The following is a 57,671-nucleotide window of genomic DNA, read 5'->3' as shown; positions in this document are numbered from 1 at the left end:
CCAGGTCCGAAGGCAGGGACAGCAGCCGCAGCTTGCCGTACCCGTCACGCACTTTGCCGGGCTTTGACCCCGTTTCCGAATCCACCGTCAAATACCCGGTCAACACGTTTCGGTCTGACTGACCGTAGGGAATGTAAGTCGAGTACAGCGAGAACTCGGTCGATTCCTGACCGGGAGCTTTCATGGTCAAGTAGTAGGGAGGCTGCAACGCCGACAGGACGGTTTGCGAACCCTCGTGAGTCGGGTCGTCAGGCAACTTCCAGAAATCCGAACCGGAATAGAACGAACGCGGATCGGTCGTGTGGTAGCGCGCGATGAGGTTTCGCTGTACCTTGAACAGGTCCTCGGGGTACTTAAAGTGCGCCATCAAATCGCCGGAGACCGAACTCAGCGGCTCAATCTGGCCGGGGAACACTTTGCCCCAAGCGTTGACGATGGGGTCTTTCGCGTCCCACTGGTACAGGTGAACCGAACCGTCATAGGCGTCAACCACGGCTTTCACGGAGTTGCGCATGTAGTTCACGTTATTCATGACTTGGTAGCCATAGCCGATGTTGCGCGAATCCGAGATGGAAGTGTTCAAATCCATGTGGTTTGAATATGGGTAAGAGTTCGAGGTCGTGTAACCGTCAACGATCCACACCACCCGTTTCGGGGTTTTCGGGTCGCCGTCCATGTCCACCACCGCGGGATAAGCCCGCGAATCCAGGGTCAGGTACGGAGCGACTTTCGCCACGCGCTGTTCGGGAGAACGGTAGAACAGGATTTGTGAGGAGCTATTGACCTGTTGGGAAAAGAAAATCTCAGAAGAGCGGAACTTGAGGGCATACATGAGCCTCTCCCACAAGTTGCCCACGCTCGGCCCGCCTTTACCCGTGAAAGTGTTGTTAACGCCCTTGTCCTGAGTGACATCAGAGGGGTAATCAAACTCCCGTTTCGGCGCACCCTTCGGTGCTCCCACGATGGAATAATCCGGCGAGAACTGGCCGAAGTAAATCCGCGGCTCGTACTCGCCCAGCTCACCCTGGGAGGGAATACCTTTTTCCCAGAAGGCCGGTGAGCCGTCCCCTTCGACCTTGGAACCGTAAGCGGTGACGACCCCGAAGCCGTGGGTGAACACGGTGTGCTGGTTGACCCAAGACTTTTGGGAATCACCCAACTGGTTCGTATCTAGCTCACGCACCGCAATCACGGTGTCTTGAGCCTTACCGTCGATGGTGTAGCGGTCCACCGCCAGGTTGGAGGCAAAACGGTAGTATTGCCGGTTTTGTTCCATCTGGCCAAAAGTGCGGGACACGACCGAAGGGTCCAGCAAACGTATCGAGGCGGTAGATTCGCTGTCCGAGCGGAGCTGGCCAGCGGTTGCCTCCGTGGTCGCTTTGTAGGTTTCTTCCTTTACGTCAGCGATTCCAAAGGCGTCACGAGTCGCTTTGATGTTGTGAGCGATGTAGGGCGCTTCGAGTTCCTGGGCGGACGGATCGACTTGGAACCGCTGCACCAGCCACGGGTAAAGCCCGCCCACCAGCAGCGAGGACAGCACCATGACACCGACCCCGGTAGCGGGAATGACCCAAGACTTCCGAAATGCCCCGATGATGAACAACACGGCGATGACCAGGGAAATCCCCACCAAAATGTTCTTGGCCGGCAAGACGGCATGAATATCGGTGTAGGACGCCCCCGAAAACTTATCGTGCACCCCCAGCAGCAGCACGAACCGATCCAGGTAGTAGCGCAGACCGATGATAGCGGCCAGGATAGCCAGCAAAACTGAGATATGAATCCGGGTGCGGTTGGGAATCTCAGCAATCTTGGTGGACAGGTTGCCCTGCAGGTAGTAGCGAGCCAACGTAAACAGCCCAGCGGTCACCACCACGTAGAACAGCAGGGTGGTCAGCTCGGAAAACACCGGCAGCGAGAACACAAAGAATGAAGAATCCCTGGCAAAAATGGGATCCTTGACCCCGAAGTTACTCCGGTGGAACCACGCGGCGAACAGCTCCCACTGCGAAATCAACGGGGTGGCCACCATCAGGCCCACCACCAGCGGCAAAACCACAATCAGGAACTTGCGCCACGGCTGCAAAGTATCGTGCAGGGCTGCCACTGCGGGACGCTCGGAGCGGCGGGTGGCACGCCGGAATTCTTCTTCCAAGTCCGCCGTGTCAAAGACGGTGTCGAACTCGGCGTCCAGGTCAATAATCTTTTCCGAGCCGGAGGGTTTATCAGCGCCTTTACTGTCAGCCGACTTTTCCCCAGGATAGAGCGTTTCGTCATTCGGCTGGTCCGGTTTTTCCTGTTTACCGGCGTCCGAGGCAGTTTTTTCGCCCTCACGCTGAAGCTTGCGTTTCGCCGCATCCATCTTGCGTTCCGCGTCGCGGCGTTTCTTAGATTTGTTGCGCTGCGAGGCATCGGGACTCGCCTGCCCCGCAATCATCAAGTTAACCCAGGTCACCACGGCCGCCAGCAGCATCGCCACAACCACCAGGCCAATGCGCCAACCCCAGGCTGTCAACACCACGGAAATCCGTCCGAGCTGCTGATACCAAGCCAGTTCCGCCCAAACTTTGGACATGACCCCAACCACGGCGATCAGCACCGCGATAATCGCGATGACTATCCCCAAAGTCTTGTTTCCGCCCCGGGGGCCGGGATTCGCCCCACCAGCGGCGGGACGCGGCATACGGGGCGGCTGCATTCCGCCCGGACCGCGCGAGGCACCCCCCGGAGGACCGGCGAAAATATTGCCAAAGAACGAACCGTTGGAGGGATGCCCTGTACTCACTTAACACCTCAGTTTCGAATCGGTTACTCAAGTGCCATCTTTCCACAAAACCCCGGTGTTCTTCCATTCGGGAATTTTTTTCGTCTCCACTCTCCGCTCGCCTAGCCAGTTCCCCGAAGTTTCAACTTTCGATGGGATAATGGAAATCATGAGTGAACCGAGCAACCCTTTGACGAATTTTCCCGCCGGAACCGTAATGGGCATGTCCTTTACCCCCGATGGGAACGCCCGCCCGAACCCTGCTGGGGACGAGCCTGAGCCGTCGGCATCTGAACAGGTTCCCGTCCCGGCGGAGATTCCTGCGATAGTGCGGGTGGTGTGGGAGATTGACGCCCACGCCGAGCCGCTGCCCCAGCTGCAAACCGGTCAACTCTTTACTCTGCACAAGACCGGGGAGGCCGCCGAAATGTTGACGGGCCGGGCCCCGGATGAGCTGGTCGCCGAGATGCGCCACACCGCCGAATCATACCCGGAATCGTTGACGGCGCTACCTTTCCAGTTGCCCGATGATGGTTTGGATTTCTTAGCCCAGCTGGGACGCGTGGTGTGGAGCGACGAAATCGAAGGCGTGGCGGTGCTCTATGAAACGGACGCCATGCTGACCGCCGCGGACATGGCTGAGGCTCCCGCTGACCCCCAGGAACGTAAGGCTTTCCTGGAGAAAAAGACTGCCGGTCAGGAACGAGCCCGTTTTGTCGTGGCCGCCACCCGCACCGAAGCCTGGTCGATTGTTCACCCGCACTTCGACACCGACCCGGAGCATATCGAACAGGGCCCGGCCTTGGTCGCGGATTTGTTGCAACTCATCACCAACGGCATCAACGGCGAGCCCCATCCCGCCTCTTGACCTGCACTAACGCTGGCCAGACCCGGTTTAGTGCCTGCTGGAACGCCGCAACGTGGCACTGCGCCGGGGCCAAAACGGTGCCAAGAAACGGCACGCCTCGCGCTCTTGGGCGGCTCCGTCGCGACGGGCTTTGGCAAAAGACACGATGAGCCGGCTGCGCGCCCGCGTCACCCCGACGTAGCACAAACGGCGTTCTTCCTCGATGGCCGTGGCGGTTTTTGCCAAGCTAATAGGCAGCCACCCTTCGCTGGCTCCCGCCAGAAATACGACTTCCCACTCGAGTCCCTTTGCCGAGTGCAGGGAAGCTAACGTCACGCCGCCAGGTTCGTCATCCTCCGTGCCTGTCCCGCCCTCCGCGGTTGCTCCCGCTAGGTTCGTGACCCGGTCCTTGATTACGAAAGGAATTCGTTTCGCCCCCAACGCCACCCCGAACAGCGCGGCTTGGGCGTTGGTGCGGAACAGCACCGCAATCTGGCTGGGTTTCAGGCCCTCCGTCAGCAGGCCTTGAATGCGGCGGGCGATTTCCTTGGCCTCGGTTTCGTCGTCCGGCGCCGCGAACCAAGACACCGCCGGGCCGGTTTCGCGTTGGGACACCAGACGGACGGTACCGCCCAGGGGCTTGCCGTCCGCCCCTTTTGCCTGGGCCAACACCTGATTCGCCAAGTTCACAATCTGAGGGGTGGAGCGATAGTCCCGAATCAGTTCCACGACTTTCGCTTCGGGATAAGTTTGGGTGAACTCGGTCAAATATTCCGGGCTGGCGCCGGCAAAAGAGTAGATGGTTTGCGCCGCGTCCCCCACTACCGCCAGGTCGCGACGGCGGCCCAGCCAGCTCATCAACAGGTAGTTTTGCAGCGGCGAAACGTCCTGATATTCGTCCACCACGAAGTAGCGGTACTGGTTGCGAATCGCCCGCGCCACGTCCTCGCGCTCATCCATCATGCCCGCGCACAGCAGCAAAATATCTTCAAAATCCAGCTGTCCGGCCTCTATTTTCACGTCCTCATAGGCGTCCAGCAGCTGCGCGACCCGCTCGGTACTCACATCGGCTACGGCTTCGCGTCCTGCCGCCCGTGCCGCCGCAGCGTAGTGCGACGGGTCCACCAGCGAGACTTTTGCCCACTCGATTTCCCCGGCCAACGCCCGCACCTGCACTTTTCCGAGGTCCATTCCCAGGCGTGTCCCCGCCGCCGTTACCAGGGTCGCTTTCAGCCCGGTCAGGTCGGGCATAGTTCCCCCCATAACCTGCGGCCAAAAGTACCTGACCTGCGCCAGCGCCGCGGAGTGAAAGGTGCGCGCCTCGATCTGTCCCACTCCCAAGCCTTCCAGCCGGGTTTTCATCTCTGCCGCGGCTTTTTGGGTAAACGTCAACGCCAACACGTTTTCCGGATTGACCTGTCCGCTGCGCACGCCGTAGGCGATGCGATAGGTAATCGCCCGAGTTTTCCCGGTGCCCGCCCCCGCCAGCACACACAGCGCCCCGTGCTGGTGCTGGGCGACTTCGCGCTGCTGTTCGTCCAGTTCATCGAGCAGTTGCGCAGCGCTGAGTTCCGCGCCGGACGGTGCAGCGTGGGGTTTGGTGTTCACGTTTACCTCCTCTCGATTCCGCGTTTCATTGCTCCCCCAAGTTTCCCACGCAGGACGACAAGGCACGAAACCGAGGGTCTGTCCAGCGCGGATACGAAGTTATCCACAAGTGCCGGATTGCTATTTGAGTTTATTATATATCTTTTGAGATGCTTTGAATAGAGGTGAGAGTTTATGAAACTAAATGAGGGTATTCACTTAGTTAGACTGCCTGATGGTTCAGTCGAGCTGTGCGCCGGTCTGGAAACCATGTTTTGTTTTCCGCAGTGTTCCGAAAAGGATTTCCAGCTGCTGCAACGCCTGGTGGCGGGCTGTACCCGCCCGGATTTGTCCGACTTTGCCAAAGCCTGCCGCATTCCTCTGACCAGGGTCTCGGAAATCCTGCGGACCTTGGTTGATGCCGAGTTGCTGCAGCTGCGCAGTCCCCGTCTGTACGGCGGGCCCGACGATGGGTTTTGGTCACGAGTGGGGGGCGCCAAGATGCGCCGTGCCTACCTACATCGCCAGGAACAGTGCGTTTCTCTCAATCGCGCCGACCGCATGGCACAACTGCTGGCCGTGGAACTGGGCGCCGCCGGTATCGGCAAGATTCAAGTCCCCGCCACCACCCGCAGTACCGAACCGGACTTGGAAACCACTCTTGACCCGCGACACACCATGAAAGACCTGGTGGAACAGCGTCTGCGACATGCCGCGGTGACGACCCGGCGAAGCTCGGTGGACTTGGCGGTGCTGTTCAGCTGGGGTATTCCTGACCCGGTAGCGGCACAAAAAGCGATGCAGTCCACTCAGCCGTTCCTGGCGGTGGTGGCGGGTCATGATTTTGTCGAGGTCGGGCCGCTGGTCGTGCCCGGTCTGACGCCGTGCACGTCCTGTATCGCCCTGCACCAGGCCACAGAAGTGGCGCACCTGGCAGAACGCGCCGCGAACCTGCACTGGGCGGCGTTTCCGCGGGTGGAAACGGCATTGGCAGGAGCGGGGGCGGCGCTGGCTACGACGCAAGCCTTGGCGTTTCTGGATTGCCGCGCCCTGCACCCCGGTGATGTCACGCGTATCTCGGTGGATGGAACGGTCACGACCAGGCACTTTGAGTCTCACCCGGAATGTGACTGCAGCTATCTTCCGGTCAATCTCGACGTTCCCCCAGAACCGGCGTTTGCGAAGCGGGCGCGCGCGGTGGCAGCCGCCTGACTAGGCTTCAGGAGCGGGATGCTCCGGGCTGTCCGGGTCCTTCCCGTGCCCGAAACCCTCGGGCGAATCGGTGTCGGGACGGTCTTGTGACACTTCCGCGTCCCCCTCCGAGTCGATACCGGGCTCCAGTCCTTTGGCGTATCCCAAAGTCCCTTGCAGCATGGCCTCCAAATCGGCCTCCAGCTGGTCTTTCGGACCTTCTCCGGCCAGGCGGGCCACGAACTCGTCGGGGGCGTCGAAGTCGCTTTCCTCCGGCAGCAGGTCCGGGTGGTCCCACAAACCTTCCGCTCCGGCTTCCCCGAGCTTGGCCACCAGTTTGGACCACAAGGCGCTAGCTTCGCGCAACCGTTTGGGTCTAAGTTCCAAGCCGATGAGGGCGGCGAACGCTTTTTCGGCCGGACCTCCGGTGGCGCGGCGCCGATTCATCATCTCTCGCAAGGCTCCCATCTGGGGTAACGTCCCTGCCAGGCAGCGCGTAGTCACCATGTCGACCCAGCCTTCCATAATCGCCAGCAGGGTTTCCAGGCTTTGTTTCGCGGCGGTTTGGTTATTGGTCTGGCTGGGAGTCAGCACGCCTTGCGCGATGAGTTTGTGCAGGGCGTCTTGATCCATCGGGTTCAGGCCCTGCAGGGCCGACTCCATCGCCTGCAAATCGAAGCTGATGTCCCTGGCGTAGTCCTCAATCGCTTTGGTGACGTGCATCCGCAGCCACGGCACGGCGTGATAAAGCCGCACGTAGGCGGCCTCGCGAGTCGCCAGGAAAGTCAACACCGGCTCGACATCCAGGCTGATGTCGGCAGCGAACTTTTCCACGTTTTCCAGCACTATCGCCGCTTGGTTCGCCTCTCCAATCGGCAGTCCGATGTCGGTCGAGCCGAAACTCTCGGCCGCCAAGGTCCCCCAAGCTTGGCCAAACTGCAGCCCGAACAGGTTGGAACTCAAAACCCCCAGCAAGGAATCCAGGTTCAGCGACGCCGGGTCGCCGTCCTTGGAAAACAACCCCATCAGATTTTGCAGTTCGGGCGGACCGGAAGAAATCTCGACATGCAGGTCGCCGTCCGCTATATGCTCAGACAGCGCCTGTTTCATTGACTCAGAGGTTTTGGCAGCCACCGGGGTAACCAAGATTTTCCAGACTTCAGACGAGGCGTCCAGCCACTTCGCCGCGGACAGGGCGGTATAGCTTGCGGGCGGCGGGGTGAGCGAGGTGACCGGGTCGAGGCGCAAGTTCGCTTCAGACAAAACTTGACGCACCCGGTCGGCATCCGCGGCAGTGACCACCCGAGTTGCCCCACCCAGACGCCCCAAGGCAGTCATGCGGGCCAAGTCCCAGTTCACCGGCTCATCGGAACTGGACAGCAGGGACTGCAGCGGGAAAGCAAAAACCCCTTCCCCGCCGGAAAACGCCGAGAACGGGGTGCCGGAACGGAGCTTTTCCTCCATCTCGCGGGCTTTTTCCTCGCCAAAGACCTGGCGCAGCATTTCAGCCCAGTCAGGCATCTCACTTTCATCCATGAGACTATAGTAACCGTGATGAACACCGATGCGCTGGATAAGGGAACGGATACGCCTGTACCCGAAGTTTCGCTGACACCCGAATCTGGAACTGATACACCGCCAGAATCCCCTTCTGACGCACCCACTCGTACCCGCTCCCGATGGTCTTTGAGCCGTTGGGTCCTGAGCTTTGCCCTCATCGTCCTGGGGGTGTATTTCCTGTTCATCTATTCCTATCCCGTGGTCATCAACTATCCGGGACCGACCTTTGACGTGCTGGGTAAGGACTCTAAGCAAACCCCCCTCATCGAAGTGAAAGGCGCGAAAACCTATCCGGACAACAACGGGCAGCTGCGCATGACTACGGTGTCTTCCCTGGGCGGACCTGGCTCAATGGTCAGCGGTTGGGACCTGATTGTGGCGGCGTTTAGCCCAAATACCACCATCTTGCCCGAGGACATGGTCTATCCTCGCAATGTCTCCAGCAAAGACATTAAGAAACTCGGCGTACAACAGATGGACCAATCCCAGCTCTCCGCTGAGGCGGTGGCATTAGAAACCTTGGGTTATGACGTCAATATCACCTGGTCTGTCGCCGAGATTGCCAAAGGCTCGCCCGCAGCCGGAATTTTGCGTAAGAAAGACGTGGTGCAAACCATTGCCCGACCCGGGCAAACCCCGGTGCGCATCCACACTGTTGAGGACTTGCGCAAATTCTTGAAGGGGGTGCCGGGCGGCGACACTGTTGAACTCGGTATCATCCGCAACGGCGAAGCCCAGACGGTGAGTATGAAAACTGCTCCGGCCCAGTTAGCGAAAGGCAAAACCGGGAAAGGCTCGCAGCTCAGCATCTATTTGGCTTCTGACGTGGACGTCCCTCTCGACATCACTTTTCACCTTAAAGACGTGGGCGGTCCCTCTGCGGGCACCATGTTCGCCCTGGGGATAGTGGAGCAACTCACCCCCGAACACCTGACCGGAAAATCGGTCATTGCCGGGACCGGGACTATTGACCTGGCCGGCAAGGTCGGCCCAATCAGCGGAATTGAGCAAAAGATGGCGGGGGCGAAAGCTGACGGAGCCAAGTTCTTCCTGGCCCCGGCAGAAAACTGCAACGAAGTTGTGGGCAACATCCCGAAAGGGTTGCGGGTCGCGAAAATCGCGACGTTTTCCGAGGCGCTGGACACAGTGCAAAAGATTCGCGACGGAAAGACCTCTGACCTGCCCCAATGCGCCCTCCCGACCCAGAAATAATAGACTGAGAATATGACAGAAAAGATTGAGCGAGCGGACGGCCGTCGGGCGGACCAGCTCCGCGAAGTGACTTTACATATGGATTGGGTCAGCGCCCCAGAAGGCTGCGTGTTGGTGTCTTGCGGGAACACCCGGGTGCTGTGTTCGGCCAGCCTGACTGAGGGGGTTCCCCGGTGGCGCAAGGACTCCGGCTTGGGCTGGGTCACGGCTGAGTACGCCATGTTGCCCCGCGCAACCGATACCCGCAATACCCGCGAGTCCGTGAAGGGGAAAATCAGCGGGCGCACCTCAGAGATTTCCCGGCTCATTGGACGGGCGCTGCGCGCCTCAGTGGATTACGCCGCGCTGGGTGAAAACACGATTGCGATAGACTGCGACGTTTTGCAGGCCGATGGGGGCACTCGCACCGCCTCGATTACCGGGGCTTGGATTGCGCTACAGCGCGCCATCGCCGTGGGTAAGGACAGCGGTTTTATTCCTGGCAATCCGACGCGCGACTCGGTTTGCGCCATTTCGGTGGGCATCATCGATTCCACTCCCCGCCTGGATCTGCCCTACGAGGAAGATTCTCGTGCCGAAACCGACATGAACGTGGTGATGACCGGCTCAGGAAGTCTGGTGGAGGTGCAGGGAACCGCGGAAGGCGCGCCGTTTAGCCGCGCCGAGCTGGACGCTTTGCTGGACCTGGCTCAGGCCGGGTGTCGCGATTTGACTCGGCTGCAGCGTGCGGCGGTAGACAGTGCGCCCGGAGCGGTGTTGACACTAAAAGATGGAGTAATTGCGTGAGTATTTTGACTTCTGTACCGGATTTGCGTGATAAGGACGCTCAGAAACTGGAACTGCCGCCGGAGGCGCAGGTGGTGATGGCGACGGGCAATGCCCACAAGATTCAGGAAGTTGAAGAGATTTTGCGTCCCTTGGTGCCGAGCCTGCGCCCGGGAGGGATTGTCGCCGCGGGCACGTTGGGGGCTCCTGAGCCTCGCGAGGACGGTACCTCGTTTTCCGCTAACGCCCTGATTAAGGCGCGCGCCCTGGCCAATTTGGTGGACGTGCCGATTCTGGCTGACGATTCCGGTTTGAGCGTAGACATCTTGGGCGGTGCCCCCGGAATTTTCTCGGCTCGGTGGTGCGGACATCACGGGGATGACCGAGCCAACCTGGAACTTTTGTTGAACCAGCTGCAGGACATGGACGATTCCTACCGCACGGCGGCTTTCATCTGTGCCGCGGTGCTGCTGGTCCCGGGAGGTGGAACATACCTGGGAAACGGGGTTATGGGCGGACGCTTGGTGCGCAAGCCGAAAGGCAACAACGGTTTCGGATACGACCCGATTTTTATCGCGGACGGTCAAAAGGTCACCAATGGTGAACTCAGCAATGACGCCAAGAACGCGATTTCGCACCGCGCCAAAGCTTTCATTCAGATAGCTCCGCAGCTCGAAGCCATACTGGGGATTCGCACCCGGCTCACCCGGTAACAGCGCCGCTCGAATGGGCGCCAGGCACGAAAGTCAGCAACGAAAAGCACCCCAATTGTCCTGACAAAGTCTGTAAATCGCCTGTAAGGATAACGAATTTTCCTTTGATTTTCCCCCGAAGTCTGGTCTTTGGCAGGGCGAGATGGCACAATAAATAGTGAGGGCAAAGGATTGCCCTCGCGAAGTTGTTTAAACTTCGCCAGAGTTTCAGGAGGAAATTATGCTTTCGACTGATGTAATCGGGGCTCTAAACCCCGCATTGACTAATCAGGCTTTCACGCGTCCTGCCCCGGAGCCGAGCGCGAAAGCAGACAAGCCGGAGCCCATCTCGAACACCTCGAAAACCGAGGCCGCGGCTACTGGCACTCACGGTGCGTTGAACGGCAATGTTGCCGAGTTCAAGCCCGTTGTTGGCCCCTCGCAACCGACCCACGCGGATTTGCCCCACACCTACAAGTCATCGAATTCACACCTCGATGTCATGCTGTGACGGTTAATCCGAGTTACTAAGGAAAGGATGGAGCCATGAACCCGATTTCAGGTGCTGCGCCGATTATGGACGCAGAAACGATGAAAGCCCTGATGGTAAACGCGGTCGCCGCTCAGACAGCCACCGCGACGAAAGCTGCCACGGCAGCCGCGGCGCTAAAGGTCATGAACCCGCAAGGCGGCCTCGACGTTTACGCCTAAGGGTCAGTAATCTCATTCTCACACGCGCTCAACCGCAGTGACCTCCGGTCCCAAGAACCTGCGAGCCAGCCGCGTGAAGGTTTGCGTGTCCCCCGTTGCCAGGAACTGGTAGCGGGGGTTCGGCGTGCCCGCGCCGTCCTCAGCGTGCAACCAGTCCTTGTCCAACAGCTGACGATAGACGTCGTGTGCGGTTTCTTCCGCCGAGGAAACCAGGGTCACCTCCGGACCCATAACGTAGCTGATGACACCGGAGAGCAGCGGATAGTGGGTGCAGCCCAACACCAGGGTGTCCACCCCGTCGGCACGCACCGGTTCCAGGTATTCCCGCGCCACGGCCAACAGTTCTGGCCCCGAGGTGATACCGCGTTCCACAAAGTCCACGAATGCCGGGCAAGCTTTCGCGCTGACCTGGACCTGCTGGTAAGCGTGCAGGGCGCGCTGATAAGTTTCGGTTTCAATAGTGGTGTGGGTGGCGATGACGCCAATGTGTCCGTTTCGCGTGGCGGACACGGCGCGATGCACGGCGGGCGAAATAACCTCCAGGACGGGAATCCCCAGGGCGTCATACTTTGAACGCGCCGCAAACACCGCCGTCGCCGACGCCGTGTTACAGGCGATGACCAGCATCTTTACTCCGCGCTCCACCAGTTTGTCCATTACGTTCAAGGACAGTTCCTTGACTTTCTCGACAGGTTTGGTGCCGTAGGGGCTGTTGGCGGTGTCCCCGATATAAATCACCGATTCTCCGGGCAACTGGTCGATGATGGAACGAGCCACGGTCAGTCCGCCCAGCCCGGAATCAAAAATCCCAATGGGTGCGTTATTCACTCTCAAATCCTTTACGTTTCAGCCATCCACAGCTAGCATCAGCGTTTCTAGCCACCATGACAAAGCATTATAGATGCTGGCGATGGTGATTTCGTAAGCCGTGTAAACCCCGGCCTCCGGGTCGGACTCAGCCATCATCTCGACCTCTTCGGCCCTGGTGTCGTTATCGATATCCAAGGACCACCCCAGCGCCAGTCGCGCATCGTTGATGGCGGTAACCCACACTTTCAACGTCTGCGGTTTCACCACCACGGCACCGTTGCCGTTCGCGGCCCACCGCAGACTTTCGGCGACGACTCGCATCGAGGCGGCCTTCTTTGCCGCCAAGTCCGGGGTGGTCAAGGCGCGCAGTTCCGCCGCCTCTTCCGGGTCTTGGCTCATCGGTCGCAAGATAGCCGCGATGAAAGGGTTCGCCGGGCACGGACGCGGCCCCAGGGGGTCAAAATCCAGCGCCGCCAAGGTTTGGTCGTCGGTCATACCCCGGGAGTTCGGTTCAAAGCCGGTATTTCCCCGCTGGACGGATTCAGAAGTGTGTTCGCGGGGCTGTTCAGGGTCGGTTTCCGCCTCCGAGTCCTCGCCCCCGCTGTGCATCTCACGGCGGGCAGTGATGGAAGAAACCGTGTCCACCCCCAACAGCTTCTCAAACATGAGGGTGTGTTCTTTCGGGGAGTTCGGATCGAGGTCCACCCCCATCATGTCCAGGACATCGCGTTTTTCTTCGGCCTCCATGGCATCAGCCAGTTCCTCGAAAATACCCGCCAGCAAGACCGCCTCATGCGGCTCAACCCTGCTGAACCACCCTTCTGAAGGCGCGCTCAGCGCTGCAAATGCATGCATCGTTTCCGGCTCCCCTCAATCGGCTTCCTGTTCGAGCGTCGCCCACAGTCCGTATTCGCTCATCGCCAACACGTCGGCCTCCATCTGTTCACGAGTTCCGGCGCTAACTACCGCCCGACCGTTAAAGTGAACTTCTTTCATCAGCCGCTCAGCGCGCTCGTGAGAGTACCCGAAATAGGTCTTAAACACCCACGTCACATAGCTCATCAGGTTCACGGCGTCGTTCCACACCACCGTGTTCCACTGGCCGGGAAGTACCCGGTCCAGCTGGGCGACCGGGGACGGAGCATACTCGGTACCGGGTTCGACAATACTCACGTTTTAAGGTTAAAGGTTTTCCCCCAGGCGCGCAGGATTACCGCGCCCCAAAGCAGAAAGCCGGGGCTGGTCTCAGAGCACCAGCAAACCGACCAGACCGGCCAGGAGCAGCACCACCAGGAGGGCGACAACGACCCTAGTCACCCGGCCGCTGCCGAGCTTGTGCGCATTAGACACGCGGGGAACTACGTTTTTACGAGAAGCGTTGCTCATAGCTTTATGTTACCGGCTCTCGCCGCGCCGAGATGAACCAGATCTGGCTGAACCCCGCTCGTGCGGCAGGCAAACGCGCTGAGGGACGGGGAGCCTTCGAGCGAAAACGGAAAAGCCGGCGGGCGCGACTATAGTTATACCTATGAATACGCGCGAAACGACTTCCTTGCTGACCGATATGTACGAGCTGACCATGGTTGACTCCGCTTTGGAACACGGGATGGGGCAGCGCCAATGCGTGTTCGAGATTTTCACCCGGCGGTTTCCCGCCTCCCGGCGATTCCTGGTGATGGCCGGAGTCGCGCGGATTTTGGAGGGGCTGAAGCGATTTCGTTTCGACGACTCCCAGCTGAAGTACCTGTTGGATCACAAAATCGTCGGGCCGAATACAATCAAGTTCCTGGAGAATTACGAGTTTTCCGGCGACATTTTCGGCTATCCCGAGGGCGAAGTTTTCATGGTGAATTCACCGATCTTGACGGTGCGCGGGACTTTTGCCGAAGCTTGCCTGTTGGAAACCTACCTGCTGTCGATTTTGAACTTCGACTGCGCGGTCGCGTCAGCAGCGTCCCGGATGACCATCGCCGCTCACGGCCGGCCCTGTATGGATATGGGGGCGCGCCGGGTGCATGAGCGGGCAGCTGTTTCCGCGGCTCGTGCCGCGCAAATCGGTGGTTTTCAAGGTACTTCTGTTTTGGAGGCCGGCAAGCGTTACGGGATTCGCGCTATCGGCACCGCCGCCCACGCCTTTACCCTGCTGTTCGAGGACGAAGAAGCCGCTTTCACCGCTCAGATTGAGTCGATGGGGCCGGGCACAACGCTGCTGGTAGACACCTACGACGTGTCCGCAGCGGTTGAAAAAGCGGTGCGGATTGCCCGAGCCGCCGGCGGGGAACTGGGCGCGGTCCGTTTGGATTCGGGCGACCTGGTGGCAGGCGCTTTCAAGGTCCGCCAGCAGCTGGACGACTTGGGGGCAACTTCCACCAAGATTACGGTGACCAACGACCTGGACGAATACGCTATTGCCGGTTTGGGGGCGGCGCCGGTTGATTCCTACGGGGTGGGCACGCGACTGGTGACCGGTTCGGGGATTCCGACCGCCTCCCTGGTTTACAAGCTGGTCGCCCGCGAGGACGCGAACGGAAACTTGGAACCGGTGGCGAAACGCTCGGTTGAAAAATCGACTCGGGGCGGACTGAAGTGGGCGGGACGCGCCATCGAGGATCACACCGCCACGGCCGAACTGCTGGTGACGGCCCCGAACCGAGAGGCCGCCACGGAATACTTCGCGAGCCGCGAGGCCCGCCCGCTGCAACAGGACTTCGTGGTCGGCGGGACTATCGACAAAACTTGGATGGGCCCCGAGGCCCTGCAGCGCGCCCAGCAGCGCCACATCGAAAGCCGTAACGAGCTGCCTTATCAGGCGTGGCGCCTGAGCGAGGGCGAAGTGGCTATCCCCACGGAATACGTGGATCTCTAACTGTCAGAGCCGCCAAAGAAAGGCCAGCCGGGTTGGCCGTTGTGGTCCCCGTTCATGGACTTCATGATTTCTTTGCACGCCGGGCAAATCGGGAAATTCTTGGGGTCACGCATCGGCACCCAGACTTTACCGCACAGGGCGATGACGGCCTGCCCGGTCACCGCTGAGGCGGTAATCCTGTCTTTGCGCACGTAGTGGGCGTAACGTTCGTTGTCGCCGGGGTTGCGTTTCAGCTCGGTTTCGGTGCGTTCCAGCACCGCCGTGCCGCCTTGAGTCAGGGGTTGGCCCGCAGTTGTTTCGCTCATACGACCATTGTAACCGCCCTGGCAAGCCTGAGCTGTTGCGGGGAGCGGACCGGCCCGAGTCATCGCGCTAAAAACAAAGCCGGCCGCCACTGGGGCGGCCGCTTCGTACGAAATGATTCGATTACTTGTTGGACACAGCCTTCTTAAGGGTGGAGCCAGCAGAAATCTTAACGCCGTAGCCAGCGGGGATCTTGATTTCTTCGCCGGTGCGGGGGTTGCGGCCGGTGCGGGCAGCACGAGACACGCGCTCCACGTTCATCAGACCGGTGACCTTGACAGTTTCGCCCTTCTTAAGGGAGTCAATCAGGATTTCCTGGAAGGCGGACAGAGCACCGTCAGCTTCGGTCTTGGACAGGCCGGCCTTCTTAGCAATCTCAGCAACAAGTTCAGTACGATTCACAGACATGTGATTCCTTTCGGATAGATCGTCGATTTCACTTTGGTGAAATCCTCCATTAGAGACTACGCAAATTTAGCGCATTTGTCAGCGAGTTAGCAAACAATTCGCGAATTTTCCGCGGTTTTTTCCGCTTCAAATTCACTCGTTTCACACCGGTCACAAAAGTACCACGTTTTTTGCCTCGACCACACTGCACAAGGGCGGGTCGGCGCCGCACACTTCCCCTACAGCATCTCGCGGCGCAACTGCTCGGGGTCACGCGGGGACAACTCGCTGAGGGTCACGTCCAGCATGGTGAACGCCCCGGTTTCGCCCCGCGCGGCTTTCCGGGCGCACGCCCGCGCCGCCGCCACCAGCACGGAGCCGGTGAACTCAGGGTTGGAATCAAGTTCCAGGTTGAACGTCAGGGACTGGCGCACCTGCGGCGAGGTCGCGCCGGTGCGAATAACCTGGCCGGCATGGGGCATTCCGCTGTGATTTTGCGCCATTTCCGCCGCGGTGATGAAAGTCACGGTCGTGTCATAGTCCGCGAAATAGTTAGGCATGGCTTTGATTTCCGCTTCAATCCGGGCGGTATCCGCCCCGGGCGCGGCCACCACAAAACATTCGCGGGTGTGCATCTGGCGAGCGCTGAGTTCCCCGTCACGCCCCGCCTGCACCGCCGCCACGGTATCGGGAACCGGAACGGTGTATTGGCGAGCGTCCACTACCCCATCTAGACGGCGAATCGCGTCGGAGTGCCCTTGTGACACCCCACGTCCCCAAAACGTAGTGGTGCGCCCTTGTGGCAAAACGGCATCCCCCAGCACGCGCAACATGGAAAACAGCCCCGGATCCCAGCCGCAGCTGATGATGGCGCAATGTCCCGCGGCCTGGGCCGCCGCCTCGACGCGAGAAAAATATTCGGGAATGCGCGCGTGGGTGTCAAAGGAATCCACAGTGTGAAACCACTGGCTGGTCGCGACTCCCTGTTCCATCAAGTCCGTGGCTGAACCGCCGCAGTTGATGCAAACGTCGATGTCATCGACGTAATCGGGCATCTCATCCACACTGGCCACCGGCGCGCCGAGGGTTTTCACCGACTGGGGATCGCGGCGGGTAAACACCACCGCCAGCTCCAGGTCCGGAGCGAGCCTCAGAGCCTTTTCGACGCCGCGTCCCAAATTTCCATAACCGTTAATTGCTACGCGCTGCATTGATTTACCTAACTTTCAGATAACAATTTTTCGATTATCCTACAAATCGGGCATATTCCCTGCAAGTTGGCGTATCAATACGTGACACGCCACCCACCGGGCTGGTGCGCCCAGTGGCGCCGCGACCATAGTGCCGCCTCCCGGCCAAACCCCCCATCGCCCTTCGAGCAAATCCCCACCACACCCCGACCAAACCCAAAATACGGTCTTTGCGGGTTTGGAATGTAAGATTTTCTGCGGAGATAGCTCCGGGCCGGTTTCGTGACCCGAAACGGCGCCGACTGTCCCCTCCGAAAACCGAGAGAACAAAAAGGAAGATTATTTTGGTTGATGTCAGTGTGGTCCCCGAGCAAAGAGCTTCGTGGTCAGGAAAACTAGGTTTCGTCCTCGCGGCAGCCGGTTCGGCGGTCGGACTGGGCACGATCTGGCGTTTCCCGTACCTGGCGGCGCACTACGGCGGGGGCACGTTTATCTTCGTGTTCTTTATCTTTATGCTGACCCTGGGCGTATCGCTGCTGGTTTTGGAAATTTCACTAGGGCGGAAAACGGGTGAATCCATCATCGTGGCGTTCACGTCTTTCGGCAAAAAGTATCGGTTCATCGGCTTGTTTATCGCCGCGGTTCCTTTCGTCATCGCCTCGTTTTACGGCGTGGTCGGCGGCTGGGTGACCCGCTATATGTTCGCCTACGCCGCCGGCATGACGAAAGAGCTGGCTGACGGGGGCGAAAACTTCGGGGCGTTCATCTCTGACGCTCCCCAGTCCGTGGCGTTCATGTTGCTGTTCGGAGCCATTACGTTCATCATCGTGGCTCTGGGGGTCAACGGCGGGGTGGAACGAGCCAACCTGATTATGATGCCGGCGTTGATCCTGGTTTCGCTGTTGATTGGTATCTTTACTTTGACCCAGCCCGGCGCGCTGGAGGGGCTGAAATACTTTGTGGTCCCCGATTTTTCCAAGTTTTCACTAGAGTTGCTCATCGCCGCCCTGGGTCAGACGTTCTTTGGTCTGTCGCTGGCCGCGGCGACGATGGTCACTTACGGGTCCTACATGAAAAAGGACGTCTCGATTACGTCCTCGGCTTTCCAAACGACCGCTACCACGCTGGGAATCAGCCTGTTGGCGGGGCTGATGATTATCCCCGCCACGTTCGCGACCTTGGGTTCCGCTGACGAGGTGGCCAAGAATTCGGGGCCGTCCCTGATGTTCTTGGTCATTCCCAAGGTGTTTGAAAAGTTTGGTGGCATCGCCACCGTCATCGGTTTCGTGTTTTTCCTGCTGGTCATGTTCGCGGCCCTGACCAGCATGATTTCCCTGGTGGAGGCCTGCGTGTCCATCTTGCAAGACACCTTGGAATGGAAACGGCGCCAGGCGCTGTTGGTCACCGTCATCGTGCTGAGCGTCACGGGAATCATCGTGACCTTGGGCTACAGCTCCCTGTCGTTCATCCAGCCGCTCGGGGCCGGTTCGACCATTCTGGACCTCCTGGACTTCCTGACCAGCTCGGTGATGATGCCTCTGGGCGGATTGCTGATGTGCCTGTTCTTTGGCTGGATACGCCAGCCCAAAGTCCTCATTGACGAGGTGCGTCTGTCTGGTGAGTTCAAAGGCGCCCAGTTGTGGAGCGTGATGATTAAATACATCGCTCCCATTCTGTTGGTGGCCATCTTTATCACCAGCGTGTTGAAAACGTTTGGCGTCATCAGTTTCTAAATATAGTTTTGCCTCCGGCGAGTCACTCACCGGAGGCAAGAACTTTTTACAGCTCCACCAGTTTGCGCCGCTGCAGCCGCAGGGTCACGTCGGCGTTGCGGGCCAGCTCTTTCGAGTGAGTCACCACGATGACGCACTTACCTTCCTCGTGAGCGGCCTTCTGCAGAATCTCGGTCACTCCCGCGGCGGTCGTCTCGTCCAGGTTGCCGGTCGGTTCATCAGCCAAAATGACTGGCGCTTGTGACACCAGGGCGCGCCCGATGGCGACCCGCTGTTGCTGACCGCCGGAAAGCAGCAGGACGTTGCGTTTCGCCTCTTTCGCGTCCAACCCCAGCTTTTCCAACATCTCCGTGCTGGCTTTCGAGTTGACCAGGCGCAGGTTCTCTAGCGGGGTCAGGTAGTCGATGAGGTTGTAGTTTTGGAACACCAGGGAAATCTGGTGCTTGCGATGGTAGGAATAGCCCTTTTTCGCGATGTCCTCGCCGTCGAAACGGACCGTGCCCGCGGTCGGGGCGTCGAGTCCGGCCAGCAAACTCAACATCGTGGATTTGCCGGCCCCGGAGGCTCCCAGAATGGCATAGAACTTGCCCTTCTCGAACTCATAGTTGACGTTATCCAGGACTTTCGCCCCCGCCCCTTTGTAGGTGTAATCGATTTGATCCAACTGTAAAATGCTCATTTTTTCTCCTTAACTCAGCTTGGAAAGAATAGTTTTCGGGGTTTGACGCATGATGGGGAACAGCGCCAGCCCCAGCGCGATGATGATGACCAGGAAACCCAGTCCCAGGGACATCGCATTCCCCGCGATTCCGTTGGCGGGTGTTAGCGCCGCTAACGTCTCATTTCCGGCTTTGGCCAGCACCAGCTGACCCAAACTGTTTGACAGCAGCCGTCCCAGAATGACTGCCAGCACGGCACCGATGGCCCCGAACATGACCGCCTCCAGGAGGAACTGCAGCCCGACTTCCAGTTTCGTCTTGCCCAGGGACAGCAAGATACCAATCTCGGGCAGTCGCGAGCGCACCCAGAATGTCGCGACCAGCGCCAAAACCAAGGCTCCGGCTAGGCAAAATCCCCACAGCAGCATTCCCAGCATCTGGTCGACCCCGGAAATGGCTTGGAGGACATCGGCGAACTGCGCCGAGTTGTTTTCCAGACTCAGCTTCGGGGCCGTGGCCTGGGCCGCTTTCAGGACTTTCGGCAGCTGGTCGGCCCGTTCGGTGAAGTACCGGGCCGTGCTGACCTGACCGCCGAGCTTTTGCAGGGCGTCAAGGTTTGTGAACACCTGGTTTTCCGAGTTCCCCGAGGGCATGCCGGTAGGGTTTTCGGCTTTCCCGGAATAAATTCCCCCGATTTTTAGCCGCACCACGGTGTTTTCGTGGCGCAGTTCCAGGGTGTCGCCCAGGTGCAGGGAATTTTTCCGCGCAAAGTCGCGGTGAATCATCGCCTCGACACCAGGTTTACCGATGTGAGAGCCCTGTTCCAGGGTATAGATTTTCCCCAAGAACTCCGGGTTCAGCGACGAATCGCTGGTGCCTTTGATTCCCAGCAAATCCCCGCCGAACTCGGGATCCAACTGAATCCCCCCGGCGGCACTGACCAGTGTCGCGTTCTCCGGTTTCGCCGCCGCCTCGCCCTCAAAAGCGTGGCGTTTCACCCCCGGCAGGTCCGCGAGTTGTTTGCGGGTCTGGTCGGGGAGCTGACCGGTTTGGCTGGTGGCGGTGAACCCCGCCAAAACGTTGGAACTAATGGCATCACGCACACTCAACATGGTGGACTTCACCCCGGACTGGGCCACCAAGGCGGTAAACACCAAGGTGATAATCGCCACCATCAGCAGGCTGCGCCGCGGTCGACGGACGACCGAACGCCAAGATCGTGACCACACCCCGTTCATTTGTTATCCACCAACAGGGCGCGCGGGCTCTTGCGCAACATCGGCACGGAGGCGATGACCACGACTATCGCAATCAGCACCAGCACCATGACCGCAACCTGAGTAGCAGAGGCCAGGCTCAGGTCAACAGTGAGTTTCTCTAAGGTCTTCATTGACGCCGAAGATTCCATATCCGCCCCAAACTGGCCGGCTTTCGCCATTTCTTGGGCGGCTTGGTGATTGACCGAGGACAGCACGGAAGTGCCCATGCCCTGCGCCAGCATTCCCGCCCCGAAGTAAGACAGGACGAAAGCGGGGACGGCGGTAAAGATCAGCTCCAGGCCGTACTGCGCCATAATGCTCGCTTTCGTCACCCCCATTGACAGCAGGGTTCCTGTCTCTTTCTTGCGTTCGTTGAGCCACAGGCACAACACCAGCGCCAAAATGGCTCCGGCCAGCACAAAGGTCGCAATCGTGGTGGTGTTCATGACGCTGCGAACCCCGTCAATCGCGCCGGTGATGCCGGAAAGGTACTGGGTCGAGCGGCTCAGCTGGTAGCTGCGCCAGTCGATGTCTTTGGCAGCGGCGGCTTTCACCACGTCGTCAAAGTTGGCGCCCTTTTTCACAAAGAAGTTCGCGTCTTGATAGATTTCGGTCGCGGGCGTGACGTTGTATAGCGTCCGGGTCGTGTCCAAGTCGGTGAACACGGTGTTAGAGAACAGCTCGTTGCGCGATACCGCCCGGTCCGCGTTCGACCCGGATACGAGTCCGACGATTTCGGTGGTGACTTCATTAGTCGAATGGTTTTGGTTATCGGCGTCATAAGGGTTGCCCTTGAGTTTCAGTTTGCTGCCGATAGTCAGGTGATTGGCTTTCGCCAAGTCCTCGTTGATGATGGATTTATTTTTGTCCTGGGCGGTCAGGTGGCGACCCGCCACCAGCTTTAACGCCCCGGAGCGGAAGTTATTGTCCATCTTGGTGTCGTTGACTCCCCACACGTTCACGGCGTTGCCGAACTGGGCTTCTTTCGTTTCGTCATAGTCTTGACGGTCAAGTTTTTGGGCTTTGGCCTCCACCAGGTCCGCGGTGACGTTCTGGCGGGCGACGTAGTTTTCTACCCCGTCCAGCCCGGCAATCTTTTTGATGTCCGCGGGCTTCACGTTCCCCGCACCTCGCGGGGTGCCGGTGTTGAACTGGGTATTGTTCCCCAGCACGAAGCCCTGCCCGGTTTTCGCGTCGATTTCCGCCGCGGTGGCGTCAGTAGCGCGGGACACCGCGTTAGCGGACATCAGCACCGTAGACATCGCCAGGAATATAGCGAAAATGATGATGGTTTTGATTCGTTTCCGGGCGACGTAACGCCAGGATCTTCCTACGAACGACAATAGATTCCCTCCTGTCGAAATGTTTTAGCGTAAGCTCAGTGATTTTCTTTGCTCAGTAAGCATAAGCAACTGCGGCCCCGCTCGCGCCCTCTAAACCTCATACCAGGGTAGTAACCTGCCAATCCGCCCTCAGACCGGGGCACCACTTTGTCCCGGTGAAATTCCGAGCCGGCAAGGACTCGTTTTAGCCCGAAATAATCACGGAAACATAACAAAAAGTCCCATTTTCCTGAAAATTTCCTCAAATTGTTGAGGGAAATCACAGAAAAATCTAAAACTGCAAGTCAATAGCCCGATGAGAGTAGCGAATATAAAAGCAAACAAAGGCTCTTCAGGAACGAACACAGGAAGAAACACAACGACGGTAAATCAGGGTGGGGACAATGATAAACCGAGTAATAATACAGAAAGCGCTGGCTATTGTCGCCGCGCTTGCCCTGGTCGTGGGCACGGTGCAGCTGGTTACGCTGCTGGTCCGACCCGCCACGGCCGACGCCTCGACTACTGGGCAGCACGTGCCTCGGAACCACGGCCCGATCGGACACGCCACCAACGATCCTTGGACGGAAAATTTCCCCCGCACCTCTGACACCTATCATCGCGCCAAGCTAACAAATAACCGGGTAGCTCTGGTGTTTGATTTCGAAGCCGGTTACACCTGGGAGACCATGGGTGGGAAATACAAACACTGGCAAAGCGACTATGAGGACCGCAACTATGACCAAGCTAACAAGATTATGGATATGCTTGAACACCTGCGCGGTGCTCCGGTTTCGGTCGGGGTCTATACTTTCCATCGCGCCAAAGAAGGCAAGCAAGCCCATAACAACACCCCTAATCTGAAAGCAACCTCACTGGAAAACCATGAGGGCTACGCCAAAGTTATGACCAAACTGGGCACTTTGGATGCCACAGACGGTAATGGTGAAAGGCCGACATGCGGGGATGGCTCGAATATTTGGTGGGGTCTGAAACAGGTCTATGACGACATGGTGGATTACGAAAATGAATTTCAAGCCCGCTACCATGAACCAGCTGACCAGCCGTTATATAACAACGTTATTCTTTTCACGGTGGCAAACCCGGCATTCTATGGCGAAAATGACATCTGGAGTCCTGTACGGGGCCGTAGAGATGCCCTGGACATGGCTCTGAAAATCCATGATAAGGGTGCTCATCTGCGCCTGATGGGGATGGGGCCGGGGTACTATAACGGCCCGTGGAAACGAGGGTTTCTGAAAGAGCTGGCAGATAAAACCGGTGGGTCTGTTACTACATTGAAACATGATTACGGTGGTTACACTGACGATTTCTACCACTACGAAGATCCTGACACTTACCCCCAATATAATGATTCACAGCGGAAAAAGGTTAAGGACGCGTGCAACGCTCTGGATCCCTCACAAGAGACTGTCCCCGCTTATCTGGATGGGCAAAAATGTAACCACGTGCGGGATGGGAAGTTCGCCGACACGGTTGAAAACTATCTATTTATGGATCCGGGCGTGGAAATTACTGCCGACGCAGTGGATGAAAACCTGGTGTACCTCAACCCGATTGCAGACACTAAGTTTGGGGTGACTGCCAACGGCTTGACTAAGGTACTGAGCACCGGCACGGATGGCATTATTGAGAAACGCACCGAAGGGGTAAACAACCTACGGATTGTGCCCCGACCGGATAAGGATAAGTATGCCCTGACGCGATTGCGGCTCAGAGATGGGAAATATTCGAAGGCAAAATTGCCTAAGGAAGCGAACGCCCGCTGCGTGGGATTCTCAAGACAAAAATATCCCACGGCTTTCACACCAACGACCTTCGCCCCCGGCACCGACTCAACCAATCGGGGCGGGATTGAGATTGAAAAAACGAAACTTGATACCTACACCTATATTAAGTGCGGGTTCTATCACCGTCCCATGCAAGAATCCGTGCTGCGAAAATCGGTGAAAGTCGGCAACGAGCAAATCCGCTTCGACGTGCTGAAATCCAAGTTCAACATAGATTGGAGCTGTCGCGATCCCTACGCTATAGAAGATCCGAATGCAGCGTTTACCCAGGGTTCGAAGGAGCTAGTTCTTGCCAAGCAGAATCCCGGAGATCCAGACGTCACGCTGAACACTGAATACAGTTTCCCGGATATGCCTATCGGCACTCCCGGAATAGATAAAGTGAAACGTATGCCGGTCGGCGCCACATGCCAGGTAAACAGTTCCGTGAAGTATCCGCACCGCTGCTACGGCAGGGATCAGTCTGCGGGATGCACCGATAAGTGGACGAAAGATGACTGGGACAACCTGATGACCGTGGACGACACACTGGAACAATCCCAATACTTTGAGGTCAAAACTACTGAAACCGCACCGCCCGCCACAGATTACGATTACGGGTTTAAGGCGTCCGGGGAACAACTGACGAAACCTGCCTCAGCAGACCCCACGGATAAATCTATCTTGGAAACGCTGACCACTTTCACTTCGAAGAAAGCCTCCGTGAAAGTGCAGGTGAACTTCACCAATTCCCAGGATGATCCCGCCTATTCAACGATTAATAAGCCCGATTTCGTGCCGGTTTACTACAACTGCCGCTATATGGGAGATCCGACCCGTCCGCCGGAAATCCCCGAATCCGGTGCTGCCGCGATGCCGGGGTATGTGGAACTCGGTGCGGTGGATGTGCCCACCGGCGGGACCGAGTTCTATGAACTCGGTATTAAGCGAGACCCCAATACCCATCAGCCGATTCTGGATTCTAACGGCAAGACCATTCCGACCTGGCCGGTCGGCACGCACTGCCTGTTTACTTCCCTACCTCCGAAAGGCGCACCGGGAACGGCAAAGACTGATCCGTGGAGCGTACCGGGCTTTAACATCACCGACAGCTACTCCTCCGACGTGTGCGCCAGAGATTGGAAAGATAAGGGCACTGCGGAGAAAGAGTGCAACAATAACTATTTCTGGGTTCATTCCGGTGGCCAAAAATCGATTTCGCTCAAACAGGATCTGGTACGAAAGAATGCGCAAATAACCTTCACCAAAACCCTGAGCGGAAACGCCTTGAGTGTGGGGCGCGCGCAAGAATTTACCGAGACCCTCAGCTGCCAGCAAAACGGCGCGACAATATCTTCTGGTACGCTGAGTTTTACTGCGAAGGCAGATATTCCTAAGACGATTACAGTCCCAGCCGCTGCCACCTGCACTATTAGCGAGTCTTTGCCCTCGGGGATACCTCCGAACGTGACGATGACTCTGGCGCCGGACAAGACTTTCGGTCCCATTACCGACACCAGCAGTCCCCTGCCCGTGACGACTAATACCGAGGTGAACTACAAGACCACCGCTAAACAGGTGCGGCACACGTCTGATTTCGATCCCGCTTTCGATTCCACGCCGACGAATCAGAAATTGAAAAATGAGCTGCTGGCACTGACAAAGAAAGTCACTGCTACCTGCACGAAACCGGAAGTTGCCGAGCCTGAGGTAATCGAAAGGAATATCGACGGCGACAGCACAGTCAATCTGGGAGTTCTGCCGATAGGCACAACCTGTACCTTTACCACCGAGGTGCAAGGATTAGAGGCACTGGCGACCAAGGAAGATCCGAATAATCCCGGAGACCTGCTCTATCCGGAAGCCTATCGGGTCATCCCCACCACCACGGTAGATGCCGCCAGTACCTCCGTGACTTTGGGCGGGACTGTCGCAAAGATTACGACCCGTTACAAGCTGCAGACCGCAGGCGCTATCACTCTGCACACCGAATCCGGAGATACCCTGCCCTATGCCTCCCTCAAGACACTGCTGCCCGGCAGCTATCAGTACCAAATTGATTGCGGAACAGGGCAGCAATATTCAGTCACGCTAAAACGCGAGCGCGGCAATGCGGAAATCAGCAATGCGACCCAAATACCTGCCAACAGGCAATGCACGCTGACCCAGGTCACCAACGACAACGCTAAGCTGGCACGCAACACCACTATGACACCGTCTATCGGTCAATCGGCTAGCCAGAGTTCCAGCGACCCAGGGAACCCCGTCCTGCACTTCACCTCGCCAGGAACGCAAAGCACCTTGAGTATCAACGTTGTTAACAACTACTCGGTGGCCTACACCAATCTGATGCTCTCGACGACCACAGAAGTTAAAACTTCCGCCGATGCCCTGCAGTCTGCCACGATTGCGGTGCCTGCGGAGTGGAAGACTCCCCTGTTCACTCACCAGACCGATACCGGAGCCACCACGAGTGACTACAAGGTTCGCGCCGAACTGGATTGCACCAACGAGTCGGACGAATACAAGATTGCCGGCGACTTCACGGTGAATGCGGAGGGCTGGCAGCTGCCCGCCCCGCTGACCGTGCCGGTGGGCTGGAACTGCAAGATTGACCTCAACCAGCCGCTATTCAAGATTCCCGGCGCTGACCTGGTGGATTCCAGCGGTCTGCCGCTTCGCGCCGATGCCGCCTCGGGAGCCAACTTTACGTGGGATGCCGTGGGTGGCGAGGGCACGGAAAATAGCCAGAACGGTTTAACCGGCAAGGTGGTCACCCGAGCTGGAAGTGCTGCTGATGCCAACAGCCTGACACTGCATATCCCCTACCGGATGCAGCTCGGCTCGTTCAACCTTAAGAAGAAGGTCGGCGGCGAAGGCGTGTCGATGATTCCTGGAGATCACCAGTTCAAGGTCGATTATTCCTGCACGCTGAACGGGGTTCCGATTCCGATTCCCGATGCCCGCACTATCGTGGAAAAGCAGAAAGTTATCGACACGTTTGGCAAAGACCTCAGCGACCGGCTCGGTAGCTTGGACAACAAGCGAAGCATCGAGATGGGACGCTTCCAGCAAGGTGAATGGCACCCCATAGATGCCCTGCCGGCCGGTGCTGTCTGCGCGGTATCTGAAGATTCGGCTGTAGCCGAGCGTCCGCACTCCAAGTGGGACAACTATTGGGAGCTGACCCCCGGTTTCCGTTCTCGCGAGCCGATTGTTTCCAACTGCGAAACCTTGGGCACCGAACTGTGCAGCTACCGAGACCCCGGCTCGAAGACCGTCGCTCTGGTGAAGCTGCCGCGCGACGGCGGAACCAAGGACAACATATACCGGTCGGATAAAGACAATCCCAGCGGATCTACCAACCCAATTGTGCCCCAGACACTGCCGGAAAACTTTGCGGGCACGATGGTGCCATGGAACAACTACACGTTTGAAAAGACCCGGGTTAAAGTCAACCTCACGGTGAATGGAAACGGCAAACGCCTAGGAGCAGGCAAGGAGGTCTCGCTACGCCTGTATTGCAAACCCCCCGCACTGGTGGCGAATGAAGTGACGATTGAGGGCAACGGGGGTAACGCCGCCGCTATCTATAACACCACGCTGAAGCTAACGCCCAGTACGTCTGATCCCTACACCGCCACCGGTATCTCCGACGTGTTTGTGCCGGTGGACTATAACTGCGTCATCGCGCAGACGCGACCGGAAACTTATGATGCCTCGGTGGACTATGTGTTGCACAATATCCCCGCGGATACCTCTACTATTCTGACTGCCGATATACCCCCAACTGATCCGAATCCGCTGCAAACGTTGAAGAATCAGCTCGCCAAGTACGACGGCACTCACGACCTGTTCGGCACCGTTGATGTCAACGGCGGCACCGTGGGCGAAGTAACTTACGACGCGGACGGGAACCTCCTGCCAACTCAAGAAGAAAGCATCTTGAAGGGATTCAGGGTGCATCCCGACTACGTGGTGCCGCAGGGCGAAGAGCAAAAGTACACGACTTTCGATCTTACCAACACCTACAATCGCCCCGAAGCGAATCTGTGGGTCAACGCCAAGCTCGATACCGAGGCGAGCGAATACGAAGAGAATGTTGGCTCACGTCTCACTATTCCGGGATATACAATCAACTACACCTGCACCGATGCGGTTTTGAGAGAGCCGGCTCAGCCTCCTGCCACTGAAGGAACCCCGGTGACATACACCGGTACCGTGGATGTGGACAGCTCCGGAACCCCGGTTAAAATCCGCAGGTCTAGCGACGATATCCTGCCCGCCACGGCTACCTGTTCTTTCGAGATAGTAAACGCCGGTGCTGACCCGATTGGAGCCTACCCGACTTTGCGCCACCGTCTCAGTGCCGAGCTTAGTGAAACCACCGATCCCGGCGGTGAGCAGGTACGCACGCAAGGATTTAAACCCCAGTTCATGGGCACCTTATATCCCTGCCCGACTCCCGCGGAGCCTAATAAGCAATGCCCCACCCAGAAATCACATTTGTCACAGTACAAGAACGCTAATGAAGTTGTGTTTGACGCTGCGGGCAAGAACCGGAGCACGCTTACCTTCACCAACGCCTATCTGGTTCAAAAAGCTGATGTCAGCGTGGTCGCCTATCCGGAAGGATCGCGAGCTAAGGCGCTACTTGCAAAGGACACAACACAGTATCCCTATAACTACACCTGTAGCTATCCGCAGCTGCCAGGGTATAGCTCAACTGGCAGCGGAACACTCCGGTACGAAAAGATAACGGTCGACGAATCTGTTACCCCGCCGGTGACCACCTCGACGTGGCAAGACGCCAAGGCTGCCCAGCTGGCTCGCGCAATTGTGCCGGTAGGTTCGACCTGCGCCGTTGTTCCCCAGTCTCCTACGCCTGATTTGAGCGGTCTGGAAGCACAGAATCTGAAGCACATCACCGCGTTTATGACGCCGCCGTTGAATCAGCTGCTGGATCCAATCACTAAGCTCCCGCGCAGCGAACCCGCATTCACCGATGTGTTAGACACGCAAAACGGGACAGTTAAGTGGCCTGCGGCTAGCCGCGCTCAGATTCCTGCTGCCGGCTTCACCGTGAAGCCCGGAGACGACCCGTACGTCGTCATGCACGCCATCTACCAGAACAAGGTGAACGTGCAGGTTCGCAAGGTTGATAAGGAATTCCAGACGGCAATCAACACCGGGGCTGAGTTCAAGATTTATCCCTTGCAAGCCAACGGAAAGCCCGATTTGACTAACCCTATAGACGTGACGCCGCAGAAGAACCAGAACGGCAACGATATACCGGGTGTATTTGCGGCGGCTCTCGAGCCAGGCGGCTACGCTCTGGAAGAAACGAAGTCCGGGATGGGCGAGATGCTGCCCACCTATTGGGATTTCACGGTCAGTCCTAAAAATCATCTCGATGGCAACCAGAAATTCGACCCGTACACCGACTTTGGTGACGATCTCGAGGTGAAACTGGCGAACTATGTCTCCCACACCGGAATGGTGGCCGTGAATCCGCCCCTCACAGACACGCAGCCATGGTCTATTGATGTGGCGGAGGTTTCCTCCGGGTACCTGCCCAAGACTGGCGGGGCGAGACTCTGGATTGAAATCATCGGACTGATGACGCTCGCAGGCGGGCTCGCCCTGGCTTACCGTCGAAAGACTTTACTCAAGGAAAACCACTAATAAACACAGGAAGATGAGGTTAGAAGATTATGAAATCCATAGGAATACCCATTTGGCGACGCGCCGTGGCGATTTTTGCCACCGGGGCGGTCGCCCTGCTGGGGGCTGCGGGAATGCTCAACGCGCCGGCCGCCTCCGCCGCACCGATTAAGCCAGATACAAATGGATCAATCACAGTTCACGCCCTGACTATGCCTACCGGAGGCAGCACGGTAGACCCCACGGGCAAGGTGCAGACTCCCCCCACGGGAGCCAAGGCAATCAAAGACGCCACCTTTAAACTCGAAAAATCCAGCATTAATATCACGACTAATGCCGGATACGGGCAGGCGCTGACTCTCACCGCCCAGAACTTCGGGGCTAAAGATACCAGCTTCGGTGCCCCGACCGGCACCACTGGAGAGGATGGATCTCACACCTTCTCAGGCCTAAAACCCGGCGTATACCTGCTGACACAGGTTTCGGCTCCGGCTGGTAAGATCCTGATGAATCCGGCGATTGTGTTCGTCCCCATGACGGATCCGGAACATACCGACACTTGGGTATATGACATTCATGTCTATCCCAAGAACGGAGATGCCGGCAAGATTGTCAAGACGGACATCACCCCGAAAGGCACCCCGATTGCGGCCGGTTCCACGATGACTTGGCAGATGGATGTGCCGATTCCTGATATCGGTACCTCCGACTCCTACACCAAGTTCGTGGTGCAGGATCTTCCGACCAATATGAAGGCAATGGGCGTTACTTCCGCAGTACTCGATCCCACCGGGAGTAAAGTTGCTCTGTCTGGAGGCGGCTCTGATTACGACGTTGCGCTCGACACGCCAGCTACTAACCAGTTGCAGGTAACCTTCACCGCTAATGGCCTCAATAAGCTTAACGATACGACTAACCCTGCCAAAGGCAAGACTCTGCGTCTGGTGGTCACCACCAAGGTGCTGAACACTGTCACTCCTGAAAGTGGAGTAACCAACGCCGCGAAAGCCATTTACACCACCGCGAACGGCGGTGCCGACTCAACCACGGAGATTGAGTCCGACCCGAATAACCCCGCCAACACCACTTTCGGAAACTTGAAGATTTTGAACAAAAACGCTGAGGGCACCCAGACGCTTTCCGGCGGAAAATTCAAGATCTACAAGTGCGCGGGTAGCCCGTTGGGTACCGAGACCACCGGCGATCCAATCGCGGTTACCCCGACCGGATCTAGCACCGCTACGAGCGAGTTTGAGATCACCGACACAGCTAACGGTATAACGCTGGGCCCGCTGGGAACCACCACCCAGGATCTGTGCCTGGTGCAGACCAAAGCACCCGATGGCTACCAGCAGCTGGCCGGTCCGCAGACTTTCGTTTTCGATGCCACCACGGTAAATGCCGCTAGTGGCAAAACCGTAACGGTGACGGTAACGAACACCTCCACCAGCTCCATTACCGGCTTGCTGCCGAATACCGGCGGCATGGGCATCGCCCTGTTCGTGGTGCTCGGCTTGGTGCTGTTGGGTGGAGCTGCCGTCTATATGCACCGCCAGCGCTCCTAGCAGCGTTCACCCGCAGTACCGGGATAATCTCAACTAACCGAAAGGAGGGGAATAACGTGAGTGGAAAGAACCCTGTAGTGTTGGCGCCGCGCTCAGTCGCGAACGCACCGAAGCACATCAACGTCGTCCACTCACGCCCCCGCCTGTGGATTCCTGTGCTGTTGACCATCATCGGGATAGGGGTACTGCTCTACCCGGTGGTGGCGACAAACCTCAACAACTATGAACAACGCCGCCACACCCTGGCCTACAGCGAACAGATAGAACAGAGCCGACCCGAGGCGCTGGACGAAATGCTCGCCAAAGCCGAGGAATACAACCGGAGCATTCCCGGCATTCCCGTGCTGGACCCGTGGATGGCGCGCGTGTCCAAGAACAACTACCCCTATCAGGGGTATCTGCACCAGCTGGACCTGCTGCCCGAAATGGGACGGCTGGTGATTCCCAAAGCGCGGGTCGACCTGCCGATTTATCACGGTTCCGAAGTGGAGACCCTGGAGCGCGGAATTGGCCACCTCTATGGTTCGTCCCTGCCGGTGGGCGGGAATGACACCCACGCGGTGTTGACCGGACACACCGGACTGCCCACCGCGACCCTGCTCGACCACCTGGTGGACGTGGAAAAAGGCGATTTGATGTTCCTGGACGTGATGGGACGCAAGATGGCTTACCGGGTTTACGACATTCGGGTCGTGAAACCTGACGAAGTGAAGACCCTCAAAGTCGAGGGTGGACGGGACCTGCTGACGGTGCTGACCTGCACTCCTTATGGCATCAACTCCCACCGCCTGCTGGTCACCGGAGAACGCACCACTCTGCCCCCCGAGGAATTCCCCGCGGTGCAGGCTCCGCTGCAGGCCGTGTCCTGGTGGATGTGGGTGCTGGTCGCTATCGCCGCAGCGGCCGCAGTGCTGGCAATAGTGTGGGTGTGGGGCCAACGGCGCCGGCGGCGAAACGAAAACTTTAAAGGCAATGCGCCCGGCGAAACGGAAAAAACCAGGGAGATGAAGTCATGGAAACGAAACTGAGAATGCGCTTGGCCGCGTTGGGGGCAGGATTTGCGCTGACTCTCAGTCTGGGTGCGGCGCCCGCCCTGGCCAGCAGCGAAGAGGACAAGATTCACGCCATCACCGGTGATACCGCGACTCTCAATGTGAATGAGATTAACCCCAACTATCCGGGCGCGCTGGAAGTGCGCTTGACCCGCAAGAACCCCTATGACGACCTAAGTAAGCCTGGCATCACGGATGGTTCGACCGACAACTACACCGTGACGATTTCTAAAGTGAAAGGTGTCAACACCACCGGCAATGTGAGCTACGCGGACTTGGCGAAGATGACAGTCACGCAGGCGCGCAATAAAGGCTTGGAAAGCCCCCGAACCGGCACCACGAGCAACAATGGCGTGGTGAAGTTCACCAATCTCCCGCTGGGAATGTACCTCATCGAGTCCACCCCACCAAACACGCCCAACACCAACTACCTGAAGTTTTCCCCCTCCCTGGTGACACTGCCCTATGGGGATAAGTCGTCCGGGACCGCCAAGTGGAGTTACGGGCTGGGGCTGGTGCCGAAACCAATCGTGAACACCCCGACGCCAGGAGGGAACACCGGGGGCGGCTCAATCGTGCCCGGCTCTACCCCAACGCCCAGCAAGAGCGCCATACCCAGCCAGAGCCCAACGCCCAGCACTACCCCGACCCCGCCTGAGAAACCGCTGCCGCCGTTGCCGAAAGGGGTGGACCCGAACCGGGTCACCGACCCTTATGACATTCCCGGCTGGATTTACGACCCGGACAAGAACACCTACATTCCTAACCCGGACGACCCGCGCGTGGCGGGCGTGTGGGAAGAATGGGGCCTGACCCCGCCGAATCAGTCGTTGCCCGCCAGAGTCGCTGACGCCCTGGCGAAAACCGGGGTACAGGTAGCTGGAGCCGTGACGCTGAGCGCCGGGCTGATTGTGGTGGGGTTGGTGCTGATGCGCCGACGCTCTAGCTCAAGCGAGCCTGGAGATTCTCGTCCAACGCATTCATGAAGTCGTCGCTGGTCAACCAGGGGGTGTCCCCGCCGACCAACAGCGCCAGGTCCTTGGTCATCTGACCGCCCTCGACAGTCTTCACAATGACGTCCTCGAGGGTCTCAGCGAACTCAATGACCGCCGGAGTGTTATCGAGCTTGCCGCGATGCGCCAGCCCGCGAGTCCAGGCATAGATGGAGGCAATCGGGTTGGTGGAAGTCTTTTCCCCGCGCTGCCAAGCCCGGTAGTGGCGCGTCACCGTGCCGTGAGCCGCCTCAGCCTCAACCGTGCGCCCGTCCGGGGTCATCAGCACGGAGGTCATCAACCCCAGCGAGCCAAAGCCCTGCGCCACCGTGTCGGACTGGACGTCACCGTCATAGTTCTTGCACGCCCAGAGGTAGCCGCCGTGCCACTTCAGGGAGCTGGCGACCATGTCGTCAATCAACCGATGTTCATAGAGCAAACCGGCGGCCTCAAACTTGTCCTTGAATTCGGTTTCATAGATTTCGGCGAAAATGTCTTTGAACTGGCCGTCGTACGCTTTTAGAATCGTGTTCTTGGTTGACAGGTACACCGGGTACTTCCGTACCAGAGCGTAGTTAAAGCAGGCGTGGGCGAAATCGCGGATGGAATCGTTGAAGTTGTACATGCCCATGGTGACGCCGCCCGCCTCGGGCATGTGAATGACCTCGTGCTCGATGGGCTTGCTGCCGTCATCAGGAACCCAGCTCAACATGACCTTGCCGGCACCGGGAACTTTAAAATCCGTCGCCTTGTACTGGTCGCCAAACGCGTGACGCGCCACCACAATGGGCTTGTCCCAACCTTTGACCAAGCGGGGGACGTTTTGCATGATGATGGGTTCGCGGAAAATAACCCCGCCCAGAATATTGCGGATAGTGCCGTTGGGGGACTTCCACATTTTCTTTAGTCCGAATTCCTCCACGCGGGCCTCATCAGGGGTGATGGTCGCGCACTTCACGCCCACACCGTACTTCTTAATGGCATTGGCGGAATCGACAGTGACCTGATCCTCGGTCTTGTCACGATTTTCGATGCCCAAGTCGTAATACTTCAGGTCCACATCCAGGTAAGGCAAAATGAGTTTTTCGCGAATCTGTTGCCAAATAATGCGGGTCATCTCATCGCCATCGAGTTCGACCACCGGATTTTCCACTTTGATTTTCGCCATTTTTACTCCTTGTAGAGGTCAATTTTTAGGGCTTCTCGCCACCATCGAAATTTTACTCGATATCGAGATAAATTTCCAGGATAGTTTTCCCCCTGGAGTTGTTTACGGTTTTCCCACGGCGGCCCGGCGGCCTTACTTCACCAGCTTGTCGGCGTAAAGTTCCTCAATCTCGGCAGCAAACGCCGCGGCCGCTTCCTTGCGCTTGACCTTCATCGACGGAGTCAGCAGACCGTTTTCGACGGTGAAGGCGGTCGGCAAGACCTTAAACTTGCGGATGGATTCGGCGCGAGACACGCGGGCGTTGACCCGTTCCACCGCTCGGGAAATCGCCTGCAACACCTGGGGATCCTTGGAGGCGGTCAGCGCGTCCATCGTGGGCATCCCGTGGTTCTTAAGCCAGGTCGGCAACATATCCGTATCCAAGGTAATCAGGGCGGACACGAACGGCATGCCCTCGCCCACCACCAGTACTTCGTTAATCAGGGCATACTGGCGCAGCGGATCTTCCAGCACTGAGGGCGCCACGTTCTTTCCCCCGGCGGTGACGATGATGTCCTTGGCGCGTCCCGTAATCCTGACAAAACCGTCCTGGTCAATGGTGGCCAAATCGCCGGTCTTAAACCAGCCGTTTTCAAAAGCGGCCTCGGTCTGTTCCGGATTGTTGTGGTAGCGATGGAAGATGGCCGGACTCTTTGCCAGCAACTCTCCGGTGGGAGAAATCTTTAGGTCAGTAGACGCCACCGCGGGCCCGACCGTACCGATACGGTAGTTCTTAATGTTGTTAAAGCACAGCGGCGCGCAGGTTTCGGTCAAACCGTAGCCCTCCAACACCGGCATTCCGATGCCGCGGAAAAAGTGCCCGAGTTCTTCGCTCAACGGCGCCCCGCCGCAAATCACAAACTTCAGATTCGGCCCAAACAGAGACAAAATCCGGCGATAAACCAGTTGAGAATACATCAAACGTTTCGCCCGCAACCGCCGGCTGGGCCCCTCTGCCGTATCCAAAGCCCGCGAATAGGCTTCGGCGACTTTCACCGACCGGGAAAACATAATGCGCGAAATCCGGTGCGCCCGGGCTTGCACCTGAGCCGTGTTGTAAATCTTTTCCAGCACCCGCGGCACCACCATGACGTAGGACGGGGCGAACTCTTGCAGGTCAGTGATGAGGTTGCGGATATTGGGAGCATGACCCAGCGTGCCCGCCCCCCACACTTGAATCAACTGCAGGTATTGGGCCAAAACGTGAGCCAACGGCAGGAACACCAGCAGCCGCGAGGACGGATACCCCGCGATTTCCGGCATCCACTTCATCCCGTTGGCCAGCAGTTCCATCCAGTTCCCGTGCGTGATTTCCACACCTTTGGGCTTTCCGGCAGTCCCGGAGGTGTACACAATAGTGGACACGTCGTCGATAGTCACCGCGCGGGAACGCTCGTCAACCTGGAAATCAGGAACGTCCATACCGACCTTTTTAATCCTGACTACCGCCGAGTCTTCCAGGCACAACACGTGTTTCAGGCTGCGGCCGCAATCCCGTTTCGAGCTGACCAGCTGGCGCATCGCGTTCGTTTCGCACACCACCAAAGCGGGGTCGGCGTCCTCTAAAATCCACGCGATCTGTTCGGCGGAATCCGTCTCATAGATCGGGACCAACACCAGTCCGGCGCAAAATCCCGCGTATTCCAACAACATCCAGTCATACGAGGTGTGACCCATGATGGAGAACCGATCCCCGGGCTGCAAACCCATCCCAATCAAGCCGCGCGCTACCGAATGAACGTCCTCGTTGAACTCCACCGCCGTCATCGAACGCCACCCGCCGAGCTCGGTCTTTCGGTCCAGCAGTTTCGCGTTGGGTAGGCGACGCACCCGGTCCGCCAGGGTCCAAGGCAAAGTTTGGTGTTTCTCAGCAGTAAACAACCGCGGGCAATGCCAGTACCGCTCGCCGTCTACTTCCACCCAACCAGGCTTATCCATCGGGTTTTGCGCCCGATTGGTAATTTCGTCGCGATTGTTACGTTTTTCGTCAACCATAGGGTTAGCTTACCAACTTTCTGAATTTTCCCACTGCCGAGTTATCGCAGTTCACTCCGGCAATACCAGCATCACCAGGGCAATCCCCACCGCCGCCACGACCAGGACAGTCACGTCAAAGACCGTTCCGCGCGCCCGAGTCCAGGCGTGGCGGTTAGTCAGGCGAAACCCCGCCAGCGCCAACAGCACTACGACTAAACCCCAGACCGCCGCTTGCCACCATCCGATGACAGACAGCGCCAGCAGGACCGACACCGCCACCACCAGCAGCAACACTTGGGCGCGGCTGGGGGCATCGAAAGGATGCGGAGCCGTGTTGGGCACCACCGTGGGCTGGTCAGGCGTCACAGAATCCAGCGACTGCCAGTCCGGCGTGTCGGGTTCAGGGGTTTGCGACGGGTTTGGGGTGTTCAAAAGAATCCCTCGACGGTTTGCGGGTCGGTTACGGTTATACGGGGCGGCGTGACCGGCAATCCCCGGATCACCAGCCGCGCCAAACGCCTCTAGTGGAAGAAGTGACGCACCCCGGTGGTGAACATCGTGACCCCGGCCTTTTCACAGACATCAATAGTTTCCTGGTCACGGATAGAACCGCCGGGCTGGACGATAGCTTTCACGCCCGCGTCGATGAGGATTTGCGGGCCGTCCGCGAACGGGAAGAACGCGTCGGACGCCGCGACCGCGCCGCGCGCCCGCTCGGGAGGAGCTGCCACCGCTAAGTCGTCGGCTCGTGCGCCCCCGGCGACGTCGCTTTGAGCGCTCGCGGCCGCGTCTCCGGTTTCGCGTCCACCCAGGGTATTGGCGCGTTCCACCGCCAGCTTGCAAGAATCGACCCGGTTGACCTGGCCCATGCCGATGCCGACCGTCGCCCCGTCATGCGCCAAGAGAATGGCGTTAGACTTCGTGGCGCGGATAGTTTGCCAAGCAAACTCCAGGTCGTGCAAGGTCGCCTCGTCAACATCAGGACCGCACACCTTGGTCCAACCGCTGGGCCGGTCGCCCGACTCGGCCACGTCGTCACGCTGCTGGGCCAGGTAGCCCCCGCTGATTTGGCGGATTTCCAAGGCTCCCCGATCGGGAGGAGTGACCTTAAGCACCCGCACGTTCTTTTTCGCCGCCAAGGCGCTCACAGCTCCCGGCTCATAAGACGGAGCCAGCACCACCTCGGTGAAAATCGGGGCAATCTGTTTCGCCAGCTCCACCGTCACCGGACGGTTCACCGCGATGACCCCACCGAAAGCACTAACCGGGTCGCAGGCGTGAGCTTTGCGGTGGGCAGTGGCGACGTCAGCGGCTACTGCGATGCCGCAGGGGTTAGCATGTTTGATAATCGCCACGCAAGGCTCCGCGTGGTCATAAGCCGCGCGAATCGCCGCGTCCCCGTCCGTGTAGTTGTTGAACGACATTTCCTTGCCGTGCAGCTGAATCGCGTTAGCGATACCGGGAGCTGGCACGATAGTCTCATCAGCGCCGATACTGTCGCACAGCGCCACGTCAGCCAAATCCGGGTGGGGAGCGCATTCGGGGCACATACAATCAGAATCCGGCCCGCCTTCGGCCACCTTTGCCGCCAGCGCATCCATGTCGATGTACAAGGCTGCGGCCTGATGCGGGTTTTCCCCGTAACGTAAGGAAGTGTCCCGGTCCCCCGACATCTCGACCCATTCGGGCAGTGCGTCCGCGCCGTTATCCCCGGTGGCGTCCGGGTCGAGTTCCGCCCCGATAGCCTGCATTGCAAAGTGGGTAATCTGATCATCGAACCAGGTGGCGATGGCCGCGTCATATTCAGCGGTATGCGCGAAAGCCTGAGACGCCAAAATTCGGCGTTCCCGCAGGTCAAAACCGCCATTTTGGACCGCCTCGATGACATGGGGGTACATGAAAGGCGCGGTGACCACCGCGACCGAGGGGTGGTTCTTTGCCGCGGCGCGCACCATGGAGGGCCCGCCGATGTCAATCTGTTCCACGCAGGCGTCGAAGTCGGCGCCGCTGGCTACCGTGTCCTCGAACGGGTAGAGGTTGCACACCACCAGGTCGATGGGCTCGACCTGCAGTTCCTGCAGCTGCTTGACGTGGTCAGGTTTACGCCGATCCGCGAGGATACCGGCGTGAATGTGCGGGTGCAGGGTTTTGACCCGTCCCTCCAAGCATTCGGGAAAGCCCGTCACGTCTTCTACCGGGGTGACGGGAAAGCCCGCGGCCGCAATCTTTTTCGCGGTGGAGCCGGTGGAAATGATTTGCACCCCGGCCTCGACCAAAGCCGCTGCCAGCTCTTCCAGCCCGGTTTTATCCCACACGCTGACCAGCGCGCGCTTGATGGGAATCTGAGTTTCCTGATTACGATTTGTCGTTTCCGCCACCTTGTATTGCCTTCCTTAGTTGGGGTTATTGCTTTTGTCTAAAGATCAACAGTTATTCGGGTGTCTTTCGGGGCCGCGACCGCGGTTGCGCAAAAAGAAACCCACGGTTCAATCCTAGTCGCTTTCAAAACCGGCACGAACTTCGTCAATCCACCAGCCGTGCGCTACCATCCGGCCCACGCTGTCGACCAGCTGGGCGCGTTCGGCGACTTTGATTCTCTCGGTCAAGGTTTCCAGGTCGTCATCGTCGTGGACGGGAACCGCCACCTGGGCCAGAATCGGGCCGGTGTCCATGCCGGGATCAACTATGAACAGCGTGGCCCCCGCGAGTTTCACCCCGGCGCGCAGGGCATCGCGCGGCCCGTGAATACCCACGAAAGAGGGCAGCAGCGAATTGTGGGTGTTGACGATGTGAGAGGGCCATTGCGCCAAGAATTTCGGACCCAAAATTTTCAGAAACCCGGCGCTGACAACTAAATCCGGTTCCCAGGACTGTACCGCTGCCGTCAGCGCACTGTCCCAGGCCTCCCGGTCGGGAAAGTCTCCCAGACAAACCGCTGCGGTAGGAATCCCTTGTGACTGCGCCCACTGCAGTCCCCCGGCAGTCTCCCGGTCGGAAACAACCCCGACTATTTCCGCACCGTAAGCGGTGTTCGCGGTCGCTTCAGAGAGTGCTTGCAGATTAGAACCGTCCCCGGAAATCAGCACCACCAGGCGGGAGGGACGGTCTCCGGGCAGCTTTAAGACTCGCTTCGTCATAAGTCGATTCTAGCAGTGGGAAGAGCCTCCGGATTTTTGCCCGAGACCCGCACCGCGAAACGCCGGGTGGCGGCGCGCATCTGCGGGTGGTTCAGCAGGGCGGTCACCACGAAAGGCACGCCCCAGGCCAGCACTCCCGCATAGAGGGTCGAGCCGGTGGGACCCACGTTCACCAGGCGGCCCGGCCCTAGTGAACCGCTGACAAACCACACGATGAGCAGCCCGCCCACCAACAGTCCCGCCAGGAACAGGGCGAGGGACAACGCGGTGTCAGCCAGTCCGAGCTGGTGACGTCCGCCGAGGTAGAGGCCCAAGCCAATTGCTAGTGCCACCGGAAAAATCAGGGGCCACCACCCTACCGGGGCGTCCGGTAGACACGCCAACACCGGCACCGGCGGCAAGTCGCCCCCGATGACCTGGCCGGGAGAAAACACTGTTCCCTGACCCAAGCTGAGGCCCGGACCGGTTATCCACGCGATACCCCACACCAGCAGGGTCGGCAGGTAAGCGAGGATGGCCAGGAACATCGCTACGGAACCGAGCGCGTCAGGTTTCAGTCCGGTCCAGATGGTGCGCATTTGCTCCCAGCCGGTAATCAAGCCCGCGAGCAGGAAAACCGCGGATAGCGCCGCGCCTCCCCCAGCTAGCACGCGCAGGCAGCGACCCGCCAGGCTTAGCCACGGCCACGGCTCGCCCTCGGGGAAAAACGCGGTCACATTCCACCAGGTCAGATGTCTGGCTACGACAAAGAACACTATCGCCGCGAAAAAAAGCGAAAAAATGAACGCGCGCCACACCACCAGGGAAACCGCGGCAAAACCCAGGCACACCCAGGTCGGAATGAGAAACGCCAACAGTCCCCAAGCCAAAGCCGGGGCATTTGCCGGTTTCGCCACCCGCAGACTCGCTGCCAGCATCAGCCCAATCAGCAGGGTGAGCCCCCACGGCGTGAGGGAAAAACGCATCGTTTCGCTGGAAAACTCGGCGCGGAATGCAGCGGCAAAAATAGCGTTGCCCACCATCAGGGCATCGCTCCACTTCGTGCCTTTTTCCGAGGGCGTGGCGGCAGTGGGCGTCCACACCGCGATTGCCAACAGTACCAGCACCGCCCAGCTAATCGCCCAAGTCTGGAACCCCAGCCACAGAGAACGCCAGGTTCCAGCAGGGAACAGTTCGGCGCGGGTAGGTTTGTGGAAAACGGAGCGCAATGCGGAGCGGAAAACAGAGCGAAAATCGGGGCGGCGAAAACGTTTCGTCGCGCTCAGTCCTGCGGCACCGGTGCCGGTAGAACCGGCGGGCGAACCGGAGCGTTCCTGGCTGAGTTCGGTCGGCAGGGATTGGCCGTCAGGAGCGGTGGTGACGCGGCGCTGGCGCCTCCCCGGGCGAGTTGGGGGACGCTGACCAGGACGGTTAGACCGTGCGTCCATAACTCTCCTCCCTGGCGCAGTGAGCCGCGCCTCATCCAACCTAAGTATAGGAAACCCTCAGAACCGCGCGGACTTGCCGCGCCGAAGTGAGCCGGCGCAACGCCCTTGTGAATCCCGCCGTAAACGACCCCCGCGACCTGGCGCACCGCCGACGGAACAACAAGGTTCCGGGGTAAGCGATCGAAATTCGCGATTAAATCGGCATAGCTGGCCTATATAACCACCAACCCCGATTTAATCCCCAATTAGCAACGACCCCACCCCTGCCCACACCGAAAACAGAGCCAGAGCGACCCGGCACACCGCCCTTGTGAATCCCGCCGTAAACGACCCCCGCGACCTGGTGCGACGGCGAAACCCGCCGCAACGCCTTGTGAACAGGCAAAAAGGGCGCGGCCGAAACCTCAGTTCCGACCGCGTCCCTCTCAAAAGCTAGGGCAAAAACTATTTGCTCTGCATGATTTCGCGAGCGATGCGCGCGGTTTCGCTCGGCGTCTTGCCGACGCGCACCCCGACAGCTTCGAGGGCTTCTTTCTTGGCCGCCGCAGTCCCGGAAGAACCGGAGACGATAGCGCCCGCGTGGCCCATGGTCTTGCCTTCGGGAGCGGTGAAGCCCGCCACGTAGCCCACCACGGGCTTGGTGACGTGTTCTTTGATGTAGGCGGCCGCACGTTCCTCAGCGTCCCCGCCGATTTCACCGATCATTACGATCAGTTCGGTTTCGGGATCCTTTTCGAAAGCCTCGAGGGCGTCTATGTGGGTCGTGCCGATAATCGGGTCCCCGCCGATACCGATGCAGGTGGTGAAGCCCAAGTCGCGCAGTTCGTACATCATCTGGTAGGTCAGCGTGCCGGACTTGGACACCAAGCCGAGCTTGCCGCGCGGGGTGATGTCGCCGGGGGTGATGCCGACGTTAGACTTGCCGGGGCTGATGATGCCGGGGCAGTTCGGGCCAATCATGCGCACGCCGTGGGACTTCGCGTAGGCGAAAGCGGCGTTCGTGTCCTGGACGGGAATGTGCTCGGTGATGACCACCACCAGCTCCATGCCGGCATCCACGGCTTCGATGATGGCGCCTTTCGCACCTGCCGGGGGCACAAAGATGACCGAAGTGTTCGCGCCGGTCGCGGCCTTGGCGTCGGCAACCGTGCCGTACACCGGGACGCTGACGGTGCCGCCCTGGACCGAATCAGCCAGCGGGCCGTAGGGGACGACGTCGAATTCGACGGTGGTTCCGGCCTTTTTCGGGTTCGTGCCGGCGACAACTTTGGTGCCGTAGGCGAGCATCCGGGTCGTGTGCTTGCGGCCTTCCGAACCGGTCATGCCCTGGACAATTACTTTGGAGTTCTCATCAAGAAAAATCGACATTGTGGTGCTTCTCCTTTACTTCGCGGCCAGTTCAGCGGCCTTGTCGGCGGCTTCGTCCATCGTTTCCATCATGGTGACCAAGGGGTGGTTGGCGGCTTTCAGAATCGCGCGCCCCTCCTCGACCTTGTTGCCGTCCAGGCGCACCACCAGGGGTTTCGTCGCCTGGTCGCCCAGAATCTGGAGCGCGCCGATGATGCCGTTCGCGACCTCGTCGCACGCCGTGATACCGCCGAAAACATTGACGAAACAGGACTTGACCTGCGGGTCGGTCAGAATCACATCCAGACCTTTCGCCATGACCTCGGCCGAGGCGCCCCCGCCGATGTCCAGGAAGTTCGCGGGCTTAGTACCGTACTTTTCCCCGGCGTAGGCCACCACGTCCAGGGTGGACATAACCAAACCGGCGCCGTTACCGATAATGCCGACCTGGCCTTCCAGGCGCACGTAGTTCAACCCGGCCTCCTGAGCCTTGAGCTCGCGCTCGTCAGCCGCCTTGTGGTCGACCAGTTCGTTGTGCTCGGGGTGACGGTAGCGGGCGTTATCGTCGAGGGTCATCTTGCCGTCTAGGGCGATGATGTCGCCCTGCTTGGTTGCCACCAGCGGGTTTACTTCCACCAGGGTGGCGTCCTCACCGGTGTAGACCTCCCACAGTTTCAGGAAAACCGGAGCGACCTTCGCGGCGGTTTCCGGGTCGAATCCGGCTTCATCGGCAATCTGGCGCGCCACGGCCGCGTCCATGCCGGAGGCGGGAATCGGCACCTTCGCCAGCGCTTCGGGCTTTTCTTTGGCGAGCTGCTCGATTTCCATGCCGCCTTCGACCGAGCACATCGCCAGGTTCTGGCGGTTCGCGCGGTCGAGCAGAATCGAGAAATAGAACTCTCGGTCGATGTCGGCTCCGGCCGCCACCATCACACGGTAAACAGTGTGGCCTTTAATGTCCATACCCAAAATTGCCTGGGCGTTAGCTTCGGCTTCCTCCGCGCTGCGAGCCAGCTTAACGCCACCCGCCTTACCGCGGCCACCGGTCTTAACCTGGGCTTTTACCACTGCCACCGGAGTACCCAAGGCGGTGAAAGCAGCCTTGGCCTCCTCCACAGTGCTTGCGACTTTGCCCGGCAAAACCGGGACTCCATGCTTATCAAACAGGTCACGCGCCTGGTACTCGTAGAGGTCCACGCTGTTCCTTTCATTCTAGAAATTATGTCTCGACATCGAGATATTTCTTATAGTGTATCGAAAAAAATCAGATTTTCCACCCCGATAATTCCGGCCCAGCCGCAAAAATTGCGTCTATGCTGGAAGTATGTCTTTTCAAGACGTTAGCGGAGCAAAGGAGCGTCGCCATGCAAGACCACGGTAACCCGGAAAAACTGTCGAAGTACAGACCGGAACCACCCCTCAAAGTCCCCAACAAAATCTATGAAACCGAGCTGTATCGGCTACAAACCGAGCTGGCGAAACTGCAACGGTGGGTGAAGCAAACCGGCGCCCGGATTGTAATCATCTTTGAAGGCCGGGACGCCGCCGGCAAAGGCGGCACCATCAAACGGCTGACCGAGTATCTCTCGCCGCGTGTCGCCCGGGTCGTGGCGCTGCCCACCCCTACGGAACGCGAAAAAACCCAGTGGTATTTCCAGCGCTACATCTCCCACTTGCCTGCCGCGGGAGAAATCGTGATTTTTGACCGCTCTTGGTACAACCGTGCCGGGGTCGAGAAAGTCATGGGGTTCGCCACCCCGATTCAGGTGCAAAAGTTCATGCAGCAGTGCCCGACTTTTGAACGAATGCTGGTCGAGGACGGCATCATGCTGCGCAAATACTGGTTCTCGGTGTCCGACAAAGTGCAGTACGAGCGGTTTTCCCGGCGTTTGCACGATCCCTTGCGCCAATGGAAGCTCTCGCCCATGGACTTGGAGTCCATCACCCGGTGGGAGGACTATTCACGAGCAAAAGACGAGATGCTGGTGCATACCGACACGACGGAATGCCCGTGGTATCAGGTGTCCTCGGACTCCAAGAAGGCCGCGCGGCTCAATATGATTGCCCACTTCCTGTCTACTATTCCCTATACGGATCTGCCCAGCGATACTGCCCCCATTACCTTGCCCGATCGTCCGCCGTCGAGCGGGTATGTGCGCACGTCGTTTGAGACGGTTCGTTCGGTGCCTAATCATGCCGCAGAAGTGGTGGGGCGCGCCAAAGCGGGGGAGATTCCGTTTGTGACGTTGGATCCCGCACCGGCTGACGCGGCGTCACCGGCTGCCGAGAGTGCTGAGGACTGCGAGGACGACAAGAAGAAGAAAAAGAAAAAGAAGAAAAAGAAGAATAAGTAGCTGAATTGCGTTACAGACCGGCCTCGTCCGCCGGTCTGTAGCGTTTTAATCGACCGGAGTGAGCGGGGCAAAGTTCAACAACAACCGTTTGGCGGCGCCCGTGCGGAACTTCACGGTGGCGATGGTGCCTTTGCCTTGGCCCTCCAAGCCGGTGACCTTGCCTTCCCCGTAGATGTCGTGGTGGACTCGCTGACCGACGTGAAGTTCGGGAATTTTGCCCGCCGGTTTCGCTTTCGTGGTTTTCGCCGGCGAGGCTCCCGAGCCTTTGCCGCCGGCCAAGTCGCGCGCCGTAGTCAACCCTATCCGCGAGTTGGCGAACTTACCCCCGGACGTGGAGCTCGACCCTCGTGAACCCGAGGATTGCCGAGCGCCACGGTATGCGCCATAGCCTCCCGCAGCTCCCCCGCGGCCGCCACGCCCGCCGTATCCGTAAGCGGAGCTGGCGGGTTCGCCATAGCCGCGAGACGCGAGCCCACCGAAATAGTCCACGGTGGTGGCTTCGCGCCGGTTATCGACCAGTTCAGCCGGGATGTCTTCCAAGAACCGCGAAGCCGGCATGGTTACCGTCTCACCAAAAACCGTACGCGCGGCGCAACGGGTCAGGTACAGCCGCTGGCGCGCCCTTGTGACCGCCACGTAAGCGAGCCGACGTTCCTCCGCCACGTCCTGGGGATTGTCCAGGGAACGAGAATGCGGGAACAGTCCGTCCTCCATCCCGGTCACGAACACGGTGTTGAACTCCAGTCCTTTTGCGGTATGCACCGTCATCAGGGTCACTTCCGGCGAGGCCGCAGGGGGCACGGGGTCAGCAGGGCGTTCGGGCTGGGCAGTGGTGTCGGGAAGCTGATCCGCGTCCGCCACCAGGGAAATCCGCTCTAAGAAATCCGCCAGGCGGGCATCGGGCTCGGAAAGGGAAAAGTCCTGCGCCACGTTACGCAGCTCCGCCAGGTTTTCCACCCGTGCGTCGTCCTGAGGGTCGTTAGATTTCCGCAGTTTCGGCAGGTAGCCGCTGTCCTCCAGGGCCGTGTCCAAGATTTCGTCCAGGGGAGCGCCCGCCGCATCCAAAGACCGCATGGCGTCTAAAACGCCCACGAACTGGGCAATCCCCGTGCTGGCTTTCGCGCTCAAGTCGCCGTGATGGGTGCCCCCCGGCAGGAACTGGCGCAAAGCCTGGCCAAAATCGAGGCTTTCACGCAGCGACACCTCGCGAATAGTCGCTACCGCTTTGTCTCCCAAACCGCGTTTCGGTTCGTTCAACACCCGCAGCAGGTTACCGTCGTCGGCCGGGTTCGCCGCGGCGCACAGGTAGGCGATGGCGTCCTTGATTTCGCGCCGGTCATAGAACTTGGTGCCGCCCACGACCCGGTAAGGGATGCCCTCTCGCGTCAGCATTTCCTCCAGGGAACGCGACTGGGCGTTGGTTCGGTAGAACACCGCGAATTCGTCCCAAGCCGAGCCTTCCTGGCGGAGCGTGAGCAGCTCGCGGACGATGAAAGCGGCCTCGTCCCGGTCAGTGTCAGCCGCGTACATCACGGCCTGCACGCCCTGCCCCGCTTCGGTCCAGAGATTCTTTTTCCGCCGGCCCTCATTTTCCGAGATAATCGCATTCGCGACGGACAAAATCGTGCCGGTCGAGCGGTAGTTTTGTTCCAGATAAACCGTGGTGGCACCGGGGAAATCCGATTCAAATTCTTCGATGTTGCGAATCGTGGCGCCGCGGAAGGCATAAATCGACTGGTCCGAGTCACCCACCACCGTCAGTTCGGCAGGCGGCTGGGTATCGCCCGCCGCTCCCACCGTGAGCAAGCGAATCAGCTCATACTGCGCCGGGTTCGTATCCTGGTATTCGTCCACCAAAACATGACGGAATTTGGCTCGATACTGCGCCAAAATGTCAGGATGTGCCTTCCACAGATAGACCGTGGACGCAATGAGGTCGTCAAAGTCGAACGCGTTGGCGCGGTGCAGCAGCTGCTGATACTCGGTATAGATTTCCGCCGTGAGCTGGCTCATCTTGTCCACGCCAGCATCCCGCGCAAACACTTCGGGGGTGATGAGTTCATTATTGGCCTGGGAAATTTTGGCAGCAAAAGACTTCGGCGTGAAACGTTTCGGGTCCAGCCCCCGACCCTTGATGATGCGCGTCAGCAGGGCTTTCGTGTCGGCGGTGTCATAGATAGAGAAGGACCTAGTCACCCCCAGAGTCTCAGCTTCGGCACGCAAAATCCGCACGCAGGCACTATGAAAGGTGGACACCCACATATATTTCGCGGCGTTGCCGACCAGGGCTTCGACTCGTTCACGCATCTCGGCGGCCGCCTTGTTAGTGAAAGTAATCGCCAGGACTTCCCAAGGGCGGATTCTCTCAGTCGCCAGCAGCCACGCAATCCGCCGAGTCAGCACCCGAGTCTTGCCCGAACCCGCTCCTGCCATCACCAGGAGCGGACCGGACTCGTGGGTCACCGCGGCCTGCTGTTCCGGGTTCAAACCCTCAATGATTGCAGCAACTTTGCGGGCCCGCCAGTCCTCGCGGCGCGCCGCATCCATCCCGGACCAGCCCGCGAAACCGGAGTCCGCCTCGGGGGTCTCGGGCTGCGCGACCGCCCCGCGTGGCAGGGCTGCCGACACGGGAATCTCACCGCCAGCACCTTGGGCAAGGGTAGAAAACAAATCATTCATGCCTGTTGAGCCCACTGTTCCGCTAACGCTTTGATGCTGCTTAGCTTAGAGAACGGCAAAATTTCGCAGACCACACCGTCGGGGCCTTCGTAAGCGATGGCGAATTTAGCCTGGTCAGCCAGCGAAACGATGTCGATAGCGCCGTAGGTTTTCACATCGAAAATCGCCGCCTCCCGAAACGAGCGGGCCCCATCAACAGACAGCATCAACACGGTGCAATCTCCGTTGCACACCGTGCGTTCGCCGATGTAGCTGAACACGTCCGCATGAGGGGTGCCGGGGCAAGCGCCGTGAAACACTTCCTCGAGCGGGCTCATGATGTTGATGAGCCGGGAATCCATCGCCGCGGTGGGTTGCCCAAAAGTGCGGCCGCCATCAGTCGATTTCGCCCACGTTTTCACCGTCGAGCCTTGGGTTTTTATCAGCAGCATAACTTCGGTTCCGTCACTGTTGGACACCGCCGAACAATAATCCACATTCGCTCCCACCGGGGGTGAGGCCCACCAGCTGGCACCGTGGTCGTCCGAGCCGATAAACACCGCTTTGCGGTCCCCTGATTCGTCCACGATGACACCCGCGTGGCACAAGCGCTGGGCCCACTGCCCTGCCGTCAGTTGCGTGCCGCGCCCGCGCGGAATATACGCCATCGTAAAGTCCCGCCCGGCAATAATCATGGAGGTGATATCTTGATGTTCCCAGGTCAAGCCGTCGTCGTCGGTCCACGCGACAAAGAGCGCCGTTTGTGCCTGGCGTGAATCCCAACCCGGCACCAGGGAACGGGTATAGAAACAGAACATGCGTCCGGTCACGCGGTCATGCAGGAATGACGGAACATGGAACCCGAGAAATTCCTGCGGGTTGCCGGCCGCCAAGGTGCGGGGTTCTTCCCAGGTCAAACCGTTATCAAAAGACCGTGACAGGCACAGACTGGTCGGGCACAGCCGGCGATAATGTGGTTCCTCGGGGCTGGCCGGGTTCGCGCCGGCGAGTTCAGCGCTGGTGCGGGTCGCGCACTCTGAGGGCAGCGCCTCCCACATCATCAGCAAAACCCGGCTGGAAGTGCGAGCGATAGCGGGATAGCGCGCTTGTGTGAAGCCGGAGGTAACATGGGGGGCTACCACGGTGCGCTGCATCAATAATCCTTTTCTATCCCGAAAATAATTGCGCCTTTACGTTATCATCTCGCAGCGGTTTGCTTCACCTTCCAGCGTGCCCGGGCAGGTTCCCCACCCCCTCAACCGATGCGCCGGTCTTGGGCCCATTTAGACAGTTCGTAACGGTTGGACAGTTGCAGTTTGCGCAGCACGGAGGACACGTGAGATTCTACTGTTTTCACGGAAATATACAGTTCAGAGGCAATTTCTTTGTAAGCGAAACCGCGCGCGATGAGGCGCATGACCTCAAACTCGCGCTCCGTGAGCGAATCGAGTTCGGAATCGGTGCCCACCATGTCGGTGCGCGCCGCCCCGAACGCATCCAGCACGAAACCTGCCAGCCGGGGTGAGAAAGCCGCGTCTCCACCCGCCACCCGGACGATGGCGTCAACCAGGTCAGGCGTGGCAATAGTCTTGGTCACGTAGCCGCGGGCTCCCGCCCGAATAACCGCCACCACGTCTTCTGCTGCGTCAGACACCGACAGCGCCAGGAACCGGGTCGGCACCCCCATGCAGGCCGCCGCGACTTCTGCGCCTCCGCCGCCGTGACCGCCCGGCAAGTGCACGTCCAGCAGTGCCACCGCGGGAACGCCCTGGCGCACTGCGGCAATAGCGTCCTCCACACTATCCGCTTCCCCCATGACCTGGACTTCGTCGGGATACTTGCTCAGTTCCGCAATTACTCCCGCCCGAAACAGCCCGTGATCGTCGATGACCAGCACCGAAATGGGACGCTTCGGGTGTTCCCCAGAAGCGGCCGGGTTCGCGTTTCCGTCACTCATCGTTTGTCCTCCCTCAGTTTTCCCCAGTTTGGCGGGGTACTTTCATCGCGACTTCGCAGCCGCTGGACCCCGACCGAATGGTCGCGGTGCCGCCGTGGCGCTCCAGCCTCTCAATGATGGAATGTTTCACGCCTTGGTGTCCTTGCGGGATAGCCGCAATGTCGAATCCGGAGCCGTGATCGCGCACGAAACATTCCACCGCGTCCGACCCTACTTCCAGATAGACCGAAAACGGAGGCTTTCCGTGGCGAGCCGAATTTGTCAGGGCTTCCCTCGTCGCCGCCACCAGCGGCTCGGACCACGGTCCTGGAACCGCGTCTCCCACCGTGACAGTGTCCAACACTACCCCGTAACGGTCCTCAATCTCGCCGGCCAGCTCCTTAATGATTTGGGACAGGGATGAGTCCGCGTGACCGCGATCTTCGTAGAGCCAAGAGCGCAACTGACGTTCCTCGGCACGAGCCAGTTTCGCGACTTCCGGGGCGTCGTCGGCTCTCGCACGAATCAGCGCAAGGGTTTGCAGCACAGAATCGTGCAGGTGAGCGGCCATATCGGCGCGGACAGTTTGGCGGGTTTGCTCGGCCAGAGACGCCTTGTAAGACATCCAAAAGCGTGCCCAGAGCGGCAAAACCGCCAAGCTCAGCACCGCGATGACGACCAGGGTGATGAGTCCTCCGCGCAGTGCGTCACCCAGACTGATGGTTCCAGAAAATCCAATCATGACCGCAAAAATCACCAGGAGGGCACCGGGAATGGCAAAGCCCAGGAACCGTCCCATCCGCAGCTCGACCAGAGACGACCCCGCCGAAGCCCCCACCCAAATCAGAGCGATACCGGTGATGAGGATGATGATGGTGATGAGGGGACGCAAATCACTCATGATTTTCGGGCCGGAATAGGCTCCGAAGACAGCTATGGCGATTAACCCCAGCGCCAGCAAAATTGCCGGAACCGTCACATTTCGCCAGCGGTCATTACTGCCAAAATTCCCCCTGAGCTGCGCGTTAGGGTTCGCCAGTCGCGAATCTCCGGGAAACGGCAGCCCCGCCTGAACCCCGGGATTTCCCCGCGGCACAAAAATCCACAACCAGACATAGAGCAGAATGCTGACCCCGGTGGGAGCTAAAACCACCAAGATGAGCCGCACCAACCACAACGGCATACCCAGATGCAGCGCCAATCCTGCGGCCACCCCAGCCAGAACCCCGTCTTTACCGGGCGGAACCGTCCCAGACACGGGACGGCGCAGCGGAGGGCGCATACGAGGGGGTGCATCAGATGTGGCCATAAATCCAGTTTGCCACGGCTTGGCGGGGTTTCGCCCGGCTTAAGGGATTAATCAGGGACAAATCAGGGACAACCCCCATAGCCACCGGGCGCTGCAGCGGCAATGATGGAAACATGGACGAAAATATGAACCCAGAACAAGCAACTGACTCCGTTCCTCCCGCTGGGGGCGAGCCTCCCCACTGCGGCGAGACTGCCGGAGTGAACGCGGCTGCCGACGCGAACGCAGCTACCGAGGCGGACCCCTCTAGTTCCGCGAACCCAAACGGGACCGGTGCTGCTGCATTTAGCTCACCCAACTCGGGAGCACCTAACTCGCAAGCAACTAATCCGCAGGTACCTTACCCGGATGGGACAAACTACGGAGCCGCGGGCTACCCCGGTTCGGGCAGTTTCCCGAGCAACGGCGCAAACTATGGAACCGCGGGCGCGGGAGGCTACCCGGGAGGCCCGGATTCCACCGGACAGGCCTGGATGCGTTCCAATAACCGGGTCATCGGCGGAGTTTGTGCGGGAATCGCCTCACGCCTGCACATTGACCCCGTAATTGTGCGAGGTTTAGCTGTGGTCGGTTTGCTGTTCTTTGGGGTTATTCCCTTGCTCTACGGGGCGCTGTGGTTGTGGATGCCCAGCCAAACCACCGGACGCAGCTTGTGGACCGATTGGCGCGCCGGCGTGCCTAACCAGGGCGGTGGTGTCGCCGGCTCGATTCTGTTGATGTTTTTCGGGGCGATGCGGATGCTGCCCCAAGGCATTTTTCTGTTCGATGTATTCGACATCTGGGACGGCGGGGACAAATTTGGCGATTTACTCGCTTTCTTTTTTATAGCTCTGGTTTTGTGCTTGCTGCTGGCTCCCCTAGCGGTGGTGGTGCTGCTCATCGTTCACTTTGTGAACCAGAGCAAGGCCGGTACCCCGCCAGCCGGGAACGCTTACGTTCCTGGTCCCACCGGCTTTGTTTCCACCCCTCAGGCACCCGCCGGTCCAGTCCCCGCGGACGGTCTTCACGATGCCTCCGCTTCCCCAGCAGCACCCGCTACCGGCTTCACCCCGCCTACTACCAGCTTTGCGGCTCCCACCACTAACTTTACGGTTCCCGACCCGGGCTTTACCGTCCCCGCTGCTGGCCCCGCAACTCCCTCCAGCGCCACCTCGACCATGTCTGCCCCACCTCATCCGCAGCCAAGGACGATTTTGGCGCCGCGCATTCCCGGACCGAGCCGCACTCTCAGTCTCACGGTCGGCGGGTTGGTTTTGCTGTCGATTTTCACCGGCATCCTGCTGCCTCTGATAGGGGTGCTTGACCCGCTAAGTTCCGTACTTTTGGCTGTCGGTCTGCTGACGATGGTGCTGGGGGGTGGCATGTTGGTAGCAGCCCTGCAGAAACGACGGACGGGCTGGCTTGCCGTCGTCACCCCGCTGGTGATTTTGTTCGTAACGCTGCCCCTGGCAACAGTGGGAATGTCCGTGATGCCCCAGCTGCGCGAGCTGCGTTCCACCATTGACTGGCACGATTTTCCTGAAACGTTTAGCTACCAGAGCAACGATTTACACCCCGGAGACGAGCTCAGCGCCATTCGCGGCGGCGCTAATATCGACCTACGTGCCACGAACCCTGGTAAACCCATCACAGTCAATCTGGTCAACGGGAATGTCTCAATTTATACGCTGCCAGAACAAAACGTTGACCTGGAAATCAACTTAGCCCAAGGCAACGTGACAACTTCCACCCTGAAAGACAGCAAATGGGACATGAGCGAAACCTTTTTACAGTCCTCATCCGTTGAAAAACACCGTCCACAATACTTCACTATGGACGGCAATCAGCGCGTGGAATTCGTGGATCGAACCAAGGAATATGAGGCCGCTAACATCAGTCTGGGCAGTTCAGAGGTGACGAAACTAAAAATCCAACACGACGTCCCGCTGTCGGACAACACGCCAGGAAACCAGACCAAACCCCAAACTGTCGAAATCAACCTGGCACACGGAACCGTGTCGCTCTATGAACGTCCCCCCGTGGATTTATGGAACGGCGCGGTGCTGCCTGACGGGCACTTCCTGGTCAACTATGTGTTGAATGGTCGGGATTTGATGACTGCCAATCTGCCGGAATACAACAGCACTGAGGTCGGCTCTGAAAACGACAGTAGCGCTGCACTGCGAGAGTTTCGCCGCCGCGCCGTATCCGGAGACGGAACTATCGAATTCAAAACGGCCGACGGAATTGAGGGTGACCCCATAGCGCTGGGCGGACAAACCGTGTCTGAACTGGACATAGACAACACGCTGACTCTCGCTGACGTTCAGTCAGGCAAGGCCGGGAAGTGGACGGACGCCAACCAAGACGGATTCAACGACCTGTTCCAGCCCGGCGGCAGCAAGTGGAAACCCGGCGATAACCTGTTTGACCCGCTAAACGGAACCCCGCGCTCCTCCGCCAGGAGCAGCGAAACCCCGAGCAGACCGGCCACGCCCGTCCCCCCGGATTCATCCACGACGCCTTCCCCGAACCGCGCCCCCGACCTTGAGAACAACTAATTAGGTGACAACTATGGAAAACACAACGGAAACCATCCCCCTCACTCCCGACTTGGAGGAAGGAAAAACGCCGGAACCACCCGTGGAACCGCCCTTGGAACCCCGCCGTGAGCATCGCAGCCTGGCCGCCATCGCCTTCAGCGTGGTGTTTATCCTCATTGGTTTGGTAGTTTTCGGCGCCGCCCTGGGCGTCGTCGTGTCGCTGTGGACGCTAGTCCTGCTGGTATTCGGGACCTCCGGGGTCGCCCTACTGGTTAGCGCCCTAACAGAATCACGCCGCTAGAGCGCGCGAAGACTAATGCTGCGCGCGCAGCTGGGCGGTATCGAAAGAGTCGCGCCCTTCGGCCTGCAGCGCTTCCAGCGGATAGTTCTGCTTGAACTTGAACCAATGCCGCTGGGTGGAAAGCCACACATAGAGACGACGCCGCAGGTATCGCAGGGAAAACTGTCTTTCCGCCGGAGCCAGCAAAGGATTAAAGACTTTGCCCGCCCGGTGCAGCGACTTGACTTGACGGCGCACCTGACCGGTCGTGTACTTCAAAATCAGACGTAACGGCAACACCGTATAGAGAATCGTGTCGAAGTGAGACTTCGGCTCAGTAGGTCGGTGATAGATGACGTCGTTAATCAAAGCGGGCAGCGGGTTATTTCCGGCAGCGGTGTTGTAATAGAGATTCCTGCCGATGCGGGGGTTGACCTCAAAGAAGTAAGCCTGACCGGTGGCACTGTCGACCTTGACATCAAAGTTTGCGAAACCATGCCAGCCGATACCGGTCAGGAAATCGCTGGCCTGACGATACAGTTCAGGGTAGCTTTCTGTAATCATCGCGGCCGGATTGCCCAGGGCGGTCGGAACGTGGTCTTCCAGCAGCACGTGAGCCGACCCCAGGAAACTAACCCGTTTGTCCGCGTCCACATACACTGTTATGGACAAGCTGTGCGTGTCGTTTCCGGACACCCGCGGCTGGGCCACGAACCGGCGCGCATCCGGGTTCCCGGCAGTGTGTGTTTCCAGCTCCTCCAGAATCGCTCGAGCCCGACGCGGACTATCAGCTGTATAAACCTTAGATTTGCCCGGCCAGCGCAGCCGCTCGTAACCGTAGGACTGGCACGGCTTGATAATCAGCGGATATTTGTCCCCCAGGGTTTCGGTGATGGCGTCCATCAGGGAGGTCGTTCCAGCATCGAGATTGAGCTCCAGAGTAGTGGGAACCCGCAACCCGTACTTTTCGGCAGCCTTGGCGAAATGCGCCTTGTCATTGGTCAATTCGATGACGTCCACGCTGGGGAAAGCAAAGCGATAGTAAGGAGCCAGCCGGGAAGCGTTCTTTTGGATATTGACCACGTGGGTATCTTGGTTCGCCAGCAACACCAGCGGGGTGTCCGGGTAACGCGCCGCCAGTTCGGGACCCATCTCTATGAGTTTTTCGATGAAAGCACTGAGGTTTGGGTCGACGCTGCTTTCGTTTATCTCTATCGCGTCAAGCAGACGAGAGTGGCGAATCGGCCCCAGCACCAGAGGGGTAATTATCAGAGATTTCACATGCCATTGCTCATAAAATGACCGCGCAAACGCATACGTTCCAATGTCGCCGGACAGGAGAATTGGCAAAAACGGTGCACCGGACTTTTCAGCTGTGTTCATTGATACTCTCCTCTAATAGGCGACCCGGCGAGGGAATATCCCCCGCCGAGCCACCGTAGTTTTCGATAGCGTTACTCTATGAGAAATCGCGATCGTCCTCGCCGCGAGAACGATGCGTCCGCCGGCGAGCCCGCTCCCGCGGACGGCGCGGTTCGCTGCTATCACGCGGATCACGGCGTTCACGGTCACGCGGATCGTGGATCTCTGGAGTTTCGTTCTGCCCAGATTCCGAATCCGCTGCGGTTTCGCCGTCCTCATCGTCCACCACGGCATGCAGGGAGAGCTTGCCGCGCTGGTCGATTTCGGCAACCTCGACCTGAACCTGCTGGCCGACCTGGAGCACGTCCTCGACGTTTTCCACACGTTTGCCGCCGACCAGGCGACGAATCTGGGAGATGTGGAGCAAACCGTCCTTGCCGGGGGTCAAGGAAATGAACGCCCCGAACGTGGTCGTTTTCACCACGGTACCAACGAAACGTTCGCCGACCTCGGGCATCTGGGGGTTCGCAATCGCGTTCACGGCGTCACGAGCGGCCTCGGCGGCCGGACCGTTATCCGCCCCGATGTACACGGTGCCGTCGTCCTCAATGGTCAGCTCAGCGCCGGTGTCCTCTTGAATCTGGTTAATCATCTTTCCTTTCGGACCGATGACCTCACCAATCTTGTCCACCGGGATGTTCACGGTGAGGATGCGCGGAGCGGTCGGAGCCAGTTCATCAGGCCCGTCAATAGCGGCGTGCATCACGTCCAGAATCTTTAGGCGAGCGTCGCGGGCTTGACCCAGGGCGCCCTTCAAAACGTCGGCAGGAATGCCATCAAGTTTCGTGTCCAGCTGCAGGGCGGTAATGAAGTCCTTGGTGCCGGCGACCTTGAAGTCCATGTCGCCAAAAGCGTCTTCTGCGCCCAAGATGTCGGTCAGGGTCGCAAACTGGGTGCCGTTTTCGCCCGGTTCACTCATCAGGCCCATCGCGATGCCGGCAATCGGGGCGCGCAACGGCACACCTGCGTTCAACAGGGACAGCGTGGAGGCGCAAACCGAACCCATCGAGGACGAGCCGTTCGAGCCCATAATCTCGCTGACCTGGCGAATCGCGTAGGGGAAATCCTCGCGAGCCGGAATGACCGGCTCTAGGGCCATCTCCGCCAGGTGCCCGTGGCCGATTTCGCGGCGCTTGGGGGAACCGACCCGACCGGTCTCGCCGGTGCAGTAGGGCGGGAAGTTGTACTGGTGCATATAGCGCTTATGCGTCGCTGGGCTCAAGTTATCCAACTGCTGTTCCATACGCAGCATATTGAGCGTGGTCACGCCCAGAACCTGGGTTTCCCCGCGCTGGAACAGAGCCGAGCCGTGGACCCGGGGCAGCACCTCGACCTCGGCGGACAGGGAGCGGATGTCTTTCAGTCCGCGTCCGTCGATACGCTTGCCTTCGTGCAGCACCCGGGCGCGCACCAGCTTCTTTTCCAAAGCCTTAAAGGCTGCCTTCAGTTCCTTTTCCTGTTCCTCGAACTCGCCGCCTTCCACCGCGAGCTTCTCGATGGCGGCATCGCGGATTTCGGTTTCGCGATTCTCACGAGTCAGCTTGTCGGCAATCTGAATCGCCGCGAGCAAATCCGCTTCCACCTCGGCTTTCATCGCCTCAAAATGGTTGTCCTCGTAGTCGGGGAACAGCGGATATTCCTGGGTTTCCTTGGCGGCCTTGGCGGCCACTTCGGATTGAGCGCGGCACAGTTCCTTAATGAAGGGTTTGGCCGCGTCCAGCGCGCTGGCCACGAAGTCCTCGGTCGGAGCCTGTTTGCCCTCTTGAATCAGGTCCCAGGCGTACTCGCCGCCGCCGGCTTCCACCATCATGATGGCCACGTCTTCTTCGGGGGTACCCTCGTTGACGACACGACCGGCGATGACCATGTTGAATGTGGACTGTTCCATCTCGGGGTAGGTCGGGAACGCCACCCACTGCCCGTCAATCAAGGCCAGGCGGGTACCACCGATGGGACCGGAGAAAGGCAAGCCAGCCAGTTGGGTCGCCATCGAGGAGGCGTTGATCGCCACCACGTCATAAGCGTGGTCGGGGTGGATTGACAGGATGGTGTCGACGACCTGGACCTCGTTGCGCAGCCCTTTTACGAAGGCCGGGCGCAGCGGGCGGTCAATCAGGCGGGCCGCTAGGATAGCCTCGGTGCCGGGGCGACCTTCGCGACGGAAGAACGATCCGGGGATGCGTCCCGCGGCGTATTGCTTTTCCTCGACGTCTACGGTCAAGGGGAAAAAGTCGAATTGATCTTTCGGTTGCTTGCCAACCGTGGTGGCTGCGAATACAACGGTTTCCCCATCCAGGGTGACCATTGCCGAACCGGCAGCCTGCTGAGCCAAAAGGCCCGTTTCAAAGCGCAGGACGCGCTTGCCAAATTTACCATTGTCGATGACGGCTTCTGCCGCCGTGATTTCGGGTCCCTCCAAGGGATCCCCCTCTCTGTGTTCAGCGCGGCGGTCATCGATCGAGGCCCACTGGGCTGGCTCTCCGCAAACCTCACCGGGAAAACCGGGAGACTCGCAGATGGTCCAGGAGGCCACTACCGAGGACCGATTAACGCTGGATTCCTACATATATCAGCCGGAAAGTACCGGCATGAAAAGAAAGCTGACCGGTATCCGGCCAGCTTAGTTGCTATTTACGCAAACCGAGGCGCTCTTTGAGGCTGCGGTAGCGTTCGATGTCGATGTCCTGCAAGTAGCCCAGCAGACGCTTGCGCTGGCCGACCAGCAGCATCAAACCACGACGGGAATGATGGTCATGTTCGTGAGTCTTGAAGTGCTCGGTCAGGTCCTTAATCCGCTTGGACAACAGGGCGATTTGCACTTCGGGGGAACCAGTGTCCCCGGGATGAGTCGCGTATTCGTTGATGATTGCTTGCTTTTCTTCCTTGGTCAGTGCCACAGGTTCTCCTTATGTACTCGTTGCGCGCAGCGCCCAGGCTCTTCCTGGAGCATCGGTAGCGCGGCCGACATGACGGCTGTACAAGTTTAGCAAAAACCCCGCATTCAAGCGAATTTTCTTTGTTTTTCAACAGCGCGGGTCGGCGCGGTATCGCTCGTGGGGGTCTCGCGGGTGACCTAGGGGGTCACGGACCCCCCTCGTTTTCGTTGCAAAGCAACGAAAACACACCCCCTAGTCCCCCGCCTGAGTACCCCCACTTTCGCTCAGACGCGCCGTA

The 57,671-nt window shown here is 59.1% G+C and carries 45 protein-coding genes (1 of these 45 only partly in view); 16 read left to right on the top strand and 29 right to left on the bottom strand.

What is annotated here, in order from left to right:
• Positions 1-2,683: the 5' portion of a UPF0182 family protein gene (locus tag RDL66_RS02120; RefSeq protein ID WP_308534874.1), read on the bottom strand. 719 nt of this gene lie to the left of the window's left edge; the window shows 2,683 of its 3,402 coding nt (coding positions 1-2,683); it begins with the start codon at positions 2,681-2,683; its stop codon lies off the left edge, out of view.
• Between the two features lie 250 nt (positions 2,684-2,933).
• Here RDL66_RS02120 and RDL66_RS02115 point away from each other — a divergent pair, with 250 nt between their 5' ends.
• Positions 2,934-3,632: a hypothetical protein gene (locus RDL66_RS02115; RefSeq protein WP_308534864.1), complete on the top strand. Its 699-nt coding sequence runs from the start codon at positions 2,934-2,936 to the stop codon at positions 3,630-3,632.
• Positions 3,633-3,659: 27 nt separating this feature from the next.
• Here the strand turns inward: RDL66_RS02115 and RDL66_RS02110 are convergent, their stop codons facing one another.
• Positions 3,660-5,219 carry an ATP-dependent helicase gene (locus RDL66_RS02110; protein ID WP_308534862.1) on the bottom strand — a complete coding sequence of 520 codons (1,560 nt, stop codon included), beginning with the start codon at positions 5,217-5,219 and terminating at the stop codon, positions 3,660-3,662.
• 174 nt (positions 5,220-5,393) lie between these two features.
• Between RDL66_RS02110 and RDL66_RS02105 the strand changes: the two genes are divergently transcribed.
• Entirely contained in the window at positions 5,394-6,410 is a 1,017-nt protein-coding gene (locus tag RDL66_RS02105; protein WP_308534861.1) for a hypothetical protein, read from the top strand.
• Here the strand turns inward: RDL66_RS02105 and RDL66_RS02100 are convergent, their stop codons facing one another.
• A complete protein-coding gene (locus tag RDL66_RS02100; RefSeq protein ID WP_308534859.1) occupies positions 6,411-7,925 on the bottom strand; it encodes a zinc-dependent metalloprotease in 1,515 nt (504 codons plus the stop codon).
• Positions 7,926-7,943: 18 nt separating this feature from the next.
• Here RDL66_RS02100 and RDL66_RS02095 point away from each other — a divergent pair, with 18 nt between their 5' ends.
• The 5 genes from RDL66_RS02095 (at position 7,944) to RDL66_RS02075 (ending at position 11,329) form a co-directional block, all read left to right on the top strand.
• Entirely contained in the window at positions 7,944-9,161 is a 1,218-nt protein-coding gene (locus tag RDL66_RS02095; RefSeq protein ID WP_308534857.1) for a S16 family serine protease, read from the top strand.
• Between the two features lie 12 nt (positions 9,162-9,173).
• Positions 9,174-9,947 carry a ribonuclease PH gene (gene rph, locus RDL66_RS02090; RefSeq protein ID WP_308534856.1) on the top strand — a complete coding sequence of 258 codons (774 nt, stop codon included), beginning with the start codon at positions 9,174-9,176 and terminating at the stop codon, positions 9,945-9,947.
• Positions 9,944-10,639, top strand: coding sequence for an RdgB/HAM1 family non-canonical purine NTP pyrophosphatase (gene rdgB / locus RDL66_RS02085; protein ID WP_308534855.1), 696 nt, complete (start codon positions 9,944-9,946; stop codon positions 10,637-10,639). The genes rph and rdgB overlap by 4 nt, the downstream gene beginning before the upstream one ends.
• Before the next feature lie 220 nt (positions 10,640-10,859).
• Positions 10,860-11,129: a hypothetical protein gene (locus RDL66_RS02080; protein WP_297721913.1), complete on the top strand. Its 270-nt coding sequence runs from the start codon at positions 10,860-10,862 to the stop codon at positions 11,127-11,129.
• 35 nt (positions 11,130-11,164) lie between these two features.
• A complete protein-coding gene (locus tag RDL66_RS02075) occupies positions 11,165-11,329 on the top strand; it encodes a hypothetical protein (protein ID WP_299296614.1) in 165 nt (54 codons plus the stop codon).
• Between the two features lie 18 nt (positions 11,330-11,347).
• On the opposite strand, the gene murI is transcribed toward RDL66_RS02075, so the two are convergent.
• The 4 genes from murI to RDL66_RS02055 form a co-directional block, all read right to left on the bottom strand.
• A complete protein-coding gene (murI, locus tag RDL66_RS02070) occupies positions 11,348-12,157 on the bottom strand; it encodes a glutamate racemase (protein WP_308534853.1) in 810 nt (269 codons plus the stop codon).
• A gap of 18 nt (positions 12,158-12,175) precedes the next feature.
• On the bottom strand, positions 12,176-12,994 hold the full coding sequence (locus RDL66_RS02065; protein WP_308534852.1) for a DUF2017 family protein: 819 nt from the start codon (positions 12,992-12,994) through the stop codon (positions 12,176-12,178).
• Positions 12,995-13,009: 15 nt separating this feature from the next.
• The gene (clpS, locus tag RDL66_RS02060) at positions 13,010-13,312 is read right to left on the bottom strand and encodes an ATP-dependent Clp protease adapter ClpS (protein WP_299296608.1); all 303 of its coding nucleotides are present in this window, start codon (positions 13,310-13,312) and stop codon (positions 13,010-13,012) included.
• 72 nt (positions 13,313-13,384) lie between these two features.
• Positions 13,385-13,525: a hypothetical protein gene (locus RDL66_RS02055; RefSeq protein ID WP_297721924.1), complete on the bottom strand. Its 141-nt coding sequence runs from the start codon at positions 13,523-13,525 to the stop codon at positions 13,385-13,387.
• A 142-nt stretch (positions 13,526-13,667) separates the two neighbouring features.
• On the opposite strand from RDL66_RS02055, the gene RDL66_RS02050 reads away from it, so the two are divergent.
• Entirely contained in the window at positions 13,668-15,005 is a 1,338-nt protein-coding gene (locus RDL66_RS02050; protein WP_308534848.1) for a nicotinate phosphoribosyltransferase, read from the top strand.
• On the opposite strand, the gene RDL66_RS02045 is transcribed toward RDL66_RS02050, so the two are convergent.
• From RDL66_RS02045 to RDL66_RS02035, 3 genes are all read right to left on the bottom strand, one after another.
• Positions 15,002-15,310 (bottom strand): DUF3039 domain-containing protein, encoded by a 309-nt coding sequence (locus RDL66_RS02045; RefSeq protein ID WP_282921877.1) that lies wholly within the window; start codon positions 15,308-15,310, stop codon positions 15,002-15,004. The two genes, RDL66_RS02050 and RDL66_RS02045, sit on opposite strands and share 4 nt — an antisense overlap.
• Before the next feature lie 121 nt (positions 15,311-15,431).
• Entirely contained in the window at positions 15,432-15,716 is a 285-nt protein-coding gene (locus RDL66_RS02040) for an HU family DNA-binding protein (protein WP_004008105.1), read from the bottom strand.
• Positions 15,717-15,934: 218 nt separating this feature from the next.
• Complete coding sequence (locus RDL66_RS02035) at positions 15,935-16,906, bottom strand: diaminopimelate dehydrogenase (protein ID WP_308534844.1); 972 nt, start codon at positions 16,904-16,906, stop codon at positions 15,935-15,937.
• A gap of 323 nt (positions 16,907-17,229) precedes the next feature.
• Between RDL66_RS02035 and RDL66_RS02030 the strand changes: the two genes are divergently transcribed.
• Positions 17,230-18,618 carry a sodium-dependent transporter gene (locus RDL66_RS02030; protein ID WP_308534843.1) on the top strand — a complete coding sequence of 463 codons (1,389 nt, stop codon included), beginning with the start codon at positions 17,230-17,232 and terminating at the stop codon, positions 18,616-18,618.
• Positions 18,619-18,664: 46 nt separating this feature from the next.
• Here the strand turns inward: RDL66_RS02030 and RDL66_RS02025 are convergent, their stop codons facing one another.
• Genes RDL66_RS02025 through RDL66_RS02015 form a run of 3 tightly spaced genes read right to left on the bottom strand, consistent with a single transcriptional unit; the run spans position 18,665 to position 21,879 of the window.
• Entirely contained in the window at positions 18,665-19,297 is a 633-nt protein-coding gene (locus RDL66_RS02025; RefSeq protein ID WP_297587655.1) for an ABC transporter ATP-binding protein, read from the bottom strand.
• A 9-nt stretch (positions 19,298-19,306) separates the two neighbouring features.
• Positions 19,307-20,515 carry an FtsX-like permease family protein gene (locus RDL66_RS02020; RefSeq protein WP_308534842.1) on the bottom strand — a complete coding sequence of 403 codons (1,209 nt, stop codon included), beginning with the start codon at positions 20,513-20,515 and terminating at the stop codon, positions 19,307-19,309.
• A complete protein-coding gene (locus tag RDL66_RS02015; RefSeq protein ID WP_308534840.1) occupies positions 20,512-21,879 on the bottom strand; it encodes an ABC transporter permease in 1,368 nt (455 codons plus the stop codon). The genes RDL66_RS02020 and RDL66_RS02015 overlap by 4 nt, the downstream gene beginning before the upstream one ends.
• A gap of 383 nt (positions 21,880-22,262) precedes the next feature.
• On the opposite strand from RDL66_RS02015, the gene RDL66_RS02010 reads away from it, so the two are divergent.
• The 4 genes from RDL66_RS02010 to RDL66_RS01995 are packed head-to-tail and all read left to right on the top strand — an operon-like array spanning position 22,263 to position 32,915.
• Entirely contained in the window at positions 22,263-29,333 is a 7,071-nt protein-coding gene (locus RDL66_RS02010) for a DUF5979 domain-containing protein (protein WP_308534839.1), read from the top strand.
• Positions 29,334-29,362: 29 nt separating this feature from the next.
• The gene (locus RDL66_RS02005; protein ID WP_308534837.1) at positions 29,363-30,877 is read left to right on the top strand and encodes a SpaH/EbpB family LPXTG-anchored major pilin; all 1,515 of its coding nucleotides are present in this window, start codon (positions 29,363-29,365) and stop codon (positions 30,875-30,877) included.
• A 56-nt stretch (positions 30,878-30,933) separates the two neighbouring features.
• Positions 30,934-31,905, top strand: coding sequence for a class C sortase (locus tag RDL66_RS02000; RefSeq protein WP_308534836.1), 972 nt, complete (start codon positions 30,934-30,936; stop codon positions 31,903-31,905).
• On the top strand, positions 31,890-32,915 hold the full coding sequence (locus tag RDL66_RS01995) for an adhesin (RefSeq protein ID WP_308534834.1): 1,026 nt from the start codon (positions 31,890-31,892) through the stop codon (positions 32,913-32,915). The genes RDL66_RS02000 and RDL66_RS01995 overlap by 16 nt, the downstream gene beginning before the upstream one ends.
• Here RDL66_RS01995 and RDL66_RS01990 read toward each other — a convergent pair.
• From RDL66_RS01990 to sucC, 8 genes are all read right to left on the bottom strand, one after another.
• Positions 32,872-34,089, bottom strand: coding sequence for an NADP-dependent isocitrate dehydrogenase (locus RDL66_RS01990; protein ID WP_297721955.1), 1,218 nt, complete (start codon positions 34,087-34,089; stop codon positions 32,872-32,874). The genes RDL66_RS01995 and RDL66_RS01990 overlap by 44 nt on opposite strands.
• 132 nt (positions 34,090-34,221) lie before the next feature.
• Entirely contained in the window at positions 34,222-36,123 is a 1,902-nt protein-coding gene (locus tag RDL66_RS01985) for an AMP-dependent synthetase/ligase (protein ID WP_308534832.1), read from the bottom strand.
• A 51-nt stretch (positions 36,124-36,174) separates the two neighbouring features.
• Complete coding sequence (locus RDL66_RS01980) at positions 36,175-36,537, bottom strand: intracellular motility protein A (protein WP_308534831.1); 363 nt, start codon at positions 36,535-36,537, stop codon at positions 36,175-36,177.
• 89 nt (positions 36,538-36,626) lie between these two features.
• Entirely contained in the window at positions 36,627-38,483 is a 1,857-nt protein-coding gene (locus tag RDL66_RS01975; RefSeq protein WP_308534830.1) for a bifunctional phosphoribosylaminoimidazolecarboxamide formyltransferase/inosine monophosphate cyclohydrolase, read from the bottom strand.
• Between the two features lie 114 nt (positions 38,484-38,597).
• On the bottom strand, positions 38,598-39,242 hold the full coding sequence (gene purN, locus RDL66_RS01970) for a phosphoribosylglycinamide formyltransferase (RefSeq protein ID WP_299296576.1): 645 nt from the start codon (positions 39,240-39,242) through the stop codon (positions 38,598-38,600).
• On the bottom strand, positions 39,239-40,669 hold the full coding sequence (locus tag RDL66_RS01965) for a DUF6350 family protein (protein WP_308534829.1): 1,431 nt from the start codon (positions 40,667-40,669) through the stop codon (positions 39,239-39,241). The genes purN and RDL66_RS01965 overlap by 4 nt, the downstream gene beginning before the upstream one ends.
• 444 nt (positions 40,670-41,113) lie before the next feature.
• Positions 41,114-42,037, bottom strand: a complete 924-nt coding sequence (gene sucD, locus RDL66_RS01960) for a succinate--CoA ligase subunit alpha (protein ID WP_297721972.1) — start codon at positions 42,035-42,037, stop codon at positions 41,114-41,116.
• 15 nt (positions 42,038-42,052) lie between these two features.
• Positions 42,053-43,213, bottom strand: coding sequence for an ADP-forming succinate--CoA ligase subunit beta (gene sucC, locus RDL66_RS01955; protein ID WP_308534827.1), 1,161 nt, complete (start codon positions 43,211-43,213; stop codon positions 42,053-42,055).
• 116 nt (positions 43,214-43,329) lie between these two features.
• On the opposite strand from sucC, the gene ppk2 reads away from it, so the two are divergent.
• Positions 43,330-44,370 carry a polyphosphate kinase 2 gene (ppk2, locus tag RDL66_RS01950; RefSeq protein ID WP_308534826.1) on the top strand — a complete coding sequence of 347 codons (1,041 nt, stop codon included), beginning with the start codon at positions 43,330-43,332 and terminating at the stop codon, positions 44,368-44,370.
• 45 nt (positions 44,371-44,415) lie between these two features.
• Here the strand turns inward: ppk2 and RDL66_RS01945 are convergent, their stop codons facing one another.
• The 5 genes from RDL66_RS01945 to RDL66_RS01925 form a co-directional block, all read right to left on the bottom strand.
• Positions 44,416-47,049 (bottom strand): UvrD-helicase domain-containing protein, encoded by a 2,634-nt coding sequence (locus tag RDL66_RS01945; RefSeq protein WP_308534824.1) that lies wholly within the window; start codon positions 47,047-47,049, stop codon positions 44,416-44,418.
• Positions 47,046-48,182, bottom strand: a complete 1,137-nt coding sequence (locus RDL66_RS01940) for a sialidase family protein (RefSeq protein ID WP_308534823.1) — start codon at positions 48,180-48,182, stop codon at positions 47,046-47,048. The genes RDL66_RS01945 and RDL66_RS01940 overlap by 4 nt, the downstream gene beginning before the upstream one ends.
• A 101-nt stretch (positions 48,183-48,283) precedes the next feature.
• Positions 48,284-48,985, bottom strand: a complete 702-nt coding sequence (locus tag RDL66_RS01935; protein ID WP_308534822.1) for a response regulator transcription factor — start codon at positions 48,983-48,985, stop codon at positions 48,284-48,286.
• A gap of 13 nt (positions 48,986-48,998) precedes the next feature.
• The gene (locus RDL66_RS01930) at positions 48,999-50,273 is read right to left on the bottom strand and encodes a PspC domain-containing protein (RefSeq protein WP_308534820.1); all 1,275 of its coding nucleotides are present in this window, start codon (positions 50,271-50,273) and stop codon (positions 48,999-49,001) included.
• Positions 50,260-50,388: a hypothetical protein gene (locus RDL66_RS01925; protein ID WP_308534818.1), complete on the bottom strand. Its 129-nt coding sequence runs from the start codon at positions 50,386-50,388 to the stop codon at positions 50,260-50,262. Before RDL66_RS01925 ends, RDL66_RS01930 begins: the two co-directional genes overlap by 14 nt.
• On the opposite strand from RDL66_RS01925, the gene RDL66_RS01920 reads away from it, so the two are divergent.
• Together RDL66_RS01920 and RDL66_RS01915 are read left to right on the top strand one after the other, a co-directional pair.
• The gene (locus tag RDL66_RS01920; RefSeq protein WP_308534816.1) at positions 50,387-52,813 is read left to right on the top strand and encodes a PspC domain-containing protein; all 2,427 of its coding nucleotides are present in this window, start codon (positions 50,387-50,389) and stop codon (positions 52,811-52,813) included. The two genes, RDL66_RS01925 and RDL66_RS01920, sit on opposite strands and share 2 nt — an antisense overlap.
• Before the next feature lie 13 nt (positions 52,814-52,826).
• Positions 52,827-53,096 (top strand): MFS transporter, encoded by a 270-nt coding sequence (locus RDL66_RS01915; protein ID WP_308534815.1) that lies wholly within the window; start codon positions 52,827-52,829, stop codon positions 53,094-53,096.
• Positions 53,097-53,108: 12 nt separating this feature from the next.
• Here the strand turns inward: RDL66_RS01915 and RDL66_RS01910 are convergent, their stop codons facing one another.
• The 3 genes from RDL66_RS01910 to rpsO form a co-directional block, all read right to left on the bottom strand.
• Entirely contained in the window at positions 53,109-54,458 is a 1,350-nt protein-coding gene (locus RDL66_RS01910) for a carboxylate--amine ligase (protein ID WP_308534814.1), read from the bottom strand.
• 76 nt (positions 54,459-54,534) lie between these two features.
• The gene (locus RDL66_RS01905) at positions 54,535-56,916 is read right to left on the bottom strand and encodes a polyribonucleotide nucleotidyltransferase (protein WP_308534812.1); all 2,382 of its coding nucleotides are present in this window, start codon (positions 56,914-56,916) and stop codon (positions 54,535-54,537) included.
• A gap of 208 nt (positions 56,917-57,124) precedes the next feature.
• Entirely contained in the window at positions 57,125-57,394 is a 270-nt protein-coding gene (rpsO, locus tag RDL66_RS01900; protein WP_282921900.1) for a 30S ribosomal protein S15, read from the bottom strand.
• Between the last annotated feature and the right edge of the window lie 277 nt (positions 57,395-57,671).

Origin of the sequence: uncultured Mobiluncus sp., assembly GCF_902488535.1 — a bacterium.
Classification (GTDB): Bacteria; Actinomycetota; Actinomycetes; order Actinomycetales; family Actinomycetaceae; genus Mobiluncus.
The sequence above is the reverse complement of the archived record's forward strand: the minus strand, read 5'-3'. Positions and strand labels throughout refer to the sequence as shown.

What these genes read in the sequence shown, in the direction of transcription:
- RDL66_RS01965 (WP_308534829.1), bottom strand. Translation starts at nt 40,669, where the DNA reads ATGGACGCACGGTCTAACCGTCCTGGTCAGCGTCCCCCAACTCGCCCG.
- ppk2 (WP_308534826.1), top strand. Translation starts at nt 43,330, where the DNA reads ATGCTGGAAGTATGTCTTTTCAAGACGTTAGCGGAGCAAAGGAGCGTC.
- RDL66_RS01930 (WP_308534820.1), bottom strand. Translation starts at nt 50,273, where the DNA reads ATGGCCACATCTGATGCACCCCCTCGTATGCGCCCTCCGCTGCGCCGT.
- RDL66_RS02065 (WP_308534852.1), bottom strand. Translation starts at nt 12,994, where the DNA reads ATGCATGCATTTGCAGCGCTGAGCGCGCCTTCAGAAGGGTGGTTCAGC.
- RDL66_RS02020 (WP_308534842.1), bottom strand. Translation starts at nt 20,515, where the DNA reads ATGAACGGGGTGTGGTCACGATCTTGGCGTTCGGTCGTCCGTCGACCG.
- purN (WP_299296576.1), bottom strand. Translation starts at nt 39,242, where the DNA reads ATGACGAAGCGAGTCTTAAAGCTGCCCGGAGACCGTCCCTCCCGCCTG.
- RDL66_RS02105 (WP_308534861.1), top strand. Translation starts at nt 5,394, where the DNA reads ATGAAACTAAATGAGGGTATTCACTTAGTTAGACTGCCTGATGGTTCA.
- RDL66_RS01945 (WP_308534824.1), bottom strand. Translation starts at nt 47,049, where the DNA reads ATGAATGATTTGTTTTCTACCCTTGCCCAAGGTGCTGGCGGTGAGATT.
- RDL66_RS01910 (WP_308534814.1), bottom strand. Translation starts at nt 54,458, where the DNA reads ATGAACACAGCTGAAAAGTCCGGTGCACCGTTTTTGCCAATTCTCCTG.
- RDL66_RS02095 (WP_308534857.1), top strand. Translation starts at nt 7,944, where the DNA reads ATGAACACCGATGCGCTGGATAAGGGAACGGATACGCCTGTACCCGAA.
- sucD (WP_297721972.1), bottom strand. Translation starts at nt 42,037, where the DNA reads ATGTCGATTTTTCTTGATGAGAACTCCAAAGTAATTGTCCAGGGCATG.
- RDL66_RS01935 (WP_308534822.1), bottom strand. Translation starts at nt 48,985, where the DNA reads ATGAGTGACGGAAACGCGAACCCGGCCGCTTCTGGGGAACACCCGAAG.
- RDL66_RS02050 (WP_308534848.1), top strand. Translation starts at nt 13,668, where the DNA reads ATGAATACGCGCGAAACGACTTCCTTGCTGACCGATATGTACGAGCTG.
- RDL66_RS02025 (WP_297587655.1), bottom strand. Translation starts at nt 19,297, where the DNA reads ATGAGCATTTTACAGTTGGATCAAATCGATTACACCTACAAAGGGGCG.
- RDL66_RS02010 (WP_308534839.1), top strand. Translation starts at nt 22,263, where the DNA reads ATGATAAACCGAGTAATAATACAGAAAGCGCTGGCTATTGTCGCCGCG.
- RDL66_RS01915 (WP_308534815.1), top strand. Translation starts at nt 52,827, where the DNA reads ATGGAAAACACAACGGAAACCATCCCCCTCACTCCCGACTTGGAGGAA.
- RDL66_RS01995 (WP_308534834.1), top strand. Translation starts at nt 31,890, where the DNA reads ATGGAAACGAAACTGAGAATGCGCTTGGCCGCGTTGGGGGCAGGATTT.
- RDL66_RS02075 (WP_299296614.1), top strand. Translation starts at nt 11,165, where the DNA reads ATGAACCCGATTTCAGGTGCTGCGCCGATTATGGACGCAGAAACGATG.
- RDL66_RS02100 (WP_308534859.1), bottom strand. Translation starts at nt 7,925, where the DNA reads ATGGATGAAAGTGAGATGCCTGACTGGGCTGAAATGCTGCGCCAGGTC.
- RDL66_RS02080 (WP_297721913.1), top strand. Translation starts at nt 10,860, where the DNA reads ATGCTTTCGACTGATGTAATCGGGGCTCTAAACCCCGCATTGACTAAT.
- RDL66_RS02005 (WP_308534837.1), top strand. Translation starts at nt 29,363, where the DNA reads ATGAAATCCATAGGAATACCCATTTGGCGACGCGCCGTGGCGATTTTT.
- RDL66_RS02035 (WP_308534844.1), bottom strand. Translation starts at nt 16,906, where the DNA reads ATGCAGCGCGTAGCAATTAACGGTTATGGAAATTTGGGACGCGGCGTC.
- rph (WP_308534856.1), top strand. Translation starts at nt 9,174, where the DNA reads ATGACAGAAAAGATTGAGCGAGCGGACGGCCGTCGGGCGGACCAGCTC.
- RDL66_RS01920 (WP_308534816.1), top strand. Translation starts at nt 50,387, where the DNA reads ATGGACGAAAATATGAACCCAGAACAAGCAACTGACTCCGTTCCTCCC.
- RDL66_RS02045 (WP_282921877.1), bottom strand. Translation starts at nt 15,310, where the DNA reads ATGAGCGAAACAACTGCGGGCCAACCCCTGACTCAAGGCGGCACGGCG.
- RDL66_RS02055 (WP_297721924.1), bottom strand. Translation starts at nt 13,525, where the DNA reads ATGAGCAACGCTTCTCGTAAAAACGTAGTTCCCCGCGTGTCTAATGCG.
- RDL66_RS02040 (WP_004008105.1), bottom strand. Translation starts at nt 15,716, where the DNA reads ATGTCTGTGAATCGTACTGAACTTGTTGCTGAGATTGCTAAGAAGGCC.
- RDL66_RS02115 (WP_308534864.1), top strand. Translation starts at nt 2,934, where the DNA reads ATGAGTGAACCGAGCAACCCTTTGACGAATTTTCCCGCCGGAACCGTA.
- RDL66_RS01985 (WP_308534832.1), bottom strand. Translation starts at nt 36,123, where the DNA reads ATGGTTGACGAAAAACGTAACAATCGCGACGAAATTACCAATCGGGCG.
- RDL66_RS01940 (WP_308534823.1), bottom strand. Translation starts at nt 48,182, where the DNA reads ATGCAGCGCACCGTGGTAGCCCCCCATGTTACCTCCGGCTTCACACAA.
- RDL66_RS01990 (WP_297721955.1), bottom strand. Translation starts at nt 34,089, where the DNA reads ATGGCGAAAATCAAAGTGGAAAATCCGGTGGTCGAACTCGATGGCGAT.
- RDL66_RS01925 (WP_308534818.1), bottom strand. Translation starts at nt 50,388, where the DNA reads ATGTTTCCATCATTGCCGCTGCAGCGCCCGGTGGCTATGGGGGTTGTC.